Annotated in this window: 47 protein-coding genes, 2 rRNA genes and 1 pseudogene (2 of these 50 running past the window's edge); 31 read left to right on the top strand and 19 right to left on the bottom strand. The window is 64.7% G+C overall.

Annotated features, from left to right (window positions below):
• Together AC1POX_RS02800 and rrf are read left to right on the top strand one after the other, a co-directional pair.
• Window positions 1–1,878, top strand: a 23S ribosomal RNA gene (locus tag AC1POX_RS02800) (it extends 1,003 nt beyond the left edge of the window).
• A 127-nt stretch (window positions 1,879–2,005) separates the two neighbouring features.
• Window positions 2,006–2,120 (top strand): 5S ribosomal RNA (gene rrf, locus AC1POX_RS02805).
• A 253-nt stretch (window positions 2,121–2,373) separates the two neighbouring features.
• On the opposite strand, the gene AC1POX_RS02810 is transcribed toward rrf, so the two are convergent.
• Both AC1POX_RS02810 and putA read right to left on the bottom strand, forming a co-directional pair.
• Window positions 2,374–3,482 (bottom strand): IS3-like element ISXca2 family transposase gene (locus AC1POX_RS02810; RefSeq protein WP_372356260.1). Its coding sequence is split into 2 segments (ribosomal slippage): window positions 2,374–3,230 and window positions 3,230–3,482, totalling 1,110 coding nucleotides; the frame shifts between segments, so codons are not numbered across the junction.
• Window positions 3,483–4,149: 667 nt separating this feature from the next.
• Window positions 4,150–7,350, bottom strand: a complete 3,201-nt coding sequence (putA, locus tag AC1POX_RS02815) for a bifunctional proline dehydrogenase/L-glutamate gamma-semialdehyde dehydrogenase PutA (protein WP_372356721.1) — start codon at window positions 7,348–7,350, stop codon at window positions 4,150–4,152.
• 265 nt (window positions 7,351–7,615) lie between these two features.
• Here putA and AC1POX_RS02820 point away from each other — a divergent pair, with 265 nt between their 5' ends.
• Genes AC1POX_RS02820 through AC1POX_RS02845 form a run of 6 tightly spaced genes read left to right on the top strand, consistent with a single transcriptional unit; the run spans window position 7,616 to window position 12,372 of the window.
• Window positions 7,616–8,092: a DUF2244 domain-containing protein gene (locus tag AC1POX_RS02820; RefSeq protein ID WP_017157717.1), complete on the top strand. Its 477-nt coding sequence runs from the start codon at window positions 7,616–7,618 to the stop codon at window positions 8,090–8,092.
• A gap of 16 nt (window positions 8,093–8,108) precedes the next feature.
• Complete coding sequence (gene coxB, locus AC1POX_RS02825) at window positions 8,109–9,068, top strand: cytochrome c oxidase subunit II (RefSeq protein WP_011348842.1); 960 nt, start codon at window positions 8,109–8,111, stop codon at window positions 9,066–9,068.
• A 38-nt stretch (window positions 9,069–9,106) separates the two neighbouring features.
• Window positions 9,107–10,711, top strand: a complete 1,605-nt coding sequence (gene ctaD / locus AC1POX_RS02830) for a cytochrome c oxidase subunit I (protein WP_014091272.1) — start codon at window positions 9,107–9,109, stop codon at window positions 10,709–10,711.
• Window positions 10,692–10,865 carry a hypothetical protein gene (locus tag AC1POX_RS02835; protein ID WP_003484652.1) on the top strand — a complete coding sequence of 58 codons (174 nt, stop codon included), beginning with the start codon at window positions 10,692–10,694 and terminating at the stop codon, window positions 10,863–10,865. Before ctaD ends, AC1POX_RS02835 begins: the two co-directional genes overlap by 20 nt.
• Window positions 10,862–11,458, top strand: a complete 597-nt coding sequence (locus AC1POX_RS02840) for a cytochrome c oxidase assembly protein (protein WP_008577454.1) — start codon at window positions 10,862–10,864, stop codon at window positions 11,456–11,458. Before AC1POX_RS02835 ends, AC1POX_RS02840 begins: the two co-directional genes overlap by 4 nt.
• Window positions 11,459–11,496: 38 nt before the next feature.
• Window positions 11,497–12,372, top strand: a complete 876-nt coding sequence (locus AC1POX_RS02845; protein ID WP_005911522.1) for a cytochrome c oxidase subunit 3 — start codon at window positions 11,497–11,499, stop codon at window positions 12,370–12,372.
• Between the two features lie 92 nt (window positions 12,373–12,464).
• Here the strand turns inward: AC1POX_RS02845 and AC1POX_RS02850 are convergent, their stop codons facing one another.
• Window positions 12,465–12,683, bottom strand: a complete 219-nt coding sequence (locus AC1POX_RS02850; protein WP_003484642.1) for a twin transmembrane helix small protein — start codon at window positions 12,681–12,683, stop codon at window positions 12,465–12,467.
• A 60-nt stretch (window positions 12,684–12,743) separates the two neighbouring features.
• On the opposite strand from AC1POX_RS02850, the gene AC1POX_RS02855 reads away from it, so the two are divergent.
• The 4 genes from AC1POX_RS02855 to cyoE are packed head-to-tail and all read left to right on the top strand — an operon-like array spanning window position 12,744 to window position 16,142.
• A complete protein-coding gene (locus AC1POX_RS02855; RefSeq protein ID WP_136733313.1) occupies window positions 12,744–13,466 on the top strand; it encodes an SURF1 family protein in 723 nt (240 codons plus the stop codon).
• 27 nt (window positions 13,467–13,493) lie between these two features.
• On the top strand, window positions 13,494–14,069 hold the full coding sequence (locus AC1POX_RS02860; protein ID WP_011348839.1) for a hypothetical protein: 576 nt from the start codon (window positions 13,494–13,496) through the stop codon (window positions 14,067–14,069).
• Window positions 14,070–14,079: 10 nt separating this feature from the next.
• Window positions 14,080–15,243, top strand: coding sequence for a COX15/CtaA family protein (locus tag AC1POX_RS02865; protein ID WP_011348838.1), 1,164 nt, complete (start codon window positions 14,080–14,082; stop codon window positions 15,241–15,243).
• A gap of 2 nt (window positions 15,244–15,245) precedes the next feature.
• Window positions 15,246–16,142, top strand: coding sequence for a heme o synthase (gene cyoE / locus AC1POX_RS02870; protein ID WP_011348837.1), 897 nt, complete (start codon window positions 15,246–15,248; stop codon window positions 16,140–16,142).
• Window positions 16,143–16,388: 246 nt separating this feature from the next.
• Here the strand turns inward: cyoE and AC1POX_RS02875 are convergent, their stop codons facing one another.
• The 6 genes from AC1POX_RS02875 to rpsU all read right to left on the bottom strand — a co-directional run bounded on the left by AC1POX_RS02875 (window position 16,389) and on the right by rpsU (window position 23,585).
• Complete coding sequence (locus AC1POX_RS02875; protein ID WP_218502699.1) at window positions 16,389–17,975, bottom strand: thioredoxin family protein; 1,587 nt, start codon at window positions 17,973–17,975, stop codon at window positions 16,389–16,391.
• 170 nt (window positions 17,976–18,145) lie between these two features.
• Window positions 18,146–19,192 (bottom strand): bile acid:sodium symporter family protein, encoded by a 1,047-nt coding sequence (locus AC1POX_RS02880; protein WP_057680838.1) that lies wholly within the window; start codon window positions 19,190–19,192, stop codon window positions 18,146–18,148.
• 109 nt (window positions 19,193–19,301) lie between these two features.
• A complete protein-coding gene (dnaG, locus tag AC1POX_RS02885; protein ID WP_008577436.1) occupies window positions 19,302–21,050 on the bottom strand; it encodes a DNA primase in 1,749 nt (582 codons plus the stop codon).
• Between the two features lie 81 nt (window positions 21,051–21,131).
• Window positions 21,132–22,094, bottom strand: coding sequence for a YihY/virulence factor BrkB family protein (locus AC1POX_RS02890; protein ID WP_481108595.1), 963 nt, complete (start codon window positions 22,092–22,094; stop codon window positions 21,132–21,134).
• A 565-nt stretch (window positions 22,095–22,659) separates the two neighbouring features.
• A complete protein-coding gene (locus AC1POX_RS02895; protein WP_011348832.1) occupies window positions 22,660–23,106 on the bottom strand; it encodes a GatB/YqeY domain-containing protein in 447 nt (148 codons plus the stop codon).
• Window positions 23,107–23,369: 263 nt separating this feature from the next.
• Window positions 23,370–23,585 carry a 30S ribosomal protein S21 gene (gene rpsU, locus AC1POX_RS02900; RefSeq protein WP_002808376.1) on the bottom strand — a complete coding sequence of 72 codons (216 nt, stop codon included), beginning with the start codon at window positions 23,583–23,585 and terminating at the stop codon, window positions 23,370–23,372.
• A 278-nt stretch (window positions 23,586–23,863) separates the two neighbouring features.
• On the opposite strand from rpsU, the gene tsaD reads away from it, so the two are divergent.
• From tsaD to AC1POX_RS02915, 3 genes are all read left to right on the top strand, one after another.
• Window positions 23,864–24,925, top strand: a complete 1,062-nt coding sequence (gene tsaD, locus AC1POX_RS02905; protein ID WP_031425137.1) for a tRNA (adenosine(37)-N6)-threonylcarbamoyltransferase complex transferase subunit TsaD — start codon at window positions 23,864–23,866, stop codon at window positions 24,923–24,925.
• Window positions 24,926–25,009: 84 nt separating this feature from the next.
• Window positions 25,010–25,366: a dihydroneopterin aldolase gene (gene folB / locus AC1POX_RS02910; RefSeq protein WP_008577426.1), complete on the top strand. Its 357-nt coding sequence runs from the start codon at window positions 25,010–25,012 to the stop codon at window positions 25,364–25,366.
• 228 nt (window positions 25,367–25,594) lie between these two features.
• Window positions 25,595–27,766: a glycoside hydrolase family 3 N-terminal domain-containing protein gene (locus AC1POX_RS02915; protein ID WP_014091264.1), complete on the top strand. Its 2,172-nt coding sequence runs from the start codon at window positions 25,595–25,597 to the stop codon at window positions 27,764–27,766.
• A gap of 171 nt (window positions 27,767–27,937) precedes the next feature.
• Here the strand turns inward: AC1POX_RS02915 and AC1POX_RS02920 are convergent, their stop codons facing one another.
• Entirely contained in the window at window positions 27,938–29,116 is a 1,179-nt protein-coding gene (locus tag AC1POX_RS02920; RefSeq protein ID WP_372356723.1) for a PQQ-dependent sugar dehydrogenase, read from the bottom strand.
• Between the two features lie 182 nt (window positions 29,117–29,298).
• Here AC1POX_RS02920 and yiaA point away from each other — a divergent pair.
• Window positions 29,299–29,732 (top strand): annotated as a pseudogene (gene yiaA, locus AC1POX_RS02925) (inner membrane protein YiaA).
• Window positions 29,733–29,786: 54 nt separating this feature from the next.
• Here the strand turns inward: yiaA and AC1POX_RS02930 are convergent.
• The 6 genes from AC1POX_RS02930 to AC1POX_RS02955 form a co-directional block, all read right to left on the bottom strand.
• On the bottom strand, window positions 29,787–30,119 hold the full coding sequence (locus tag AC1POX_RS02930) for a hypothetical protein (protein ID WP_014091261.1): 333 nt from the start codon (window positions 30,117–30,119) through the stop codon (window positions 29,787–29,789).
• A gap of 174 nt (window positions 30,120–30,293) precedes the next feature.
• Entirely contained in the window at window positions 30,294–30,791 is a 498-nt protein-coding gene (locus AC1POX_RS02935; RefSeq protein WP_014091260.1) for a hypothetical protein, read from the bottom strand.
• A 199-nt stretch (window positions 30,792–30,990) separates the two neighbouring features.
• Complete coding sequence (locus AC1POX_RS02940; RefSeq protein WP_014091259.1) at window positions 30,991–32,307, bottom strand: APC family permease; 1,317 nt, start codon at window positions 32,305–32,307, stop codon at window positions 30,991–30,993.
• Entirely contained in the window at window positions 32,304–33,080 is a 777-nt protein-coding gene (locus AC1POX_RS02945; protein WP_372356724.1) for a L,D-transpeptidase family protein, read from the bottom strand. The genes AC1POX_RS02940 and AC1POX_RS02945 overlap by 4 nt, the downstream gene beginning before the upstream one ends.
• A gap of 260 nt (window positions 33,081–33,340) precedes the next feature.
• A complete protein-coding gene (locus tag AC1POX_RS02950; protein ID WP_057680841.1) occupies window positions 33,341–34,438 on the bottom strand; it encodes a dipeptide epimerase in 1,098 nt (365 codons plus the stop codon).
• Window positions 34,435–35,847 (bottom strand): C40 family peptidase, encoded by a 1,413-nt coding sequence (locus AC1POX_RS02955; protein ID WP_338334347.1) that lies wholly within the window; start codon window positions 35,845–35,847, stop codon window positions 34,435–34,437. Before AC1POX_RS02955 ends, AC1POX_RS02950 begins: the two co-directional genes overlap by 4 nt.
• Before the next feature lie 372 nt (window positions 35,848–36,219).
• Between AC1POX_RS02955 and AC1POX_RS02960 the strand changes: the two genes are divergently transcribed.
• The 10 genes from AC1POX_RS02960 (at window position 36,220) to hglS (ending at window position 44,107) form a co-directional block, all read left to right on the top strand.
• Entirely contained in the window at window positions 36,220–37,026 is an 807-nt protein-coding gene (locus tag AC1POX_RS02960; RefSeq protein ID WP_011348821.1) for an N-acetylmuramoyl-L-alanine amidase, read from the top strand.
• A 91-nt stretch (window positions 37,027–37,117) separates the two neighbouring features.
• Window positions 37,118–37,864, top strand: a complete 747-nt coding sequence (locus AC1POX_RS02965; protein ID WP_031425132.1) for a M15 family metallopeptidase — start codon at window positions 37,118–37,120, stop codon at window positions 37,862–37,864.
• A 285-nt stretch (window positions 37,865–38,149) separates the two neighbouring features.
• A complete protein-coding gene (locus AC1POX_RS02970; RefSeq protein WP_008577403.1) occupies window positions 38,150–38,347 on the top strand; it encodes a CPXCG motif-containing cysteine-rich protein in 198 nt (65 codons plus the stop codon).
• Window positions 38,348–38,572: 225 nt separating this feature from the next.
• A complete protein-coding gene (locus AC1POX_RS02975) occupies window positions 38,573–38,950 on the top strand; it encodes a hypothetical protein (RefSeq protein ID WP_218505894.1) in 378 nt (125 codons plus the stop codon).
• A gap of 226 nt (window positions 38,951–39,176) precedes the next feature.
• On the top strand, window positions 39,177–39,530 hold the full coding sequence (locus tag AC1POX_RS02980; RefSeq protein ID WP_372356725.1) for an EF-hand domain-containing protein: 354 nt from the start codon (window positions 39,177–39,179) through the stop codon (window positions 39,528–39,530).
• A 231-nt stretch (window positions 39,531–39,761) separates the two neighbouring features.
• Window positions 39,762–40,163, top strand: coding sequence for an EF-hand domain-containing protein (locus AC1POX_RS02985; protein ID WP_029820509.1), 402 nt, complete (start codon window positions 39,762–39,764; stop codon window positions 40,161–40,163).
• A 37-nt stretch (window positions 40,164–40,200) separates the two neighbouring features.
• Window positions 40,201–40,953: an HAD family hydrolase gene (locus tag AC1POX_RS02990; protein WP_071117254.1), complete on the top strand. Its 753-nt coding sequence runs from the start codon at window positions 40,201–40,203 to the stop codon at window positions 40,951–40,953.
• Window positions 40,954–41,090: 137 nt separating this feature from the next.
• Entirely contained in the window at window positions 41,091–41,663 is a 573-nt protein-coding gene (locus tag AC1POX_RS02995; RefSeq protein WP_338334346.1) for a hypothetical protein, read from the top strand.
• A gap of 295 nt (window positions 41,664–41,958) precedes the next feature.
• Window positions 41,959–42,576, top strand: coding sequence for a hypothetical protein (locus tag AC1POX_RS03000; protein WP_046935182.1), 618 nt, complete (start codon window positions 41,959–41,961; stop codon window positions 42,574–42,576).
• 163 nt (window positions 42,577–42,739) lie between these two features.
• On the top strand, window positions 42,740–44,107 hold the full coding sequence (gene hglS / locus AC1POX_RS03005) for a 2-oxoadipate dioxygenase/decarboxylase HglS (protein WP_011348817.1): 1,368 nt from the start codon (window positions 42,740–42,742) through the stop codon (window positions 44,105–44,107).
• A gap of 191 nt (window positions 44,108–44,298) precedes the next feature.
• Here hglS and AC1POX_RS03010 read toward each other — a convergent pair whose 3' ends face one another.
• The 3 genes from AC1POX_RS03010 to AC1POX_RS03020 form a co-directional block, all read right to left on the bottom strand.
• The gene (locus tag AC1POX_RS03010) at window positions 44,299–47,439 is read right to left on the bottom strand and encodes an efflux RND transporter permease subunit (protein WP_277573237.1); all 3,141 of its coding nucleotides are present in this window, start codon (window positions 47,437–47,439) and stop codon (window positions 44,299–44,301) included.
• Between the two features lie 133 nt (window positions 47,440–47,572).
• On the bottom strand, window positions 47,573–50,821 hold the full coding sequence (locus tag AC1POX_RS03015; protein WP_014091248.1) for an efflux RND transporter permease subunit: 3,249 nt from the start codon (window positions 50,819–50,821) through the stop codon (window positions 47,573–47,575).
• 93 nt (window positions 50,822–50,914) lie between these two features.
• Window positions 50,915–52,159, bottom strand: coding sequence for an efflux RND transporter periplasmic adaptor subunit (locus tag AC1POX_RS03020; protein ID WP_372356726.1), 1,245 nt, complete (start codon window positions 52,157–52,159; stop codon window positions 50,915–50,917).
• Window positions 52,160–52,418: 259 nt separating this feature from the next.
• Here AC1POX_RS03020 and AC1POX_RS03025 point away from each other — a divergent pair, with 259 nt between their 5' ends.
• From AC1POX_RS03025 to AC1POX_RS03045, 5 genes are all read left to right on the top strand, one after another.
• A complete protein-coding gene (locus AC1POX_RS03025; RefSeq protein WP_014091247.1) occupies window positions 52,419–53,726 on the top strand; it encodes a M20 family metallopeptidase in 1,308 nt (435 codons plus the stop codon).
• Window positions 53,727–53,945: 219 nt separating this feature from the next.
• A complete protein-coding gene (gene queF, locus AC1POX_RS03030; protein WP_011348812.1) occupies window positions 53,946–54,761 on the top strand; it encodes an NADPH-dependent 7-cyano-7-deazaguanine reductase QueF in 816 nt (271 codons plus the stop codon).
• A 102-nt stretch (window positions 54,762–54,863) separates the two neighbouring features.
• Complete coding sequence (locus AC1POX_RS03035) at window positions 54,864–55,157, top strand: LysM peptidoglycan-binding domain-containing protein (RefSeq protein WP_372357133.1); 294 nt, start codon at window positions 54,864–54,866, stop codon at window positions 55,155–55,157.
• A gap of 105 nt (window positions 55,158–55,262) precedes the next feature.
• A complete protein-coding gene (locus tag AC1POX_RS03040) occupies window positions 55,263–55,820 on the top strand; it encodes a RodZ family helix-turn-helix domain-containing protein (RefSeq protein WP_008577377.1) in 558 nt (185 codons plus the stop codon).
• Between the two features lie 357 nt (window positions 55,821–56,177).
• Window positions 56,178–57,671 carry the 5' portion of an NADP-dependent isocitrate dehydrogenase gene (locus tag AC1POX_RS03045; RefSeq protein WP_372356727.1) on the top strand. 738 nt of this gene lie beyond the right edge of the window, so the window shows 1,494 of its 2,232 coding nt (coding positions 1–1,494); the start codon lies at window positions 56,178–56,180; its stop codon lies off the right edge, out of view.

Consider the following 57,671-nt stretch of genomic DNA (forward strand, 5'->3'; position numbering starts at 1 on the left):
TGGAAAACGATGTGGAAAGGCATAGACAGCCAGGAGGTTGGCTTAGAAGCAGCCACCCTTTAAAGAAAGCGTAATAGCTCACTGGTCGAGTCGGTCTGCGCGGAAGATTTAACGGGGCTAAGCAGTGAACCGAAGCTTGGGGTGCATAAAACTTGTTTTATGCGCGGTAGAGGAGCGTTCCGTAAGCCTGCGAAGGTGGATTGAGAAGTCTGCTGGAGGTATCGGAAGTGCGAATGCTGACATGAGTAACGATAATGCGGGTGAAAAGCCCGCACGCCGAAAGCCCAAGGTTTCCTTGCGCAACGTTAATCGACGCAGGGTTAGTCGGTCCCTAAGGCGAGGGCGAAAGCCGTAGTCGATGGGAAGCAGGTTAATATTCCTGCACCTCGCGTGAGTGCGATGGAGGGACGGAGAAGGTTAGGTGTACCGGGCGTTGGTTGTCCCGGGGAAAGGCGGTAGGTTTGGATCTTTGGCAAATCCGGGATCCTTTAAGACCGAGCACCGAGACGAGCCTTTATGGCGAAGTCACTGATACCACGCTTCCAGGAAAAGCTCCTAAGCTTCAGCTCACGAAGACCGTACCGTAAACCGACACAGGTGGGTAGGATGAGAATTCTCAGGCGCTTGAGAGAACTCGGGTGAAGGAACTAGGCAACATGGCACCGTAACTTCGGGAGAAGGTGCACCCTTTTTGGTGGCTCGTGCGAGCTATAGCTGAAGAGGGTCGCAGAAACCAGGCCGCTGCGACTGTTTATCAAAAACACAGCACTCTGCAAACACGAAAGTGGACGTATAGGGTGTGACGCCTGCCCGGTGCTGGAAGGTTAATTGATGGGGTCAGCCGCAAGGCGAAGCTCTTGATCGAAGCCCCAGTAAACGGCGGCCGTAACTATAACGGTCCTAAGGTAGCGAAATTCCTTGTCGGGTAAGTTCCGACCTGCACGAATGGCGTAACGACAGCGGCGCTGTCTCCACCCGAGACTCAGTGAAATTGAAATCGCTGTGAAGATGCAGCGTTCCCGTGGCAAGACGGAAAGACCCCGTGAACCTTTACTATAGCTTTACACTGAACGTTGAGTTCGTCTGTGTAGGATAGGTGGGAGGCTATGAAACTGTGGCGCTAGCTGCAGTGGAGCCATCCTTGAAATACCACCCTGTCGTGCTTGACGTTCTAACCTAGGTCCGTTATCCGGATCAGGGACCGTGTATGGTGGGTAGTTTGACTGGGGCGGTCTCCTCCTAAAGAGTAACGGAGGAGCACGAAGGTACGCTCAGCGCGGTCGGACATCGCGCACTGTGTGCAAAGGCATAAGCGTGCTTGACTGCAAGATCGACGGATCAAGCAGGTACGAAAGTAGGTCTTAGTGATCCGGTGGTTCTGTATGGAAGGGCCATCGCTCAACGGATAAAAGGTACTCCGGGGATAACAGGCTGATACCGCCCAAGAGTTCATATCGACGGCGGTGTTTGGCACCTCGATGTCGGCTCATCACATCCTGGGGCTGTAGTCGGTCCCAAGGGTATGGCTGTTCGCCATTTAAAGTGGTACGCGAGCTGGGTTCAGAACGTCGTGAGACAGTTCGGTCCCTATCTGCCATGGGCGTTGGAAGTTTGAGAGGGGCTGCTCCTAGTACGAGAGGACCGGAGTGGACGAACCTCTGGTGTTCCGGTTGTCACGCCAGTGGCATTGCCGGGTAGCTATGTTCGGAAGCGATAACCGCTGAAAGCATCTAAGCGGGAAGCGCGCCTCAAGATGAGACTTCCCGGGGCACAAGTCCCCTAAAGGAACCATGTAGACTACGTGGTTGATAGGTCAGGTGTGTAAGTACAGCAATGTATTGAGCTAACTGATACTAATGATCCGTGCGGCTTGACCATATAACCTCAAGTTGCCTTGGTCCCAACGAACGTTGGTAGATCATCAAATGCAAGCTACGTCACAAGTTAACTCTGCGAGACTGGGCGCCTTAATCCGTTTCTTGGATGGCGACGCTCCAACCGTCTCCCTGGTGAAATTAGCGCTGTGGAACCACCCGATCCCATCCCGAACTCGGAAGTGAAACGCAGCTGCGCCGATGGTAGTGTGGCTCAAGCCATGCGAGAGTAGGTCATCGCCAGGGGCTTTACCCCGAAACCCTCAGTCCAAACGGACTGAGGGTTTCTTTTTTGCGCGAGCGCTGCATAGCGCCGCGCGCAAACGCGCCTCGCATCCCCCACGCGTTACCACGCAAGGCGCTGGCGCATCTGCGCCGCTTGCCGACCGGCACCGATGTCATGCCGTACGTACAGTACCGCCGGGGCCGGTAGCCCGTCAGGACGCTGGCACCAAGCCTCGCCACACACGCCACGCGCCCATTGTCGACTCCCCGCAATTCAATGCCAGCTAAAACTAGAGGTCTGCGGTTGATGTTGATCACGGAACTCAGCGGGCGTTAGTCCGCCCAGGCTGTCGTGCGGGATCTGTTGGTTGTAGTCGGCAAGCCAGTGTTCGGTCTGTTCGCGGACCTCGCTCAGCGTGCGGACGAGATGCATGTCCAGCACGCCGCGCCTGTAGCTGCCGTTGAAGCGTTCGATAAAACCGTTCTGCATCGGACGCCCCGGTTCAATGAAGTCCAAGGCGATGCCCTTACGCTCGGCCCACTCGGACAAGGCCAGCGCGACAAATTCCGGCCCGTTGTCCAAACGTAGCTTGTTCGGATAGCCGCGCCAAGCTGCGATGCGTTCCAACGTGCGGATGACGCGGGCGGCCGGAAGATTCAGGTCCACTTCGATCGCCAAGGCTTCCAGACTGAAATCGTCGATGACATTGAACGTGCGAAAACGCCGACCGTCCCATAACGCATCGGACATGAAGTCGATCGACCATCCAGCATTGGGGCGATCACCGCAGGCCAGCGGCTGTGGATGACGCGTCGGTACCCGGCGCCTGCTGCGACGACGTTGATTGAGCTTCATCAGGCAATACACGCGCCAGACCCTCTTGTGGTTCCACACATGTCCGCGACGGCGGATGATTTGAAAAAGTTTTCCAAATCCACGCTCAGGAAAACGCTCGGCCAACTCGGACAACAGCGCGATAACCTCATCATCCCGATCGGGACGACGCTGATAGCGCATCGTCGAGCGCGCCACGCCAACCACCGAACAGGCCCGGCGCTCGCTCCAGCCATGCTGCTCGATGAGCCAGGCCAGAAGCGGGCGCTTGTGCGCCGGGTCTACAGTTTTTTTGCGATGACATCCTTCAATGCATGGTTTTCCATCGCCAGCTCGGCGTACATGCGTTTGAGCTTGTTGTGCTCGGTCTCCAGGTCGCGAAGGCGCTGCACATCAGCGGCCTCCATGCCGCCGTACTTGGATTTCCAGACGTAGTACGTCGCATCGGAAATCCCTAGCTCACGACACACATCCTTGACTTGGCGGCCACCCTCGACCTGCTTCAGCGTGGCGACGATCTGGCTATCGGTGAACTTGCTCTTGCGCATTGGTGGTCTCCTTGATGGCTAGTGTGCCCGGAGACCTCTAGTTATGGCTGGATCAAGTTTACGGGGAGTCGACACCATCTCTTGGAGAAAAGGGCGCGATCCATCTGTTGGCCAAAAACCTGCCTGGCCAATGCCAGATGCACGGGTGCGGTAGTGGCTGAAGCCGATAACAGACATCGCCCATGACAGCCTCGCTCGGCCGACGTCCTAGTGCGCATATCCTCGATACAAAGAACGGCCTGGAGCGGGTCGATCACGGCATCAGTGATGGGTCCCACATCCTTGGTGAGACAAGACGCAAGGCGGATGTTTCACACATCTCTGTTGAGACCAAATGCAAGACCAGTGGCAGCGCCAGGCGCGGTGAAGGCGTTCGATAAATCTCGGTTCGAAGCCAGCGATGTGTATCGCGGGGCGCACGCCCGAAGCCGTCGACTCGAACAGCCGGCGAAGCGCACCGCGAAGGCGCGCCGTTGTCGCCAGGTTGGGGGCGATGATTTATGTCGTTGGGATACTCACCACGACTGACGGCTTGAAACGTTGCGCCCAACCAACAAAAAAACCCCGCCTGAGCGGGGTTTTTTTGTTGGTACAGTCGGTACATCTGGCTGCAATCGGGTCATGACGGACCGACCAGCGGGCGGACGCCGCTATCTGCTGGCCGGCATCAGTCACCCAACGTCAATAGCGAGGCGTTGCCGCCTGCCGCGGTGGTGTTGACGGTGACGACCTTCTCGGTTGCGAAGCGCAGCAGGTAATGCGGGCCGCCCGCCTTGGGACCGGTGCCGGACAGGCCCTGCCCGCCGAACGGTTGTACGCCGACCACGGCGCCGATCTGGTTGCGATTGACGTAGACGTTGCCTACCGCCACGCGCGAGGTGATGCGGTCGATCGTCTCATCGATACGCGAGTGGACACCCAACGTGAGGCCGTAACCGGTCGCGTTGATCTGCTCGATGACGGCATCGAGCTGGTCGGCCTTCCAGCGAATCACGTGCAGCACCGGCCCGAAAATCTCGCGCTGCAGCTGGGACAGCGATGTCAGCTCATAGGCGCGTGGAGCGAAAAAGCTGCCATGCGCGGTGCTGGCGTCCAAGGTGGTGCTGCCGATCAGACGCGCTTGGCGATCCATGCGTGCCGCATGATCGTCGAGAATCCTGAGTGCATCAGCATCGATGACGGGGCCAACGTCGGTCGAGAGCAGGCCCGGATCGCCGATCTTCAACTCGCCCATCGCGCCGGCCAGCATCGTCATGACCTTGTCGGCGATGTCGTCCTGGACGAACAGGACGCGCGCCGCGGAGCAGCGCTGCCCGGCCGAGATGAAGGCACTGGAAATGGCGTCTTTGACCACTGCTTCGGGCAACGAGGACGAGTCGGCGATGAAGGCGTTCTGGCCGCCGGTTTCGGCGATCAAGACGCCGATGGCAGCGTCGCGTGCGGCCAGGGTGCGGTTGATGATGCGTGCGGTTTCGGTAGAGCCGGTGAAGGCTACGCCGGCAACGCGCGGGTCGTTGGTCAGCGCAGCGCCAACGGTAGCGCCATCGCCTGGCAGGAACTGCACGACCGCTTCCGGTACGCCGGCCTCATGCAGCAGCTTGACCGCTGCAAAGCCGATCAGGTTGGTCTGCTCGGCCGGCTTGGCGATGACCGTATTGCCGGCCGCCAGCGCTGCGGCGACCTGACCGAGGAAGATCGCCAACGGGAAGTTCCATGGGCTGATGCAGACAAAGACGCCGCGCCCGTGCAGCTGCAGCTCGTTGGATTCGCCGGTCGGTCCGGGCAGACGCTCCGGCGCACCGAACTGCGCACGCGCCTGGCCGGCGTAGTAGCGCAGGAAATCGACGGCCTCGCGGACTTCGGCCACTGCGTCGGGCAGCGTCTTGCCGGCTTCCTTGACGCAGATCGCCATGAAGTCGGGCATGCGCGTTTCGAGCAGATCGGCTGCATGTTCCAGGATGGTGGCGCGGCTCGCTGCAGGCGTGCGGTTCCAGGCCGGTTGCGCGGCCGCAGCGCTGGCCAGCGACTTCTGGACGGTATCCGGATCGGCCGGGTGCCACTGTCCAACCGTCTCGCGGCGATCTGCCGGATTCAACACCGCCTGGCCGGGCGTGCTGATCAGCGCACCGGGTACCAGGGGCGTGGCCTTCCACGGCTTGATCGCGGCGTTGAGTTGCTCGGCCAGCTGGCGCAGATCGTTGTCGTTGGCGAGATTGGCGCCCATGGAGTTTTTCCTGTTCTGGTTCTGGCTACGCAGCAAATCGGCTGGCAGCGGAATCTTGGGATGCGGGATGGAAGTAAATGACGTCACTGCCTCGACCGGGTCGCGGATGAGGTCCTCGATGGCGACATCCTCGTCGGTGATGCGATTGACGAAGCTGGAATTGGCGCCGTTTTCGAGCAGGCGACGTACCAGATACGGCAGCAGATCTTCGTGCGAGCCGACCGGTGCATAGACGCGGCACGGCAGATCGAGACGATCGGCAGGAATCACCTCGGCATACAGGTCGTCGCCCATGCCGTGCAGTTTCTGGTGCTCGTAGGTCTTGCCTGCCGCAATCGCACGTACCGCCGCAATGGTCTGCGCGTTGTGCGTGGCGAACATCGGGTAGAGCGCGTCGCTGTGCGCGAACATGCGACGTGCGCATGCCAGGTACGACACGTCGGTGTTCTGCTTACGCGTAAACACCGGGTAGCCGGGATGCCCTTCGATCTGCGCGCGCTTGATCTCTGCGTCCCAGTACGCGCCTTTGACCAGGCGCACCGGAATGCGTCGCCCGACACGGCGCGCCAGATCGGCAAGAAAATCGATCGTGTACGGCGTGCGTTTTTGATAGGCCTGCACGGCCAGGCCATAGCCTTCCCAGCCATCCAATGACGAGTCGGAGAAGGTGGCCTCGATGATGTCTAGCGACAGTTCCAGCCGGTCGGCTTCCTCGGCGTCGACGGTGTAGCCGATGCCATAGGACTTGGCTAGCTGCGCCAACTCCAGTACGCCCGGAACTAGCTCGGCCATCACTCGCGCACGCTTGGCATGTTCGTAGCGCGGATACAGCGCCGACAACTTGATCGAGATGCTGGGCGCGGCAAATACATCGGTACCGACGAAGTTGCCGCTGCGGCCGATCGCATGAATCGCATCCCGATACGCCTGCAGATAGCGCTGCGCATCCTTCATGGTGAGCGCGCCTTCGCCCAGCATGTCGAACGAATAACGGTAGTTGGCGTTGTCGCCCTTGCGCGAACGCGACAGCGCTTCGCCGATGGTGCGGCCCATGACGAACTGATGGCCCATGATCTTCATGGCCTGGCGCACGGCCAGGCGAATCACCGGCTCGCCGACGCGGCCGATCAGGCGTTTGAAGGCGCCCGGCACATCGGCGCGGGTGAGGTCGTTGAGCTGCACTAGCTGGCCGGTCAGCATCAGGCCCCAGGTGGAGGCGTTGACCAGCACCGAATCGCTGCCGCCCATATGCTTCTTCCAATCCGCATCGCCGAGCTTGTCGCGGATCAGCTTGTCGGCGGTGTCCTGGTCGGGAATGCGCAGCAGTGCCTCGGCCACGCACATCAGCAGCACGCCTTCTTCGCTGCCCAGGTCGTATTGGCGCATGAAGGCTTCGATGGCGCCCTGGTCCTGCGCGCGTGCCCGCACACGGGTAACCAGGTCGGCCGCGACCGCCTGCACCTTGGCTTGCTCAGCGGCGGGCAGGCGTGCCTGGTCGAGCAATTCGCGCACGTGTTCGGCTTCGTCCTTGAGCCAGGCCGCGGTGATGGCGGCACGCAATGCGCCAGGTGCGGCGGGCAGTTCGGGCGCCAACAGCGGGCGCGCAACTGAGGTGGAGGCAAGCGGGTCGAGCTGTGCGTTCATGCGAAAGGTGCCTTGGATTCCGTGCTCATTCTAGTGAGCCAGACGGCTTGCGCACTTGTGTGGAAGCGGCGGCTTTCCCGCCGTTTTGTGCATGCCGCCATCGCGCAGAGTGACGGCACGGCCATTGGCGAACAACGCGGAAGTGATTGATTTGTGCGCACTTTTAGCTGCACTGCAGCAAATTCTTGATCGCCGGAAATGCTTGCCGCATGCGTTGGCGCGGGTCTACCATCGGGCTATTCCCGCAGTGCGCTGCGTGCCGTTTATGATCGAAGTGCTGCCGTTGATGTCCGAAGGGGTTGGGACGCAGCTGCGGTTGCGGCCTCCGCGGGCACTGTCGGCCAGGCAATTCGTGCAGCTGTTCGCAGTGCTGGCGGGAACGATGTGGTTATTTGCAGGCCTGGGGTGGTGGACCGGCAATGCGTTCGCGCCGGTCTTTGCCCTGGTGCACAGTGGTGTGGTGGCGCTGGCGCTACGGCAGTTGTGGCGAAGTGGCGAGCGCGAAGAAGCGATCCGGGTGGGGGAAGCCGTTGTCGAGGTGTTTCCGTCCGGGCATGCGCCACCAGCGTTTCAGGCACATCCGCACTGGGTGCGGCTTTGCATAGAACGCGATGACAGGGTGTTGCTGGTCAGCAGCGGCAAGCAGATCGAGATCGGAAGTTTTCTCGGGCCGGCCGAACGTGTGGAACTGGCAACAACGCTCAAACGCTTGCTCGCGGCCGCCAATGGCCGTCACCGATGACGTAAGGGTCTAGGCAATGACGCAACGCAGCAGCTGGAAGTCGATCAACACCTGCACACACGTGGGCCTGGCGATGGCGGCGCTGCTGAGCGCGCCGGTGGCCTGGGCGCAATCGGCCGATCCCAAGGAATGGCAGCTCAACATGGGGCGCGGGGTGACCCAGACCGCGCGGATGGCTTACGAGGCGCACATGGTGGCGCTGTGGGTGTGCGTGGTGATTGGCGCGCTGGTGTTCTCGGCGATGGGCTATGCGATGTTCAAGTTCCGCAAGTCCAAGGGCGCGGTGGCCGCACAATTCAGTCACAACACCACCGCGGAAGTGCTGTGGACGGTGATTCCGGTCCTGGTGCTGATTGCGATGGCGTGGCCGGCGACGGCAAAACTGATCGCGATGTACGACACCCGCGAATCGGAAATGACGGTCAAGGTGACCGGCTATCAGTGGATGTGGAAGTACGAATATCTGGGCCAGGGCGTGGAATTCACCAGCCGCCTGGCACGCGAATCCGATCGTATCCGCCAAAGCGGCGAGCGCCCCACCGCGGCCTCGCAGCCGCACTATCTGCTGGATGTCGATAACCGCCTGGTGCTGCCGGTCAACACCAAGATCCGCTTCGTGATTACCGCCGACGATGTGATCCACGCCTGGTGGGTGCCGGCGCTGGGATGGAAGCAAGATGCCATTCCCGGCATCGTCAACGAAGCCTGGACCAACATCGAGCAACCGGGCGTGTATCGCGGGCAGTGCGCCGAGTTGTGCGGCAAGGATCATGGCTTCATGCCGATCGTGGTGGAGGCGCTGCCCAAGGCTGACTTCCAGCGCTGGCTGGCGTCGCGTCGTAGCGCGTCAGGCACTGCTCCGGGAGCGGCGCCAGCGGCCGCACCGACGCCGACCAGTGCACCGGCCGCTCCGCAAGGTGACGCCGCGCCTGCGGCGACACCGGCCCAGGCCGCAACACCGACCGCCGCTCTTTAATCGCCCGCAATCGCTCGCTTCGCAGAGGTCGTTCCGTCATGGCGCATACCGCAGTCGATCACCACGGACACCACCAGCCCGGTTTCGTCGAGCGCTGGTTCTTTTCGACCAATCACAAGGATATCGGCACGTTGTATCTGCTGTTTTCCTTCGTGATGTTCATCATCGGCGCGGCGATGAGCGTGGTGATTCGCGCCGAATTGATGCAGCCCGGCTTGCAGTTCGTCAAACCGGAGTTCTTCAACCAGATGACCACCGTGCATGCACTGGTGATGATCTTCGGCGGCGTGATGCCGGCTTTCGTCGGCCTGGCCAACTGGATGATTCCGTTGCAGATCGGTGCGCCGGACATGGCGTTGCCGCGCATGAACAACTGGTCGTTCTGGTTGTTGCCGGTCGCCTTTACCCTGCTGCTGCTGACGCTGTTCCTGCCGGGCGGCGCGCCAGCAGGCGGCTGGACGCTGTACCCGCCGCTGTCGCTGCAGGGCGGCTACAACGTCGCCTTCAGCGTATTTGCGATCCATGTGGCCGGCGTCAGCTCGATCATGGGCGCGATCAACATCATCGCCACCGTGCTGAACATGCGCGCGCCGGGCATCGATCTGCTCAAGATGCCGATCTTCTGCTGGGCCTGGCTGATCACCGCGTTCCTGCTGATCGCGGTGATGCCGGTGCTGGCCGGCGCGGTGACCATGCTGCTGACCGACAAGTTCTTCGGTACCAGCTTCTTCAACGCGGCCGGCGGCGGCGACCCGGTGATGTACCAGCACATCTTCTGGTTCTTCGGGCACCCGGAGGTGTACATCATGATCCTGCCGGCGTTCGGCGTGGTCAGCGAGATCATCCCGACCTTCAGCCGCAAGCCGCTGTTCGGTTACCAGGCGATGGTCTACGCCATTGCCGCGATCGCCTTCCTGAGCTTTATCGTCTGGGCCCACCACATGTTCACCGTGGGCATGCCGCTGGGCGGCGAAATCTATTTCATGTTCGCCACCATGCTGATCTCCATCCCGACCGGGGTGAAGGTGTTCAACTGGGTCAGCACGATGTGGAAAGGCTCGCTGACCTTCGAATCGCCGATGTTGTGGGCGGTGGCGTTCGTGATCCTCTTCAGCATCGGTGGGTTCTCCGGCCTGATGCTGGCGATCGTGCCGGCGGACTTCCAGTACCACGACACCTACTTCGTGGTGGCGCACTTCCACTACGTGCTGGTGACCGGTGCGGTGTTCGCGCTGATCGCGGCGGTGTACTACTGGTGGCCCAAGTGGACCGGGCGGATGTACAACGAGGCCTGGGCCAAGGTGCACTTCTGGTGGACGATGGTGTTCGTCAACCTGCTGTTCTTCCCGCAGCACTTCCTTGGCTTGGCCGGCATGCCGCGGCGCATTCCCGACTACAACGTGGTGTTCGCCGACTGGAACCTGGTCAGTTCGATCGGTGCGTTCGGCATGTTCGTCACGCCGTTCCTGATGGCCGCGATCCTGCTGTCCTCGCTGCGCAGTGGCGCGCGTGCACAGGCCCGCTCCTGGGAAGGTGCCAAGGGTCTGGAATGGACGGTGCCGTCACCTGCCCCGGCGCATACCTTCACCGTGCCGCCGGTGATCAAGCCTGGAGATCTTGCACATGAAGACATCGGCCACTGAGTCCGCCTCGGAGCCGGCGGTGACGCGTCTGTTATCTGCTGCGGAACGGCAGGCGCAGCAGCGCCGTGCGGTACGCCGCACCGCGATCACGGTCGGCATCATCGCGTTGCTGATCTATGCGGGCTTCATCGCCTCGGGAGTCATCGGGCGGTGAGTGCACGCGCGCCCGCACACGCACCCACAGCCGGCTTGTTCAAGCTGCTGGGCGTGGTGCTGGGCGTGTTCGTGCTGACGTTTTCCCTGGTGCCGCTCTACCGCATCGCCTGCGAGAAAGTGTTTGGCATCCGCATGGAGCGTGCGCCTGGGAGCAATCGCACAAACGCGGGCGCGCCGCCTGCCGCCGGCAAGCGCACGGTGCGCGTGGAGTTCGATGGAGGGGTCAATTCCAAACTGCCGTGGACCTTCCATCCCGAACAGATGACGATGGATGTGGTGCCGGGCGAGCTCAACGAGGCGCTGTATTTCGCGCGCAACGATGGTGCACGTGCGGTGGTGGGCAGTGCGGTGCCTTCGGTTGCACCTGCGCGTGCGTCGGGCTACTTCAATAAAACCGAGTGCTTCTGCTTTACCGCGCAGACCTTGCAGGCCGGCGAAACGCGCGACATGCCGCTGCGTTTCATCGTCGACCCGGCACTGCCGCCGGAAGTCACTACGATCACCCTGTCCTACACGTTCTATCGCAACGACGCGCTGACCTCCGAACTGCAGGGCGGAGGCGCAGCTGGCGCGCCACGCGCTGCGCCGTAACCTTCCATCCACCCGTACCACGACACGGAAGCAACGCCATGGCCGATCACAGTCCCAACGCCGATGCGTATTTCGTCCCGAGCCAGAGCAAATGGCCCTTTGTCGGGTCGATTGCGATGTTCGTGATGATGATCGGCGTGGCCAGCTGGCTCAACGACGCGGCATGGGGGCGCTGGACCTTCTTCGCCGGCGTGGCGATGCTGCTGGCGACGTTGTTCATGTGGTTTGGCGATGTCATCCGCGAATCCAATGCCGGGCATTACAACCGCCAGGTGGATGGCTCGTTCCGCATGGGGATGGTGTGGTTCATCTTCTCCGAGGTGATGTTTTTCTGCGCTTTCTTCGGTGCGCTGTTTTACACGCGTGTGCTGACGCTGCCCTGGCTGGGCGGGGAAGGCGACGGCGTGATGACCAACGAGCTGCTGTGGAATGGTTATTCCGCTGCGTGGCCGACCAATGGCCCGGGCACCATCGGTGGGCAGTTCCAGACCATTCCGGCCTGGGGCCTGCCGCTGATCAACACGCTGATCCTGCTCAGTTCCGGCGTGACCTTGACCATCGCCCACCACGCGCTCAAGGGAGGGCGCCGCGGCGCGCTGCTGTTGTGGCTGGGGTTGACCGTGCTGCTGGGCTGCGTGTTCCTGTTCCTGCAGGCCGAGGAATATATCCACGCCTATACCGAGCTCAATCTCACCCTGGGCTCGGGCATCTATGGTTCGACCTTCTTCATGCTGACCGGCTTCCACGGCATGCATGTGCTGCTGGGCACCATCATGCTGGCGGTGATGTGGCTGCGCGCGGCGAAGGGGCATTTCAGCCGCGACAACCACTTCGCTTTCGAAGCGGCCGCGTGGTACTGGCACTTCGTCGACGTGGTGTGGCTGGCGCTGTTTTTGTTCGTGTATGTCCTTTGAGGCGGGGATTCGGGATTGGTGATTCGGGATTCGTAAAGCGGCAGGCTTTAGTTTTTACGAATCCCCAATGCCGAATCCCCAATCCCGGCTCCTCAGCGGCCAAGCCCATGCGGCTTGATCCAGCCGGTGTAGATGCCGAGGATCACGATGGCGATCAATGCCACCGATAGACCGATGCGCCAGGTCAGGGCGTTGACGGTGCGCTTGGTCTGACCGCGGTCGGTCAGTAGGTAGTAGAGGCCGGCGCCCAGGTTCCATAGGATCACGATCAGGAAGGCGACAATCAGCAGCGTCTTGAGCGAATCGTTCACAACAGCCCCGGGTGCAGTCGGCGTGGTGATGGCATTGCACGCTTTTTTGCGCCGCTTGTCATGACGCGCAAGCACACGGCGGTCATCGGTTGGTGTCTGGCGCTGCTGGTGAGCGCGGGTTTCGCGGCGCTTGGGCATTGGCAGTTGCAGCGCATGCAGAGCAAGCAAGCCTTGCTGGACCGTGCCGCACATGTGCGCGACACCACGCTGCCCTTGGCACCGGCGCTGGCGACGAAGAATGAGTTGGCATGGGTACGCGGGCAAGTGCGTTTTTTGCCGCAGCTGGTCTTGCTGGACAATCAGCTGCATGACGGGCGTGCCGGTGTGCGCGTGTATCAACTGGCAGCGCCGGAAGGTGGATCGACAGACGTGCTGGTGGATCTGGGCTGGTTGCCATTACCGGCCGATCGGCAGTTGCCCGGCATCGTTGCGCTGAAAGGCGTGCAGACCGTGCAGGGGCTCTTGAGCGGTCCGCCGTCGGCGGGGCTGGCGATCGGACCGGCGCTGGCGCCGGGGGCTGCGGCGCAGACCTGGCTGGCCACGCGACTGGATCTGCAGGCCTTACGCAGCACGCTGGGCAGGCGCGACATTTCGTCGCAGGTCCTGCGCCTGGACCCTGCACTGCCGGTTGGCTACGCGCGCGATCTGGACATGCTGCCAAACACGCTACCACCCGCGCGGCACTTGGGTTACGCGGTGCAATGGTTCGGGTTGGCCGTCGCGGTCCTGGCGACCGCAATGCTGCTGACATGGCGTGCGCGCCGCCGCGACCGCGGGCACTGACGCCTGCGGCATGAGAAAATCGCCGGCATGACCTCCTCCACATCGGCCACGCCGCATTCGGTCAAACGCGGCCGCAGGATGCTGATTGCCCTGGCGGTGCTGTTCTTCGGCTCGATGTTGCTGGCCGGCGTGCTGCGCTTCTCCGGATGGCAGCCGGCGTCGATGCGCAATCACGGCGAGCTGCTGAAGCCGCCCGCGGATCTGCGGGCGCTGGTGCCGGTCCGTGCGAACGGGCAACCGTATGCATGGGCCCCGAGCGAGCGCATCTGGCGCATTGCAGTGGCGCCGCCGGCCGATTGCACGCAGCAGTGCGTGGCGTTGGCCGCGGAACTGGACAAGGTGTGGCAGTTGCTCGGGCACCGCGCCGACAAGGTGGAGGTGCTGTGGATCGGCCCGCCGCCGGCCGGGCTGCCGCCGATGCCTGCATTGCGCGTGCTACGCGACGATGCCCGCCTGCGCCAGGCATTGCCGCGCGGCACCGATGCGGCCGGCGTGCCGGTGTATGTGATCGACCCCAATGGCTTTGTGATCCTGCGTTACGCCCCCGGTTTCGACCCGGCTGGCTTGCGGTCGGATCTGGTCAAGCTGCTGAAACTGATGTGAGCCCGTTTCGATGAACCTGTTTGCGCCACCGGCGTTGTTCCGTCACTTCCATCGCATGGCCTGGCTGGCCGCACTGTTCACTGCGAGCACGATCCTGTTCGGGTCGTTCGTGCGGTTGTCCGACGCCGGCATGAGCTGCCCGGACTGGCCCACCTGCTACGGCCGTGTGACCTGGCCGCAGACCAGCGACGAAGCCAATACGCACGTGGCCAGCAAGATCCGCCCGCTGGAATCGCACAAGGCCTGGCGCGAACAGGTCCATCGTTTCCTGGCCGGTGCGTTGGGCGTGGAAGTGCTGGTGTTGTCGTTGCTGGCGGTGCGTCGCCGTCGCATGGGCATTGCCCAGGTGGTGTCGGCCGCGGTGCTGGTGGCGTTGTCGATCCCGCTCTATATGTCCGGCTGGCACGCCATGGCCTTCGGCGTGGCGATCGCCGGCGAGGCCATCCTGCTGCTGGCGGCATTGCGCTGGAGCAACATCGATCTGGCGCGTGCAGCGGTGCTGACGCTGGCGGTGGTGATCTTCCAGGCGTTGCTGGGCATGTGGACGGTGACGTTGCTGCTCAAGCCGATCGTGGTGATGGGGCACCTGCTGGGCGGCATGCTGATGTTCTCGCTGCTGGTGTGGATGGCCTGGCGTGCGACGCATCTGCCGATCACCCTGGCCGATGCATCGCGCTTGAAGTGGCTGCTGCGCCTGGGCGTGGCGGTGCTGGGCCTGCAGATCGCGCTTGGTGGCTGGGTCAGCGCCAACTACGCCGCGCTGGCGTGTGGCGGCGGCAGCTGGTCGGCCGACAACTTCCCGCGCTGCGTCAGCCAGTGGTGGCCGCCGCACGATTTCCGTGAAGGTTTCACGCTGTGGCGCGGCATTGGGGTGGATTACGAAGGCGGCGTGCTGGACGGTGCGGCGCGTATCGCGATCCAGATGGCGCACCGGCTATGGGCAATTGCGACCGCGCTGTACTTATGGTGGCTGGCCTGGCGCTTGTCGCGCTCGCCGGGCATGCGGGTGTGGGCCGGCGCATTGGCGCTGCTGGTGGCCGTGCAGGTGACCCTGGGCATGCTCAACGTGAAGCTGGCGCTGCCGCTGGAGGTCTCGGTCATGCATAACGGCGGGGCGGTGGCGTTGCTGTTCGTGCTGGTCTCGCTGCTGGCGCGGCTGCGCGCGCCGGAGTGAGCATGGCTGTCAGCGCACGCGATTATTGGGATCTGACCAAACCCAAGGTGGTGGCACTGATCGTGTTCACCGCGTTGGTGGGCATGTTCCTGGCCATTCCCGACATGCCGACCTGGCTGCAGGTACGCACCGGCGCGCTGGGCTTCCTGGGTATCTGGCTGGCGGCTTCAGCGGCGGCAGCGATCAACCAACTGCTCGACGCCAAGATCGACGCACAGATGGCGCGCACCTCATGGCGCCCGCTGGTGGTGGGCAAGGTGCGGCCCTGGCAGGTGCTGGTGTTCGCCGGCGCGCTGATCGTGATCTCCATGACCATTCTGGTGGTGTGGGTGAATGTCATCACCGCGGTGCTGACCTTCGCCTCGCTGATCGGGTACGCGGTGATTTACACCGTGTACCTGAAGCGTGCGACCTCGCAGAACATCGTGATTGGCGGCCTGGCCGGCGCCACCCCGCCGATGCTGGGCTGGGCCGCGGTGACCGGGCTGCCGACCAGCGCCGACTGGATCAATGCCTCGCTGCTGGTGCTGATCATCTTCATCTGGACGCCGCCGCATTTCTGGGCGCTGGCGATCTTCCGCCGTGCCGATTACGCCAAGGCCGCGATCCCGATGTTGCCGGTGACCCATGGCGTGCCGCATACGCGCAAGCAGATCCTGGTGTACACCGTATTGCTGGCGATCGTGACCTTGGCGCCGGTGGCGGTGGGCATGAGCGGGGTGTTCTATCTGGGCGGTGCGATCGTGCTCAATGCGGTGTTCCTCTGGTACGCGTGGCGCATGCTGAACCCGCCGGACGAACTGTTTTCGATGAAGATGTTCGGGTACTCCATCGTGTACCTGATGGCGTTGTTCGCCTTCCTGATGGTCGACCATCTGCTGCTGCCGTGGGTGCGCTAGTCGCCGAAGCGAGACGAGCGGCAATGCGGTAGCTCTGCCCCGATGACTTGCGTGGCAATCAGGCGGATGGATGGATCACGCCTGTAGCTTGCCTGCAGCGCCTGCAACGTGCGGCGAAAGGTGCCGGATGCGTGCCGCGTGCGCCGCGTCGAGGTCACCAGCGGCGTCCATGTCAGCAGACGCCGCGGTTTGCGGCTTGCCACGCTCTGATCATCATGCGTTGCCGGCACACGGCACTGTATCAACTCAACTCAGCCAACTGGCGCACTCGCTGGTAGCTTTGCTGTCGCAGCTGGACTGCATTTTCTGTTGCAGACGCGCCAGCACTGCGCTGCCTTCGCGGCGATGCTGCTTGCTCCAGGTCTTCAATGCGGTGCCGAGGGTGGCGAAGCGCTGACGGGTCCGTTGCCGGTAACCATCCGGTTGACCGGCCAACTCGCCGATCACCTGGGTGGCGGCGCCCTCGATGCCGGCGCTGTCGTCGGGGCTGAGCCGGATGAGCCCATCCACGTACATCACGCCCCACTGCACGCGTGTGGCGGGACCTTGCGCGCTGTCGTAGGCCCGTTTGAGCCACAACAGGGCGGTCTTCTTGTCGCCGCGTTGTTCGGCCAGATCCGCCAATTCGGGCATGTAGTAGTACGGCGTCTTGCTGCGCGACAACTCGGCCAGCAGCAATTGCTCTGCCGCGCTGCGATCGCCCACCTCGCTCAGCAACGCGGCAGCCATGCTGATGGTGGATTGGCGCTCCTCGTCGGTCTTGGCGGTGTCGGTGGCCCACTGCACGCGCTGGTGTACCACCTCCGCCACGTCTTTCGGCAACGGTGGTTGCGGGCCTTCGGCTTCGGCTTCGGTTTCGGTGGGCTGGCCTTGTGCCAGGCGTGCCAGCTGGATGCGCGCGTATGCGGTGCCAAGCCGGTCGGAAATCGGCAATGAAGGATCGGCGTAGACCTTGTCCAAGGCCTGATTCAGTGCGTTGGAGAGCGTGCTGCGCACGCCGGCCTCGTTGCTGGCGGCGGTGACCAGGCGTGCCGGCACATAGTTCAGCGTGCCGAGATTGGCGCGCACTTCTGCCGGGTCGGCCAACACCGCTTCCAACAGCGTGCGGTTGGCGCTGCTGGCAGCCGGTGGGTGTCTGGCGGCACTGATGGCGGCCAGGGCGAAGCTGCGTTGCAGTGCCGGCTGTGGCGCCGAGGTGGAGAGCCGGGTGAGCACGTCGGCGGCGGCATCGGGTTTGACCAGCGTATCGTCGGTGCCCCAGGCGTAGTTGCCGAGCACGGCCCAATCGTCCGCGCTGAGCTGTTGTGGTGTGTGCAGCGCCTTGTCGAGCAATTGCTGGGCGGTACTGGTGCTCTTGGCCGCAACCCGCAACACCTCGGCCAGGCGCGCGTTATCGGCATTGCCGGCCAGTCGGGTGATTTCGCTGCGGTCCGGGCGCAGCACGATGATGGTGGGATACGCCTTGACCCCGAAGCGCTCGCCCCAGGCCTGCGCGCCCTCCGAATCGCCGTCCAGGTGCACGGCGACGAACTGCTGGGTGCGCGCGATGAAGGCCGGATCCTTGAACAGCGTGGCCTTGAGGCGATTGCAGGGCGGGCACCAGGCTGCGCCCCAATACAACAGGATCGGCTTGCCGCTGTCCTTGGCTTCGGCAAAGGCATCTTCCACGTCGCCCTCGCGCCAGGCGATGCCGGCAACGGGTGCCGGCGTGGACGCCGTCTTGGGTGGTGCGGGCGCCGCAGGCGGTGCTGGCTTGTCGCAGGCAGTCAGCGCAGCCAGCACGGCCAGCAGCGCGATCAAGGAAGGGGAAGGGCGTGGCAGCGACAGCGTCATGGCAAATCACCGTGGGGCGGCAGAAGGTCGATCGCGCACTCTAGCGGCCGCTGGCGGACCTGGGCGGGCGTGCGTCATCACCGTTGTACATCTGCTTACAACCTGGATGTGCGGCGATGCGAACTGCTGTTACGCGATACGCAGCGGGCAGGTGCTGGCGTGGCGCAGCGTCAATGACGCTCGGCTGCGCCTTGCGGCTGGCCGGATGCACTGCGCGCATACCGTGCGGCCACAACGGCGCAGACGATCAGCTGCAACTGGTGATACAGCATGATCGGCAACACGATCGCGCCCAGCCCGCCGCCGGCAAACATCACCTTGGCCATCGGCACACCGGTGGCCAAGCTCTTTTTCGAGCCGCAGAAGACGATGGCGATTTCATCGGCGCGGCTGAAGTGCAGGCGCCGGGCGATGAAGGTGATCGAAAGCATCGCCATGGCCAGCAACAACGCTGCAGCGCCGAGTACCGCCAGCAGTGCAGGCAGCGGCGTCTTCTGCCACAGCCCTTCGTTCACCGATGCACTGAAGGCGGTATAGACCACCAGCAGAATGGTGCCTTGATCGGTGTAACGCAGCACGGCGCGGTGACGTTCGACCCAGCCGCCGATCCATGGACGCATGAAATGGCCGGCCAGAAACGGCACCAGCAACTGCAGCAGGATCTTGCCGATCGCTTCGGCCGGATGCGCCATGGCGCCCTGACTGCCGACCAGTGCGCCCATCAGCAACGGGGTGAAAAACACGCCCAGCAGGCTGGAAAGCGAAGCGGCGCAGACTGCGGCCGGCACATTGCCGCGCGCCATCGAGGTGAACGCGATCGAGGACTGCACCGTGGACGGCAACGCGCACAGGAACAGCACGCCGACATACAGCTCCGGCGTCAGTGCCAGATGCGCCAGTGGTTTGAACAACAGCCCCAGTAGCGGGAACAGCACGAAGGTGCAGCCCAGAATCACCAGATGCAGGCGCCAGTGCAACGCGCCGGCCTTCACCGCTTCGCGCGACAGCCGCGCGCCGTGCAGGAAGAACAGCGCCGCGATCGCCACGTCGGTGACATCGTCCATGACCGCCGCAGCCGTGCCCGTGACCGGGAGAAACGAGGCCAGTGCAACTGTGCACAGCAGCGCGAGGGTGAAGGGGTCAATGCGCAACCGCGCCAGCAGCTTCTTCATCGAGGTCCAACGGTAGCGCGCGATCTTGCGCCTGGTATGGGCCATTCTACGATGCGTGCAGGCCCTGGCTGTGGCATCGACGTCACCGGTCAGTCCTGAAACGGCACGGCAGTGCGCGATGGCCTTGCGCTGCCTTCGGCCAGGCAGCACTGCATCACAACGCTGCGAGCGCCTTGAGCAGTTCGCGCATTTCGTATTTGTCGGTGTCGTCCAGCCCTTGCGCGCGCTGTTTGGCCTGCAGCTCCTCCACGCGTTGACGCAGCAATTGCTTGTCGAGTTGCGCGACGACGTCATGCAGTTCAAGCGTCCAACTGTGCTCGTCGCCGGGAAGCTCCTGCGCCGCCAGCTTCTGCAAGGCAGCAAGCTCCTGGCGCTCGGCGAAGTGCTCCAGCAGCGCGCCGGTGCTGATTTCCGGGCGTTGCCGCACCAGGTCCAGTAACTCCATCAACAAGTCGATCCCGGGCAGGCGCAGCCCGGAAAAATCATGCACGCCCTCCAGGCTCATCGCCAAGGACGGCCGTTGCAGCAGGATGGCGATGGACGCACGCACCAGGCTGCGTTTCTGCGTGGGCGCACCCATGCGCGCGGGCGGCCGTGGCCTGGGTGCGGACTGCTGCGCAGACGCAGTGGCACCAACCCCGGTCAGGCGCGCCAGTTCCTGTTTCATCAGATCGCCGAACGCACCTTCGGGGATCTGCGCCAACAGCGGGCGCGCACGTTCGGCCAGGCGCGCCTTGCCGTCGAGCGTGTGCAGGTTGATCTCACGCGACATCTCGTCGAAGAAGAACTGCGACAGCGGCGTGGCCTGCTTCAGGCGCTGATCGAAGGCCTGCGCGCCTTCCTTGCGCACGATGGTGTCCGGGTCCTCGCCATCGGGCAGGAACAGGAAAAACGCCTGGCGGCCATCCTTCATGCGCGGCAGCACCGATTCGAGTGCGCGCCAGCCGGCCTTGCGCCCGGCGTTATCGCCATCGAAACAGAAATACACATCCGGCGCGTTGCGAAACAGCAGCTCGGCATGTTCGGGCGTGGTGGCGGTGCCCAGCGTGGCTACCGCCTGGGTCACGCCGAACTGGAACAGCGAGACCACATCCATGTAGCCCTCCACCACGATCAGCCGCTCGATCTTCTGATTGGCCTGGCGCACCTGCCACAGGCCATACAGCTCGCGGCCCTTGTGGAACAGCGCGGTTTCCGGCGAATTGAGGTACTTCGGACCCGGGTCGCGGCCATCGGCCGGCGCGCCCATGATGCGCCCGCCGAAGGCGATCACGCGGCCGCGGCGGTCGAAGATCGGGAACATCACCCGGTCGCGGAACTTGTCGTACACATGGCCGCGATCGTTCTTGGAAAACAGCCCGGCGCGTTCGAGCACGCTCATGCGGCGCGCATCGGTGCCCAGGGTGTCCTTCAGTGCGCTGTAGCCATCGGGCGCGTAACCGATCTGGAAGCGCGCGCGGTTGTCGGCATCCACGCCGCGACCGTCCAGATAGTCGCGGGCGCGTTCGCTGCCCTCGAGCTGGCGCTGGAAGAACTTGGTCGCCGCGTCCAGTGCCGAATACAGCTCGCGGCTGTCGTCCTGCTGTTGCGGGGTGCGTTGCTGGGTCTCGCGCGGGATGTCCATGCCGGCGCGCTTGGCCAGCTCGTCGACCGCATCGAGAAATTCGAGGCGGTCGTAATTCATCAGGAAACTGATGGCGGTACCGTGCGCACCGCAGCCGAAGCAGTGATAGAACTGCTTGGTCGGCGAGACCGTGAACGAGGCCGAGCGCTCGTCATGGAACGGGCAGCGCGCCGAATATTCCTTGCCCTGACGCTTGAGCGGCACACGACCGCCCACCACCTCGACGATGTCGGTGCGTGCTAGCAGTTCGTCGATGAATGCGTCGGGGATGCGGGCCATCCCGATAGGATATCCCAGCGGCCTGCCAGCACTTCGTCGCCCCCGCTGACGAGGCCGGCGAGGCAGGCTTTGCAGCAGTCCTCAGCCGCGTGGCAGCGCGTGCGAGTCAGACGTTGAAGATGCAGGCGCCGCATCGGCAGGCGGCACGATCACCGGCGGATGCTCCGGGTCCACGCCCGCCTCGCGCAGCTTGCGATGCGAGCGCACCCGCTCGTCGATCACCGCGGTGATCAAGGCGCCGACGAAGAACACCACCGAGGCGTAGTACATCCACACCAGCAAAATGACCAATGTCCCCATCGAACCATAGGCGCTACCCGGCGCTGCGGTGGCGATGTACACGCCGATGGCGTAGCGCCCCAGCGCGAACAACACCGCGGTGATGACGCCGCCCAAAAATGCCTGGCGCCAGTCGACGGTGCGATCGGGCAGGTAGCGATACAGGAACGCGAACGCCAGCGAGTACAGGGCCAGCGTGGTCACGTAGCCGACCGCCGGCAGGACCGAGGGCAGGCGCGCAAAGACCACCTGCAACGCGGTGGTGGCGATCATCGACACGATCAGCAAGAAGCCCAGCGCCAGGATCACCCCGAACGAGAACACCCGCTTCTGCAGCCAGGCCATCAAGCCGTCCAGGCGTTGCTTGTCGGTGCGGAAGATCAGGTTCAAGGCGTTCTGCAACTGCGCAAACACCGCCGTGGCGCCGATGAACAGCAGCAGCGTGCTCCACACGCCGGCCAGCGAGCCAACGCCAGGTTGATCGGTGGCATTGCGAATGATGGTCTGGGCGACTTCGGCCGCGCTGCCGCCGGCCAATTGCCCGATTTGCTGCACCAACGCTTCTTGCGCTAGCGGATAGAGCGAGGCGGTCAGCCACAACAGCAGCACCAGCAACGGGGCCAGCGACAGCAGCGCATAGAACGACAGCGACGCTGCCTGCGTCATCACGTCGATCTCGATGAAGCGGTTCAGCAGCGCCATCGGCACGCTGCGCTGCAGACGGCTCAGATGCTTGTGCAGATAGGCGGATGAAAGCGTCGTCACCGGCGGGAGAATCCTTGGCGCATACCGTTGGCGCGCAGGCGACGTCAGGGCAAGGTCGGTATGCGGAAGGACCTTGCCCATGCCTGCGCTGGCGCACCCGTTCTAGCAGGGCCGGATCGAAGGACGGGTGAAAGCGCGCACGCGCTATGGGTAAAGCAGGAGGCGGCGCATCTGGTACGCGCAGTCTGTTGCTCGTCGGGAGCAAGGTGCGCGGTGTGTCTGTCAGCGCATTCAATGTGCGCCAGATGCCGATCTACCTGTATCAGACCGCGCCTGGCACTGCCGGCTGTCCACGCGATGACGAGAGCGCAGACTGTGCAGAGCGCTTGGTCCGCATGCTGGGCTAGACGCGTCTGAAGACGGCATTGCGCCTTGCCTGATGCGTTGCGCGTGGCAGATGTGCAAGGGCCGTGGCGCTCCAGCGGCGTCTTGCACCATCACTGTTCGTTGGAAGGTCCGCCTTCCACTGGAAAAGCCGCTCGGTGATGCGGCAGGCAGTGCCGCAGCGCTCACTGCGCACCGGTCGCAGCGCCCTGGCCGTGGCACAGGGCGCTGCGGCGATCCATCAGCCTGCCAGCTGCTGCTTGACCAGGGTCGAGACCAAGCCCATGTCGGCCTGACCGGCCAGCTTGGGCTTGAGTGCGCCCATCAGCTTGCCGATATCGGCCGGGCTGCTTGCCCCGGTCTCGGAGATCGCGGCCCGGATGGCGGCCACGATCTCGGCTTCGCCCATCTTGGCCGGCAGATAGCGCTCGATCACCACGATCTCCTCGCGCTCGATCTGCGCCAGGTCGTCGCGCGCGGCGGCTTGGAACTGGGTGACCGAGTCCTTGCGCTGCTTGACCATCTTGTCCAGCACGGCGATCACGGCGGCATCGTCCATCTCGATGCGCTCGTCCACTTCCTTCTGCTTGATGGCGGCGTTGATCAGCCGGATCACGCCCAGGCTGTGCTTGTCGCCGGACTTCATCGCGGCCTTCATGTCATCGGTGAGTTGCTGCTTCAGGGACATGCGGTAACTCCTGAGTGTAGGGATCGAGTGGTGGCCAAGGCGCCCAAGCGGGCTGGGTACCTCGGCCGAACGGAGGCAGGGCGTGCGTGGAGAGATGTCTTGCAGCGCCTCGCGCGCGGCGCAGACTGCCTGATGTCTCCAGCGCAATGCCTTGTGGCAGGCCAATACAAAAAGCCGGCGACGCTTGCGCGTGCCGGCTCTTGGGTTCGCTCCCGCCAGGTCGCGCCTTCAGCGCAGACCTACCGGCAAGGAACCGCGTTCGATCAGTACAAGCGCTGGCGCTTGGTGACGTCGCGCGAGGAACGACGCAGCTGACGCTTCACGGCAGCGGCAGCCTTACGCTTACGCTCCTGGGTCGGCTTTTCATAGAACTCGCGCTTGCGGGTTTCGGCCAGCACGCCGGCCTTTTCGCAGGTGCGCTTGAAACGACGGAGCGCAAATTCGAAGGGCTCGTTCTCGCGGACTTTAACGCTGGGCATGTGTTCTCCAGAAATGGGATTTCCGTCCGGGAGCCCCGGGCGGGTGCGAGCGGACTCGCGTGACGGAATTTCCGGGTTGCCCCGGCGAGCCGCGCATTATAACGACTTGCCGACGACCTGCAAGCCCCTTGCAGAATTTCCCGCCGCGACACTGATAAAGCGTGCGCCCGGGCCATATGCGGCCGGCACGGCAGGGCGGAGCAGCATCTGGGAATCGGCCGATCTGCGCAGTGCAAAAGCTGCGAAAATAGTGGCATCTCCCTGCATGCCGAGCTGCCGTGAAAGTCCTTGGGATCGAATCATCGTGCGATGAGACCGGTGTGGCGGTCTACGACACCGCATTGTCGGGCGTGCCGGCGCTGCGCGCCCACGCGGTGTACAGCCAGATTGCGCTGCATGCCGAATACGGCGGCGTAGTGCCCGAGCTGGCCAGCCGCGACCATGTGCGCAAACTGCTGCCGCTGATCCGCCAGACCCTGGGCGAAGCCGGGTTGAGGATCGACGAACTCGATGGCGTGGCCTACACCGCCGGTCCGGGCCTGGTCGGGGCCTTGCTGGTCGGTGCCGGGGTGGCGCGTTCGCTGGCCTGGGCACTGGATGTGCCGGCGATCGGCGTGCATCACATGGAAGGCCACCTGCTGGCGCCGTTGATGGAGGACGACCCGCCGCAGGCGCCGTTCGTGGCCTTGCTGGTCTCCGGCGGGCATACCCAATTGGTGTCGGTGAAGGCGCTGGGCAGCTACGAAGTGCTGGGCGAGACGCTGGACGACGCGGCCGGCGAAGCCTTCGACAAGACCGCCAAGATGATGGGCCTGCCGTACCCGGGCGGCCCGCAGCTGGCGGCCTTGGCCGAAACCGGTACGCCGGGGCGCTATAAGTTCGCGCGTCCGATGACCGACCGGCCCGGCCTGGATTTCAGTTTCAGCGGGCTCAAGACCCAGGTGCTGCTGGCCTGGCGGTCCAGCGACCAGTCCGACACCACCCGCGCGGACATCGCGCGCGGCTTCGAAGACGCGGTGGTGGAAACCCTGGCCATCAAGTGCCTGCGCGCGCTGGACGCGGCCGGCTGCAACACCTTGGTGGTGGCCGGCGGCGTGGGCGCAAACAAGCGCTTGCGCGCGCGCCTGCAAGAGGCCGCCCAGCGCCGCGGCGGCCGGGTCTGCTTCCCGCGCCCGGCGTTGTGCACCGACAACGGCGCGATGATCGCCTTCGCCGGCGCGCTGCGGCTGCAGGCCGGCGAGCATGCGGATGCGGCGGTGCATGTGACGCCGCGGTGGGATATGGCGGGCTTGCCGCCGCTGGCGGCGGCGCGGGAATCGGGAGTGGGGAATCGGGAATAGTGAAGAGCTTTACGCCGATCCTGTCCGTACGTGCGCTGTTGTCTTTGCTCCTCCCCATTGCCTATTCCCGACTCCCGATTCCCCATGGATAAAGTGTTTATTGAAGGTCTCGACATCGATGCGCTGATCGGCATCTACGATTGGGAACGGCGCATCCGGCAGACCTTGCGGTTCGATCTGGAAATGGGGTTCGACAACCGCATTCCGGCGGCCAGCGACGACATCGCCGATACGTTGAACTACAAGGCGGTGAGCAAACGCTTGATCGAGTTCGTGCAAACCTCGGACTTCGGGCTGGTGGAGACGCTGGCCGAGCGCTGCGCGGCGCTCGTGCTGGACGAATTCGGCGTGCACTGGCTGCGTTTGAAGCTGAGCAAGCCGGGGGCGGTGCGCGGCGCGCAGGCGGTGGGCGTGATCATCGAACGGGAACGAGCGGTCTGATCGCCGCCTGCGCACCCTCCTGCCGGCCATTCACTCCATGGCGGAAGCCGGGAGGGCTGGAGGCGCCTGGCGGAGAGGGCTGCGCCGCTGCGGCATTCTGGCGCGCACTGTGCGTTGCAACCGGCCTCTACAAATCACCAAATCCCACTCCCGGCCCTCGAAACTTGCCTGCGCGCAGGTGCGTCAGGCTAGAATTGACGGCCATGTAAACGTTTTCTCAAGGATCTCATGGCTGCTGATCGCATCGAAACCCTGATTGCCCGGATGACCGTCGAAGAGAAGGTCGGACAGTTGGGTGTGTTCGCCGACATGGTGCGGCCGTTCGCGCCGGACGTGAATCCCGAGGCCAACGTGCTCAATGCCGACGAGGTGCTGCAGCAGGTGCGCCTGGGTCGGGTCGGCTCGCTGTTCAACGGGGTGGGCGCCGCGCTGGGCGTGCAGATCCAGAAAGTCGCGGTGGAAGAGAGTCGCCTGGGGATCCCGGTGATCCTGGCCGCCGACGTGATCCACGGCATGCGCACGGTGTTCCCGATCCCGCTGGGCGAGGCGGCCAGTTTCGAGCCGGCGTTGGCCGAGCGCACCGCGCGCGCCACCGCGATCGAGGCCACCGCTGCCGGCCTGCACTGGACCTACGCGCCGGCCGTGGACATCGCCCGCGACCAGCGCTGGGGCCGTGGTGCCGAGGGTGCCGGCGAAGACGTGATGCTGGGCGCCGCCTTTGCCGCTGCCCGTGTGCGCGGGTTCCAGGGCAGCGACCTGACCGCCCACGATTGCCTGTTGGCCACGCCCAAGCATTTCGCCGCCTATGGCGCAGTGGCGGCGGGCATGGAATACAACACCGTCGACATCGCGCCGCAGACGCTGCGCGATGTGCACTTGCCGCCGTTCAAGGCCGCTTTCGAGGCCGGCGCGTTGACCGTGATGTCGTCCTTCAACGACATCAACGGCGTGCCGGCCAGCGCCAACCACGAGTTGCTGACCGAGATCCTGCGCGGGGAATGGCAATTCCCCGGCGTGGTGATTTCCGATTACACCGCCGACATGGAATTGATCGCCCATGGCTACGCCGCCGATGAGCGCGACGCGACCAAGAAGGCCTTCCTGGCCGGGTTGGACCTGAGCATGCAGAGCGGCTTTTATGCCGCGCATCTGCCCGCGCTGGTGGAAAGCGGCGAGGTGCCGATGGCCGCGTTGGATGCCAGCGTGCGGCGCATCCTGCAGCTGAAGGACGCGATCGGGCTGTTCGACAATCCGTACCGCTCGCTGGACCCGGCGCGCGAAGCCGACACCACGCACCTGCCGGCGCACGATGCGCTGTCGCGCGATGCGGCGCGGCGTTCGATCGTGCTGTTGAAAAACGAAGGCGGCGTGTTGCCGCTGAAGAAGAGCGGCCAGCGCATCGCGTTGATCGGCCCATTCGTGCAGGACCGCGAGAACATCGAGGGCTGCTGGACCTTGTTCGGCGACAAGGAACGCTACGTGACCCTGGAGCAGGGCGTGCGTGCGGTGGTCGGCACTGAAGATCTGAGCGTGGTGGCCGGTTGCGGACTGGAAGAGGCGCTGCCGGGTGGCATTTCCGCTGCGATCGATGCAGCGCAGGCGGCCGATGTGGTGGTGCTGGCGTTGGGCGAGCCGCAGCGTTTCAGTGGCGAGGCACAATCGCGCACCGAAATCACCTTGCCGCCGGCGCAACAGGCACTGGCCGAAGCGATTGCAGCGACCGGTACCCCGATGGTGGTGTTGTTGCGCAATGGCCGCGCGCTGGCCTTGAGTGGTGCGGTGCGCGATGCCGATGCGATTGCCGTGACCTGGTATCTGGGCACGCAAACCGGGACCGGCGTGGCCGATGTGCTGTTCGGCGACTACAACCCGTCGGCGCGTCTGCCGATCAGCTTCCCGCAGGTGACCGGGCAACAGCCGTATTTCTATAACCATCTGCGCACCGGGCGCCCGGAATTGCCGGCCCTGTCCGAGTACAAGGCGCGTTGGCGCGAGATGCCAAACGAACCGTTGTATCCGTTCGGACATGGATTGAGTTACACCACCTTTGCGTATGCGCAGCCGCAGTTGAGCGCGGCGCAACTCGGCTGGGATGAGACACTGACCATTACCACGCGCGTCACCAACACCGGCAAGGTCGCCGGCGAGGAAGTGGTGCAGTTGTATGTGCACGATCGCGTGGCCAGCCGCGTGCGCCCGGTGCGCGAACTCAAGGGATTTCGCAAGGTGTTGCTGCAGCCCGGCGAGAGCCAGGAGGTGGTGTTCACACTGGAGCGCGACGCGCTGGCATTCACCAACCACAAGGGCATCTTCGGTGCGGAGCCGGGTCTGTTCGATCTATGGGTGTGCGCGTCGGCCAAGAGCGGCGAGGCCGTCAGCTTCGAGCTGCTGGAGCGCTGATAGCGGCGCGCTTGGCACCGACAGCCAGCGGCTATCGTGCGAACGGATGACCACGGCTACAGCACGAAGCACCCGCTGATGCGGTGCTCAGACGCGATGACGACTGTTCATGCCGTCATCGCGCCTGCCGGTGCGCTGCGTCAGCTACACCGGCTCATGCTGCGGAATCGATCAAGCGTCGTTCTCGACCGCGGCCTTGCTCTTGGGCGTCAGCTTCAGCAGACGTCCGGTGCTGCCACTGGCTTCGTCTTCCAGCAGCCAGAGCGCGCCGTCCGGACCTTGCTCCACTTCGCGGATGCGTGCGCCCATGTCGTAACGCGCCACTTCGCGCGGCTTGTCGCCCAGCGACACCTGCACCAGCGCCATCGACGACAGCCCACCGATGAAGCCATTGCCGCGCCACGCCGGGAACTGCTTGCCGCTGTAGATCACAAAGCCTGCCGGCGAAATCACCGGTGTCCAGCTGATCTTGGGCGCGGCGAATTCCGGGCGCGTGTCGTGGTCGGGGATCGGCGTGCCGTCATAGTTGTCGCCGTTGGAGACGACCGGGTAGCCATAGTTGGCGCCACGCTGGATCAGGTTCAACTCATCGCCGCCGAGCGGGCCCATTTCGTGCTCCCACAGGCGGCCCCTGCTGTCGAAGGCCAGACCAAGAATATTGCGGTGACCCAACGACCACACCTGCGCAGCAACGCCGCCTTGCGCAACGAACGGGTTGTCGGTCGGTACGCTGCCGTCGTCGTTGAGCCGGATCAGCTTGCCGAGGTTGGCTTTCATGTCCTGGGCAGGAGTGAATTTCTGCCGTTCGCTGGAGCTGATCCACAGTTTGCCATCGGGCCCGAACGCGAGCCGATGCCCGAAGTGGCCATTGCCGGTGACCTTGGGATCCTGGCGCCAGATCACCTTCAGGTCCGACAGCGTGCCGCCGCCGGTTGCATCCAGCGTGAGTTTGGCGCGCGCCACCGCGGCACCCCGCGTGTCGCCCTCGCCGGGCTCGGCATAACTCACGTAGACCAGCCCGTTCTTGGCGAAGCGCGGATGCGCCAGCACATCGCCGAAACCGCCCTGGCCACCATAAGCAACGGCCGGAATACCGGTAATGGCGCTCTTGCGCTTGGTCTTTAAGTCCAGTCGCATCAAGGCGCCGCGCTTTTCGCTGACCAGCAAGCTGCCATCGGGCAGAAAGGTCATTGCCCACGGTTCGTCGAAATCGGCGACCGTGGTGGCCTGAAATGGCCACTGTGCCTTGGGAATGGAGGCCGCGGGGGCGGCTGCGGGCGCAGCAACTGCAGTGCCGGCAGTAAACAGGGTGGCCGAGCAGGCCAGGGCAAGCAGACGACGGACAGACATGGGGTCCTCCTGGGGATGGGCACGGTACGTTGCAGCCCTCCCGCAACGTGTCCCGCGTCGGGTTTTCAAGTACCTTACACGACGTCGCCGGGGGCACCCTTGTTGCAGATCACTGTCTGCACGACGCCCGCGTCTCACATCGTTGTATGTCTTGCATCGTTTCACCATGGAAAGACGTTTCCATAGCCACGCAAAAAACCTCGCCTGCTTTTATCACTGCATCCTGGACCGCCTTGTTGCTAGGCAGTGCGGCATATCTGATCGAGTTGTGGAATGCCGAGAGGTTGCTCAACGAAAAGGGTTACTACTTCACGCTGCTACTGTTCGGTTTATTCGCATCGGTATCATTGCAGAAGAGCGTGCGTGACCGTGCCGATGGGATTCCGGTCACTGGCTTGTACTACGCCATTTGCTGGTTTTCGCTGATCGTCGCATTGGTGCTGCTGACCATCGGCCTGATCAATGCCACGCTGTTGCTGAGCGAAAAAGCTTTTATGCCATGGCATATGCTTTGAGCCTGTTCGGTGCGGTTGCGGTGCAGAACAATACCCGCGATGCGATGGAGATCACCGACGCGCCGCGCAGTGCGCGTAGCGTGCCGCCAGAACTCGACTGAACCATTGCAGATCGTAAGATGCAACAACGCCACCTTGACGGTGGCGTTGTCGTCTCAGCGCTTATGCGTATCGTCGCCGGTGACGAAATCGGCTGCGTTTTCCCAGGCGCGCTTGACGGCATGTCGCGCCTTGCTCCAACTCAGCGACGAGGTGCCGCGCTTGGCTTCCCAATCGCGATGCAACTCGGCTTCGACCTGATCGTACGCGCGCGCGTTGTCGCGGATACGCGCTTCATGGCCTGCCAGATAAGCACCTTCGTAGTCTTCGTAGCGATCGCCTTCGGTGTAATACGGCTCTTCGGTGAAGCGTTCGCGCCAATACGTCGATATGTTCTGACTGCGGTCTTCGTCCGGTGCCCGGCCCGGAATCTGATACGGCACGTTCATGCCTGTCTCCGTGGTGGATGTGCGAATTACCCTAGGCCGATCGCCGTTAATTTCATTGCCAGGGCAGGTGAGGAGTACATCAATGCAGCAGGCTCGAAGGGCGGCGTCGGCCACGCTTTTCAACGCGCGATCGCTGCAGCGTTGCGCGGCATGGCAGGCGCCTGGTCGATCGCTTCACGTGGTCGCTGAGGCCGCTTCATACGGCAATGGGGTGGCACCTGCCGCCACCAGGGCGGCCTCGGCGTCCTGGAGCGCCGGCTGCTCTGCGTCGATGATCACCAGCACGCGCCCGGCCTGGATTTGATCTTCGAACTGACGACGCACCGGATCGGGCACCGTGGCGCCGATCAACGCCGACGACCAGCTGCCGACCAGCGCACCAGCCAGTGCCATGACGCCCGCGCCGGCCAAGGTCAGCCCGATCGGCGGTACTGCGATGGCGACCAGGCCAGCCACCAGGCCGGCGGCACCGCCGGTGGCGGCGCCGCGTGCGGCAGCGGGAAGGAAGTCGGTCTTGACGTCCTTACGTTCGTCCGGCACCTCCTGCAGCTCGATATCGGAGCGGGCAATCAACGAGAGCGCATCATTGTCGATGCCGGTACTGCGCGCGGCCTGCAGCACGCGCTGGGCGCTGTCGAGATCGGCGGTGCTGTAGACATGGCGCAGTTTCATCGCAAGCTCCCATGCAGGTAGAAGCGCAGCGTTGGGTGCGCGCGGTTAGGTGTGCGTGAGCGCTGCGCGAGCATGCCGCGAAATCGCAGGTCATCGCCGGGCGCGCGGCTCACTGCCCGATGGACGGGAACGTGCAGCAAACATGCGTTCGTGCGCGCATGCCGCCTCGAAGGCTGCTCAACCGCAGTTCGTCGTGCCCTCAGCCGCTTTCGACCTGCTTGCGCGGAAACAGATAAAACACCCAGCCGACCAGAAGTGCGACGCCTGCTGCGGCCAGATTCTGCCAACTGGCGCTGGCCAGCAGGCCCAGCGACAGCACCAAGGCGGCAATGGGGATGGCCGGGCCGCCGGGCAGGCGCAACGTGTCGGTGCGCTGCCGGTACCTGCGCGCCAGCACGATCACTGCTGCGGCGGTGCCGATGTAGGCGAACAGGCGGGTGACCATCGACAGCAATGCCAGCTGCGTAAACGATCCCGACAACGCCAATGCAAGCGACAACGCACCCTGCGTCAGCACCGCCGCGGCGGGCGTGTGGAAGCGCGGATGCACGCGTGCGAGAAACGCAGGGCCATAGCCATCGCGCGCAAGCGCAAACAGAAAGCGCGGGCCGAGCATCACGGTGTTGCTGGTGGTGCCGAGGATGGAAATGGTGGCACCCACGGTCAGGATCAGTGCCAACGCTTCGCCACCGAATCGGCTTGCGGCATCTGCCAGCGGCGTCGGCGAGGCCGCAAGGTTGGGCAGGGTGCCTTGCGCCACCACCTGCACGGCGGCGTAGATCAGGGTGACGGTGACGATCATGGTGATCAACGCAAATGGCACATCGCGCCGCGGGTTGCGGTATTCGCCAGCGGCCGCCGGAATGTTTTCGAAACCCGCGTAGGCGAACAGCAGCAGCAAGGCCGCTTCACCGAGATTGCCCAGGTCGCGCAGATCGGGAGCGGTGCCGGCAAAGGCCCACGACCAATCGACATAGAACAGGCCGATCGCCACGAACAGCAACAACGGCACCAGCTTGCCGATGACCAGCGCGATACCGGTGCGCGCGGCCGACTTCACGCCGATCACGTTGATGGCGGTGAGCAGTCCCAGCGAGCCGACGACCACCAGCAAGCGCGCCCAGGGATCGGTGGAGGCGGTGGGCCAGAACCGCGCCACTGCGTCGGCCAGGCCATTGCTCAAGGCGGCGGCCGAGCTGATGCGGGTAAGCCAGATCATCCAGCCAATCTGAAAACCGACGAACGGGCCGAATGCTTCGCGCGTATAGAGATAGCTGCCGCCCGGCGTATCGAAGTAGCTGCCCGCCTGCGCGTAGCACAGCACCAGCAAGGCGACCGCGAGGCCGGCCAGCATCACGGCCCACAGGCTCATCGGCCCGAGCAGCGCGGCGGTTGCGGCAGGCAGCAGGTAGATGCCGCTGCCGATGACATCGTTGATCGACAGGCCGACGATCTGCCATCGGCTGACGACACGGACCAACCCCGTCGCGTCCGGCGCAGGTTGCGGCGTGCTCATGGCGCGTCCTCGGTCAGTGCAGGCAATTGCCATGCAGTGTGCAGGCGTGCGTATTCGGTGCGTGGCAGCAGCACGAACAACGGGCGATCTTCCGGCTTCAGCCAGGCGAGCAGGCGTTGCATGTCGGCCGCCGCCATCGCAGTGCAGCCGGCGGTGAACTGGCCCGGCGTGCGCCACAAGTGCGCGAAGATGCAGCTGCCGCGCCCGGGAATGGCCTTGGGGTTGTGCGCGATCACGAAACCCTCGCTGTAGCGCGCATCGCCTGGGTGGCGCAGATCCAGACGCATCGGCTCGGTCGAGCCGGCGACGGCGGCCTCGCCCACTTGCGCGGCATCGACGATGCGGTTGTACAGCGGCGAGCTGGGCACATCCATGCAGTAGTGGGTGGCGCTCATCGCCTGGTACGGCATCGCGCTGTCGATCTTCGAGGCATAGCCGAACGCCGGGCCGATGGCGAAGACGCCGGCAGGGCTGCGGCCATCGCCTTCGCGCTTCTGCGGGCCTTGCGTCTGCGCCGGATGCAGGCCCTCGCCCCAGGCACTGCCATGCCGCCCGAGCGCGACGGTAAAGCTCCGGGCAGCCGGTTGCCATTTGCCATCCACACGGGTGAAGGCGTGCAGACGCGCCTGGGTGCTGTTCCAGTCCGCGGTGGTCACCACGATCAACGTGCGTGCCTGATTCAACGCATCGACCGGGCTGGCCGCAATGGAGAGACTGCTACAGCTTGTCAGCGCCAACAGCACAAGGGATCGAAACACGGTGGCAAGGCGCATGCAGGCTCCGGGTGTTGGGTCGAGCGGGATGAATCTAGGGGCGACACACGTTGCTGAAGACGGGGGCCACGCTGGTGTCGCGTGATCGACGCCGCCTTGTCGTTACTGTACTCAGCAACGCCGCCCGGTGGTGCATATGCCTGCCGCGCAGCAGGCAGGCGCGTCCGTTGCCCGGAATCGGCAAGTGACGCTGGTCATACCAACGTTTCAGCGCGGTCTGCTCCACTTGGGAGCCGTGCGCTGCACCGCGTCGGCCGCTTTCACGCCGGCAACAGCTCCAGCCCACGAATGCGGCGGATGCCCAGTCCCGGCGAATCGTCGATGTGGATCTGCGCCTCGTCGAAATGCGCGCCGCCCTCGGTGGGGTCGAACTGCCCGAGCGCAGGTGCATCCAGATCGGCCAGGGTGATGCTGTCGGCCTTGGCCACCGCCAGGTGCACCGCGGCGGCCACACTGATGCTGGATTCGATCATGCAGCCGATCATGCATGGCAGCCCGTACACCCCGGCGATGTCGGCGATGCGGATGGCATTGGACAGCCCGCCGGTCTTCATCAGTTTGATGTTGATGATGTCGGCGGCGCGACGCTGAATCAGCTCGATCACCTGCGTGGGCGAGAAGACGCTCTCGTCGGCCATCACCGGCGTGTCGATGCGTGCTGTGACGAAGGCGAGCCCGTCGAGGTCGGCGGCCTTGACCGGCTGCTCCAGCAGCTCCAGCGCGATGCCGCCATCTTCCAGCGTGCGCATGGTGCGCACCGCTTGTTTGGGCGTCCAACCTTGATTGGCATCCAGCCGCAGCGATGCGCGCCCGGCCACTGCCGCATGAATTGCCGTGACGCGTTCGACATCCGACTCGATGTCCTTGCCGACCTTGATCTTCAGTGCGCGATAGCCGCGTGCGAGCGCGGCCTGCGCCTGCGCCACCATGGTGTCGATCGCATCGGCACTGATGGTGATGTCGGTGGTGATACGCGGCGTGCCGCCACCGAGCAACTGGTACAGCGGCGCACCAAACGCCTGCGCCCACAGGTCGTACAGTGCGATTTCCACGGCGGCCTTGGCGCTGGTATTGCGTTCGATCGCGTGTTGAACGCGCCCGCATAGCCGGTTGAGATCGGCCACGTCCTGGTCGATCAGCTTGGGGCCGATGCAGTGTTCGATCGCGGCAATGATGCTGCCATGGGTGTCGCCGGTAATGGGCGCGGTGGCGGGCGCGGCGCCATACCCGATATGGCCGCTGTCGGTCTGCAACAGCACCACCACGTCCTCGATTGCCTGCACCGTGCGCACGGCGGTCTTGAATGGTGTTTTCAAGGGCACGCGCAGCATGCCAAGCCGAAAGCCGGTGATCTTCATAAGGTGGCCGTTGGAAAAACGCGTTGAATGCGGGTGATGTGGTCGATGAATGCAGTGCCATCGCTGGCAAGCAACGGCAGCAACGGGGTGACCGACACACCATTCAAACGCGCGCGCTGCACGCTGCCATCGACGACGCGGTAACTGGCCCCGGCCACATCATGGATCACCCATGGCGTGCCATCTGCATGCCCGATGACCAGCATCACATGGCCTGGAATGTAGATCAGATCGCCAACCTGCAGCTGTGCGAGCCGTTGCAGGCGGTGCGCCAACGGCGCGCCAGCGTCGAACGCAACACCGTGCAACACCGCGCTGCGCGCCTGGTCGCCGGTATTGCGAGGCAGCGCGAGACCGAGGCTGCGATAGACATCCAGCACGAAGCCGCTGCAATCGCGCGCATCGTAGTCGTTGCCCCAGCCATAGCGTTCGCCAAGGAATTTGAAGGCCTGCCGGAGCAGTGCGGCGTCGGTGGCGGGCAATGCGCCGATGCGCACATCGGCACCGCGCGGCATCAATGCGGGCACCAGCTGCAGACGCCCATCGGCACTGCGCACCGGCAATTGCACCACGTGGGCCGCTAGCGGCAACTGTCCGTTGACTGGCTGCTGCGGCGGCCAGTCGCCGAGCAAGGGCAGGCTGGTGCCCATGTCCAGGGTCAGTGCAGAAATTGCCGGACGTTCGGGTGTGTAGACGGTCTGCGCGCGGGCTGCGGTGACGATCAGGCGCGGGCTGCGCTGTGCGTAATTCAGCACCTCGGTGCGGCTGCCTTCGGCAAGCTGCGTGCTTGCGATCCAGGCAGCGTAGTTGGCGGCGATCACGAACTTCCACGCGCCATCGGCACTGCTGTGCAGGACCGCCACCGGCGTGCCGGGGTATAGCGCCGATTCCTGGAAGCGGTCGATATCGCGGTCGTCGGTACTGGTGAACACACGCTGCGCAGTGGGGAAGGTGCGCAATGCGCCACGTGTGACGACCAGCGCAAAGCGCAGTGGCACCTGTGCGGGTATCGCATCCAATGCCAAGGCCGTGCGCAATGTCGCCAAGCGTGCGGTATCCAGACGCCGCCCGTCTGCGTCGTAGAGCGGACGCGTCGGTATTGCCGATAACGCGTCGATACGCGCTCTCACATCGGCTGCGGGCAGCGTCTGGGGAAGTTGCGCGATGTCATGCATCGATGCATCGTCGCGCAGCAGGCGTGTATTGACGTCGGCAATCTGCGCGGGGTCGATCCGCGGCATCTGCGCGTTGCGGCTGCGCCGGATCCAATACTCTGCGGTGAGCTGTGCATCGCTGACGACAAAGGGCGGTGCTTGCGCGGCCGGCGTGGCAGCAGGCGCTGGTGCGGCGCCGCTGGAACGGGCAAGCGCGATCAGCAGCAACATCAGCAGGTGGCGCGACAATGGCATGCAGGGCTCGGGAGGAAGGCAGCCGCTGGCGCGCTGCGAGGCAAGGCCGATAGTGGCATGCGGCGCAGAGCGTATCCACATGTCCTAACTGCGTGGCGACTCTTGCCGGCAGGGGACGTTTGGGGGCGCGTTGGTGCAGAGCGTGCGGGAAGCCCATGACCCTCCTTGCCGCAGCCGTAGATACGCGAGTGGCCGCTACTGCCGTCTCCGCAACGGCGATGCTTGCCAAGCTGGGAGACACCACCTGCGACTCACCGATGGCAGCGCGTAAGGCACCGCGCTGCCGACGGTCCCATCGGCAGACGGCCGCGCAAGCACGACTCGGCCGATAATGGTGCTGCGCAGGTCGTCCGGCCTTCCCAGGAGTAATCCGTGCTGCCCAGCTTTTCTCTCTCGTCATCGGCCTGGCTGCGTGCAGCTGTTTGCCTGGCCGCTCTGTCGCTGGGCGCCTGTGCCCACGCACCGCAGCGCAATCCGCTGGCGCAGTGGGTGCCATCGCCCAACTACGACACGCGGCGACCGATCCTGATCGTGTTGCATTTCACCGACCAGCAGTCAGTCCGGCAAAGCCTGAGTACCCTGCGCGGCCGCAACAGTGGCGGGCGCGTCAGTGCGCACTACCTGATCGGCGAAGACGGCCAGCGCTACCAATTGGTCAGCGATGGGCAGCGCGCCTGGCACGGCGGGGCCGGGCGCTGGGGCACCATCACCGACATCAATTCGGCCTCGATCGGCATCGAACTGGACAACGACGGTAGCGAGCCATTCGCGCCGGCGCAGATCGACAGCCTGCTGGTGTTGCTGGACGATCTGTGTCAGCGCCTGCGTATCCCGCGTACGCAGATCGTCGGCCATGAAGACGTGGCCCCGACGCGCAAGAACGACCCCGGACCGTTGTTCCCCTGGAAGCGCCTGGCCGACGCCGGTTTCGGCCGCTGGCCCGCTGCCGACGCGCCCGCAGCCCCGGAAGGTTTCGACCCGTGGCAGGCGCTTGCCCTGATCGGCTACAGCATCGACGATCCGGCCGCCACCCTGCAGGCGTTTCACCACCACTATCGCGGCAACAGCGCCACCACCCTGGATGCCGAAGACCTGCGCATCTTGTCTGCGTTGACCCACCACGCGAGACCTTCCAGCCCGCGACCGGCGCTTGAGCCAACTGAAGGCGACGACCACTAGGCCCACAGGGATCGCGCCACGCTGTAGCCGGTGGCGAAAGACGCGCGGCTTGATCTACCGCGCAAATGCGGCCTCTTGCAAGGGAACCGAAATGACCGACAACCTGCTGTTCCGGAATGGGCGCTGCTGGCGTCAGTGCTTTGTTCAAGGCGCTTTGCTGATGAGCGCCGTGGCGCCATTTGCGCTGGTCGCCGGCCAGGTGCATATGTCCTCGGCAAGGACCGCGGCAGAGGCCGGCCTTGTGGACGTGCACGCCCTCGCGCCGGATATCGCATTGGACATGCGGTATGCGAGCAGCAACAACTTCACTGGGCGGATGGTACCGGGCTATGACGCGCCGCGGTGTTACCTGTTGCGGCCGGCTGCCGACGCATTGGCGCGAGTAGCGCAGACGCTCAAGGCCGAGGGCTATCGGCTACAGGTGTTCGATTGCTATCGGCCGGTGCGGTCGGTGAAGGCATTCGTCACCTGGGCTGCGGATCTGCAGGATCAATCGACCAAGGCGCAGTACTACCCGCGGGTGGACAAGCGCGCACTGCTGGGCGATTACATTGCGCCCACCTCCGGGCACAGCCGTGGCGCGACGCTGGACCTGGGCTTGCTGGAGTGCCGGCCGGGCGGGTGCCGTGCAGTGGACATGGGCACAGGATTCGACTTCTTCGATGCGCGGGCGCACACCCACGCGCCCGACATCAGCGCAGCGCAACGCGCGCACCGCCAGCGCCTGTTGCAGGCGATGGCGGCCGAAGGATTTTCCAACTATCCGATGGAATGGTGGCATTTCACGTTGCGTCCCGAACCCACGCCCGAGACGGCCTACGATGTTCCGGTGGACTGACAGCGACCAGGCAACACGCTCTTGGTCGCTGATCGATCTGGTCGTGCTCGCGATCGGTTGGCCGCTCGCGAGACCCGTGGAGGCAGGCATCGTGTCGACGTCGGCCGCACTTGCATGGTCGGGCGCGTGCTCGCCTCATGCAGATCGTGCTGGCATCGGTCGCCTCACCGGCACGGCGCAAGCACCAGCGCAGCGCCAGTCGTACACTCCGATGTCCGCCAGCAGCATCGGCCGGGGTCGCCCGCCACGTCCGGTCACTGGCTTCGATAGATCCAAGGAACCGTCATGTCCGACCCGGAACGCTTTGTCGATATCGCCTGCCCGTATTGCGGGGAGTGGATCACGCTGGCGCTGGACCTGACGGGCGGCGATCAGCATTACATCGAAGATTGCCAGGTCTGCTGCAAGCCGATTGCGGTAAGCGTGCGCTGGGACGAAGAAGGCGAAGCGCAGGTGACTGCGCGTGGTCAGGACGACGCCTGAGCCATTGTGCGGGCGGCCGCATCTGGCCCGCCTGTGGTTGCGATGCGCGACAGTAGCGCGCCCGGCGGCGTCCGGATGCCGGCAATCGCCTGTCATCTGCAGGTCGTCACGGCCGCGCCATGGGCCTGGCAGCCTCCGGTTCGTTCAGGGCACCCGCGTTGCAAGGCGCGCGGATCCGGGCGCTGCAGCCGCTAGACTGGTGCGCCTGCTGCCTGGATCGTCACAATGAATCTGCCCTTGCATTTCGGCCTGCTCGGTTCACTGGAGGCCGGGCTGATTGCGTTCATCCTGGGCGTGGTGGTCTTTGCGGCAGTGGAGCGGGGCGGGCGACGGTTGCAGTTCAACCATGGCCACACGCTGGGCATTGCGTGCCTGCTGGCCGTGGCCATCGGTGCCGGATACGACATCTGGCATCTCGTCTACACCAGCATCGTACGGCTGGAATCGCCGTTGTATGCGCGCCTGGCGCTGGCCAGGATCCACGACCCTAACGAATTGGGCTCGCGCGTGGTGCTGGAAGTGGCCGGCGCGCTCGCTGGCGTGGTGCTGGGTTGGAAACTGTTCAGTTCCGGGAGCTGGGAAAACGACCCGCCAAGTGCCTGAGCGTGCGGCATAAAGTGCGGGGCAGGTCGCAAAATTCCATGCATTGAATGAGGCGCTTCGGTTTGACTCACTTACGCCTAACAGGCGCTTAGCCGCAAATATTCAGGCGGTGGTTAAAAGCCTGTTTCGCGCGAAATTGCGCCGGGTTGGGCGTTCATTTGCGATGGGTAGGGTGGTGCCATGTGCGGCGACACCGCGCATTCCCAAGCATAAGGAGACCACCCCAATGAAGAATCGCAACCGCACCTCGCTGCTCGCCGCTACGGCCGCTCTTGCTGCCGCCCTGGCGCTGCCGGCGATGGCGCAAAGCACTTCTCAGGACGCAGCGGCGCAGTCCGGCAGTTCGGCCACCTCCGCACAATCGAGCGGTGCAAGCTCCGGTGGCGGCCGGACGTGGGCCAGCGTGGACACCGACAGCGATGGCGCCATCAGCAAGCAGGAAGCGCAGGTCAACGCCGGCCTCGCGCAGATCTTCGATCAGGCCGACGGCAACACCGATGGCAAGCTGACCCCGGATGAGTACAAGGCCTTCGTCGCCAAGCAGCAGGGTGGCGGTGCCACCGGTTCGCAGGGCAACTAAGCCACGTTCAACATAGCGCTGGTTTGAGGAAGTAAGGCAAGCAATGCGCCGGCACAGAGTCCCGTCGGCGCTCAGCGACCAGCTTGACCTGCACCAGCAACAGGATGGACACGCGGGAGCGATCTGCCAGGGTCGCTCCCGTTTTGTTGACGTCTGCCGCGTTAGGGTGAGCCGTTCCGTGTCGAGCGCTCATCGATCATGTCGCACTTACGTCTTACCCTTCTGCTCGGGTTGGCGAATCCCGTGCTTGCGCTCGCCGCACCGCCGGTGTTGCCGCCCGCCACCCCGACGACGTCGGTGCCGGCAACCGCTGGCAGCACCACACCGGCGATGTCGCCGTTGCCGATCGATCCGCCGGCTCCGGCCACCACGCCCCTGCTGCCGACGGCACCCGGGCCCGCCAAGTCCACGAGCGGTGCCGAGGCGTCCGCTGCCGCCGCCGGCAGCCTGGCACCGCGCAGTTTCCGTAGCCTGGATACAGACGCCGACGGATCGCTGACGCTGGCCGAAGCAAGCGCCGACCCGGTGTTGCGCGAAAACTTCGCCAGCTTCGACAGCAATGGCGACGGGCGTCTGTCGCGCGAGGAATTCGCCAGCTATCAGCCTGGCCCGGGCGATGCTGCAGGCGATTGAGCACGGCGCCATACCGGTGCGCTGCTAAACTTGCCCGATGAGCTCACTTGCACAGCGCGACGGCCAGGCGATCCAACTGGTCGGCTTCGACGGCGACGATACCCTCTGGAAAAGCGAGGACTATTACCGCACTGCCGAAGCGGATTTCGAAGCGGTCCTGGCCGGGTACCTGGATCTGGGCGACAGCCGCATGCAGCAGCATTTGCTGGCGGTGGAGCGGCGCAACCTCAAGGTCTTCGGGTATGGCGCCAAGGGCATGACGCTGTCGATGATCGAAACCGCGATCGAACTGACCCAGGCGCGCATTGCCGCGCACGATATCCAGCGCATCGTCGAGATCGGCCGCGCCACGCTGCAGCATCCGGTGGAAGTGATTGCCGGGGTGCGCGAGGCAGTCAGTGCGATTGCCGCCGAGTACCAAGTGGTGCTGATCACCAAGGGCGACCTGTTTCACCAGGAGCAGAAGATCGAGCAATCTGGCCTGGCCGATCTGTTCCCGCGGGTGGAAGTGGTGTCCGAAAAGGATCCCCGGACTTATGCGCGCGTGCTCGGCGAATTCGGTTTGCCGGCGCAGCAGTTTGCAATGATCGGCAATTCGCTGCGTTCGGATGTGGAACCGGTACTGGCCATCGGTGGTTGGGGCATCTACACCCCGTACGCGGTGACCTGGGCGCACGAACAAGAGCACGGGGTCGCGGCCGACGAACCGCGCATGCGCGAAGTGCCCGACGCCGCCGGCTGGCCGGCAGCGGTGCAGGCGCTGGATGCGTTGGCGCGGCGGCAGGGCTAAGCTGGGGTGGGGCGCCGTTGTTGCGGCTATGCTGGTTTGGTAAGTTGATGCGTCAACGCGCGGGCGCCTCACGCGCCCAACGACAGGATGTTTACGGCTGTGCATGCGTGCGCGGCCGGAGCTTGGAGGGAGTGCCGATGACCATGGTGTCCGTTGCCCAGCGCGCCGGTTTGGCTTTGTTGCTCGGGCTGCTAGCGAGCGCCGCACCGCTGGCTGCCGCTGAGCTGGAAGAGGAAATCATCAACCCGAGCGAAGTCACCTTTCGCGACGGGCAGCCTTACTACGACGACGGCGGCGATTACGTACGCCTGCAAACGCGCCGTGTGGGCGGTGAGCTGGTGTATTTCCGTAAGGTGCGCTTCGATCGCGAGCAGGGCTATGTGGATGCGCACGGCGAGAGTGTCGCCAGGTCGCAGGCTCGAGCGAGCGAGCGCGATCGCAGCGACGGGTTTGTCGGCGCCGGGTACGACGACCGGGATGTGGGCGATGGCGGATATCGGGCCGGTGGTGGCCCACTTCGCCTTGGTGCCTCGCGCAACCGCCCCTACGGCCAGATGTATTATGGCAATGGTCTGTATGGTCCGGATCCGTACAGCAGTCCGCACAATCGCGACGCACGCCAGCGTTACATCGGCCCCGGCTACATCGGCTCCTGCGATCTGAGCGGTTGCCGCGAGGTTCACCAGTTCGGGTTTTACGAGCTGCGCTAGGAGTCAGGGCGCGGCCCACGCCATCCATTGGACGTACCGTGTCATTGCCGCGCAGATCGCCGTGGCCGATCTTTCGCCGGACCTTGGACTGCGCGCCGCGGCTGACGACCACTGCAATGGCTGGTTGAAATCAGTGCGCACGGGGCCGCTGCGGCCTACGCGCTGATCTATGGCCGATAGCGCACCTGGGGCACTGCGCTGCGCTTTCTCGCCAGGCGTGGTCTGTTGATACGCGGGTGTGCCTGGCGCCCAGCAGCGGCGCTTGACCCGGCGCCCGCCTGACAGCACCGCACGCATGCGGCATCATCGCTGCATGCCTGTCTCTTGCTCATCCGTGTTGCGCTCCGTGCCATTGCTGGTGGCCTCGCTGTGGCCGGCGCTGGGCGCAGCGCAGGCCTCGCCGGCATCGGCGACCGCAGCTGCAACGGAAGAAGCGGCGCCAGCGGTGACGCCAGGCACCGGCGACGCCTGGGTGGATCAGCACCTGGCCGATATGGGCAGTTATGCGCAGCGCTATCCGGCCAGCTTCATCGACGAGGTGGCGCGCTACACCGGCACGCCGCGCGCGTATGTGCAGGCGCTGCTGCAAGTGCACGGCTGGCATGCCGGAGACATCTATTTCGCGTGCTTCTGGGCGCAGACCGTGCAGCTGTCGTGCCGGGACACGGTACGCGCTTACAGCCGCGACCATCGCGATGGCTGGGAGGGTGTGGTCACGCGGCTGTCGGTGGCACCGGACAACCTGCACATGCGCGCACTGCGGCATGCCATCGTGGCCAGCTACGACCGCTGGGAACGTCCGATCACCCTGGACGCGTTGCTGCGGCGCCAGCTCGGCGATCATGCGCAGCGCCTGGAAGCGGCGCGCCAGGCGAGCGAAGCGGCCGAAGCGGCGGTGCAGGCCGGGCTCTGACGCGGCCGCTGCGTCGTCGCGCCATGCACTTGCCGGCATGGCGCGGCTGTCTGCGCAACAACACGTCGCCTGCGATGCTGCCGTGCCGCTGGTCGACCCAGGCCGCGGTCGGCGAGAATGCGCTACCGCTGGCGTTTGGCCGGCACCTGCCCAAGACCAGCCCATGCGCGATACCGCCTTTGTCTCTCCCGATCAGATCCGCAGCTGGTTCGCCCAGGCGATGTCGGACATGTATCGCACCGAGGTGCCGTTGTATGGCGACCTGATGTCGCTGGTGGCGCAGGTCAACGCGCAGACGCTGCAAGCCAATCCGGCGCTGGCGCAGCGGCTGCAGCGCAACGACGAGCGCGCGCGGCTGGATCTGGAACGGCACGGCGCCATCCGCGTCGGCACGGCGGCCGAACTGGCGACCTTGCGTCGGTTGTTCGCAGTGATGGGCATGCAGCCAGTGGGCTATTACGACCTGTCGGTGGCCGGCGTGCCGGTGCATTCCACCGCATTCCGCCCGATCGACGAGGCGGCGCTGTCGGCAAATCCGTTTCGCGTGTTCACCTCGCTGCTGCGGCTGGAACTGATCGAAGACGCCGCCCTGCGCGCACAGGCCGAGCAGATCCTGCAGCAGCGCCAGATCTTTACCGCTGGTGCCTTGCAGTTGATCGAGCGCTACGAACAGCAGGGCGGGCTGGATGCCGATCAGGCACGGCAGTTCGTGGCCCAAGCGCTGGAAACCTTCCGCTGGCATGGCGATGCCACGGTGTCGTTGCCGACCTATCGCGCGCTGAGCCAGGCGCATAAGTTGATTGCCGATGTGGTGAGCTTCCACGGCCCGCACATCAATCACCTCACGCCACGCACGCTGGATATCGATGCCGCGCAGGAACAGATGCAGCGCGCCGGTATCGATGCCAAGGCGGTGATCGAGGGGCCGCCGCGTCGGCGCGTACCGATCCTGTTGCGGCAGACCAGTTTCAAGGCGCTGGAAGAGCCGGTGCGTTTTGTCGGCGATGGCGGGCAAGCGGAACACGGCACGCATACCGCACGCTTCGGCGAGATCGAGCAGCGCGGCCTTGCCCTCACGCCAAAGGGTCGCGCGCTGTACGACGCGCTGCTGGCGCAGGCGCGCGATGCCGATGGCGCCGGCAGCACCGGAACCGATTACGCCACCCGGCTGCAGACCGCCTTCGTGGCCTTCCCCGACGACGAGGCGTTGCTGCGGCAGGAAGGGCTGGGCTATTTCCGCTATGCGCTCACCGATGCCGGCCGCGCCGACCCCGCGCAGGTGGCCGCCATGCCGGCAGAAACCGCGATCGCGCTCGGCCTGGTCAGTGCCGACCCGATCATTTACGAAGATTTTTTGCCGGTCAGCGCGGCCGGCATCTTCCAATCCAACCTCGGTGGTGCCGAGCAACGCGCCTATGCCGCCCATTCGAGCAAGCGCAGTTTCGAGCAGGCGCTCGGTGCGCAGGTGCACGACGAATTCGCGCTGTATGCGCAGCTGGAGCGGGAGTCCTTGCAGGGGTTGCTTGCGTAGCATCGCGGCATGCCGCATGCCGCATGCGTCGGCGGTATCAAGCCGGGCTCAGCGCATGCGTCCGTGCTTGCTTTGCGCAGGTGTCCTCGCCCCACGGCATGGGTCCACACGCAGACGAGCGCCTGCGTGTTTCCGGTTGCTTCGCACCGAGGCTTCGCTGCCGGGCCGGGTGGGTCAGTCGAGGCGAAACCTCAATGCGCCGGGGTGGCCGGGCGACGCGCTGCCGCGCGTTCTGCACGGCGTGCGCGCGCACGGGCGCGACGCGCCTTCCAGCGCTCGCTCAGGCACGAGAAGATCACGTACAGCGCCGGGGTGCTGAGCAGGGTCAGGCTCTGCGAGAACACCAGCCCGCCGATCATCGCGATGCCCAGCGGACGACGCAGCTCCGAGCCTTCACCCAGGCCCACCGCCAGCGGCACGGCGGCCAGGATCGCCACCATCGTGGTCATCATGATCGGGCGGAAGCGCACGATCGAGGCCTCGCGTGCGGCTGCGCGCGCATCCATGCCGTGCACGCGCTGCGCCACCAGCGCGAAGTCGATCATCATGATGGCGTTCTTCTTGACGATGCCGATCAGCAGCACCAGCGCAATCATCGAGATGACCGACAATTCGGTGTTGGTGATGAACAACGCCAGCAGCGCGCCCACGCCGGCGGCCGGCAAGGTGGACAGGATGGTCACCGGATGGATCAGGCTCTCGTAGAGCATGCCCAGCACGATGTAGACCGTGAGGACCGCGGCCAGCAGCAGGATGCCCATCGAATTGGGACTGAGCTGCACGTTGAAGCTGTCGTCGCCACTGAGGCGGATGCCGTCGGGCATGCGCAGGCCCTCCACGGTGGATTTGATGATCAGATCCGCCTCGCCCGTGCTGACGCCCGGCGCCAGGTTGTAGCTCAGATCCATCGTGGTGTACTGGTTTTCGTGGATGATCTGCGGCGGCGCCAGGCCCGGTACCTGGGTGGCGACCGCGGTGATCGGCACCATCTGGCCGGCACGGTTGGGCACGAAGATCTGATCCAGCGCCTTGGGGGTGGCCGTCTGCGACGGCAATGCATTGACCACCACGCTGTACTGATTGAGGTCGGAATAGATGGTGGAAATGGAGCGCTGGCCGAACGCGCCATACAGCGCACCATCGATGGCGCCCACCGAGATGCCCAGGCGCGCCGCCTTGGCACGGTCGATCACGATATTCTGGCGCAGGCCGGCGGTATCCACGTCGGTACCGACATCGCGCAGGTGCGGGTTCTTTTTCAGCGCGGCCTGCAGTTTGGGAAGCCATTCCTGCAGCTGCGCCAGGTCGTTGCCCTGCAGCGACACGCGGTATTGCGCGCCCTGGCTGGTGCCACCGCCGCCGTCGCTGGGCAGGTCCTGGATCGCACGCAGGCGCAGGTCCAGGTCCGGGTAACGGTCGGCCTTGGCGCTCAGGCGCGCGACCACTTCGGCGGTGGTGTCGCGACGGCCTTCATCGCGCTTTTTGAGCTCGATATTGAACGATGCGCTGGAGCCCTGACGGCCGGAGCCCAGGCGTGCGCCGACGGTTTTCACCGCCGGGTCTGCCATCAGCATGTCGGTGATGCGGCGCTGGCGGCTGACCATATCGGCGAAGGACACCGTGGCGCTGGAATTGGCGCGGCCCCAGATCAGGCCGGTGTCTTGCGCGGGAAACGAGCCCTTCTTGACCGCACTGCCCAGGAAGAGGGTGGCGGCAATCAGCAACAACGGCGTCAACGACAGCAGGAGTGCATGGCGCAGCGAGAAATCCAGCGCCACCGTGTACACGCGCAGCATGCGTTCGTGCATGCGGTCCAGCCAGGCGCCGAAACGGCCGGGTTTTTCAGGCTCGGTGTGCGGCGACAGGAAACGGCTGCACAGCGCCGGCGTCAAGGTCAGCGACACCAGCATCGACACCACGATCGCCGCCACCAACGTCACGGTGAACTCGCGGAAGAACGCACCGATCATGCCGCTGGCGAACAGCATCGGGATGAACACCGCCACCAGCGAGGCGGTGATCGACACGATGGTGAACCCGATCTCGCGCGCACCGGCCAACGCCGCGTCCAGGCGCGACATGCCTTCGTCCAGATGCCGCATGACGTTTTCGATCACCACGATCGCATCGTCGACGACAAAGCCAATCGCAATGACCAACGCCAGCAGGCTGAGGTTATTCAAGGTGAAGCCGAGCACGTACATCACCAGCGCCGAGCCGGCCAGCGACAGCGGCACGGTGACTGCGGCGATTAGGGTGGGCGCCAGCCGGCGCAGGAACAGCGCCATGGTCAGGATCACCATCGCCAGGCTGATCATCAGCGTGGCCTGCACCTCGTGCAGCGAGGCGCGAATGGTGGGCGTGCGGTCGAAATAGGGCGTGAGCGTGGTGCCGGGCTGCAGATAGCTGCGCAGTTCGGGAATCTGCGCCTTCACCTGGTCGACGGTTTCGACGATGTTGGCGCCGGCGCGGGTGAAGGCGTACATCACCACCGCCGGTTTGCCGTCGAACCAGGCGGCTTGATAGGCGTCCTGCTGGCCGTCGTAAACGGTGGCCACATCGCCCAGCCGCACGATGCGTCCGTTGGACTGGGTGGAGATGGCCAGCTGCGCAAAATCGGCGGCCTTGGACACCGAATCGTTGGAGATGATGGCCATGGTGGTGTTGCCGTCGGACAGGAATCCGGTCGGCGAGGTCACATTGGCCGCGCGCACCGCATTGCGCAGATCGTCCGGTGTCAGGCCCAGCGCATTGAGTGCGCGCAGGTCCACGTCCACGCGGACTGCCGGGGTGGACGCACCGGCGATGTCCACCGAGCTGATGCCGGTGATCTGGCGCAGCCGCTGCGCCAGCAGCGAATCGGCCACGTTGTAGAGCTCATCGGCCGATTGCGTCTCCGAGGTCAACGCGATGGCGATCACCGGGTCGTCGTTCGGGTTGGCCTTGGAGTACATCGGCGTCCCGAGCCCGGAAGGCAGGTCCGATTGCGATGCGTTGATGGCGGTCTGGATGTCCTGCGCGGCCGAATCGATGTTGCGGCTGCTCTGGAACACCAGCACAACCAGGCTGCTGCTCTCCGAACTGGACGAGCGCATGCGGTCGATCCCGGGCAATTGGCCCAGGTGACGTTCCAGCGGCGCGGTGACGGTGGAGGCCATGGTGCTGGCGTCGGCACCGGATTGGGTGGCGTGCACGAAGATGATCGGAATCTGGATGTTCGGCAGCGCCGCCACGCCCAGCCGCAGATAGCACATCAATCCGATCACGAACAAACCGATCGCCAGCAGCGAGGTGCCGATCGGGCGCTTGATGAAGGGCGCGGAGATGTTCATCGGGTGACTGCCGGGAATCGGGATTCGGGATTCGGGAATCGGTAAAGGCAACAGCCAGCGCGGCCTCCACGCGTGCGTGTGCGCAGGCGATGCGGTGGGCAGGCAGAGCGATCAGCGAAGACGTCAGCAGTCGTCATGCCGATCGCTCCGAGGTAGATGCCGGGGTTGCGCCGTCATGGCGCGCTGCGCGGCGCGCGCGCCAGGCGCGCAGCCGCTCGCCGGCGCGTTCCATGTACAGGTAGATCACCGGGGTGGTGTACAGCGTGACCAGCTGCGACAGCAGCAGCCCGCCGACGATCGCGATGCCCAGCGGGCGGCGCAGTTCCGAGCCGATGCCGGTGCCCAGCGCCAGCGGCAACGCGCCCAGCATGGCGGCAGCGGTGGTCATCATGATCGGGCGGAAGCGCAGCAGGCAGGCGCGCCGGATCGCATCGTGCGCGCTCGCCCCTTCGCGGCGTGCGTCGATGGCGAAGTCGATCATCATGATGGCGTTCTTCTTGACGATGCCGATCAGCAGCACGATGCCGACGATACCGTCCACCGACAGGCTCAGCCCGCACAGCATCAGCGCCAGCAACGCACCGACACCGGCCGGCGGCAGCGTGGAGATGATGGTCAACGGGTGGATGTAGCTTTCGTACAACACGCCCAGCACGATGTAGATCACCACGATCGAGGCCAGCAGCAGCCACACGATATCGGTCTGGCTGCCGGTGAATTCGGCGGCCTTGCCGACGAACTGCGCATGCACCTGGGTCGGAATCTTGAGTTCTTCGCGCGCCTTCTCGATTGCCGCCACCGCCTGCGACAACGAATGCCCCGGCGCCAGGTTGAACGAGATGGTGACGGCCGGCAGCTGCTGCTGGTGGCTCACCACCAACGGTGTATTGGTGACCTTGGCTTCGGCCAGCGCGGCCAGCGGAATGATGCTGCCGGCACCGACCACGATGCCGGTGTTCTGCGCGCCCACGCCGGTGGCGGTGGACGAGTTGGACGAGGTGACCTGGCCGAAGCTGGTGGCGTTGGTGCCGGTGAGCGCGCCGCTGCCGTTGCTGGCCACGGCCAGCTGGTTCATCAGGGCGGTGCTGGTGCGGAATTCCGGCGCCACTTCCAGCACGACGCGGTACTGGTTGAGCTCGGTGAAGATGGTGGAGATCTGGCGCTGGCCGAAGGAGTCGTACAGCGTGTCGTCGATGGTCTGCATCGGCACGCCGAGCATGCTGGCCTTGTCGCGGTCGATGCTCAGTTCCAGCGCACGTCCCTGGTTGGCCAGGTTGTTGTCCACATCCGCCAGCTCGGGCAGCTTGCGCATTGCCTCGGTCATGCGCCCGGCCCAGGTGGCCAGCTCGCTGCTGTCCACGTCCGAGATCGAATACTGGTATTCGGTCGCGGCCACGCGCGTGTCCAGGGTGACGTCCTGCACCGGCTTGAGGAACAAGGCCACGCCCGGAATGCCGGCCACGGCGTTCTGCAGCCGCGGCAGTACCTCGTCCAGGCCTTCGCGGTCGCCGCGCGTCTTCAGCACGATCGACAGCTGGCCCTGGTTGAGCGTGGGGTTCATGGTGCCGGCGCCGATGAAGGCTGCCACGCCGGTCACCGCCGGGTCCTTGCGCAACGCGGCGGCCACCGCCTGGGTGCGTTGCTCCATCTGCGGGAACGCCACGTTCTGGTCGGCCTGCACCACCCCGGTGATCAGGCCAGTGTCCTGCTCGGGCAGCAAGCCCTTGGGAATGGCCACATACAGCACCACCGTCAACGCCACCGCAGCGATCGCCACGCCCAGGGTCAGCGGTTGATGGGCAAGCACCCAGTCCAGGCTGCGCTCATAGGCGCCCACGGTGCGCGTCCACAGGTTGGTCTTGCCGGCGGCGGTTGCGCGCTCGTGCGCGTCTTCGCCTTCGGGCAAGGCATCGGGCTTGAGCAGGTAGGCGCACATCATCGGCGTCAGCGTCAGCGACACCAGCATCGAGATGACCACCGCGATCGACAGCACCCAGGCAAACTCGTGGAATAACCGCCCGGTGACGCCCGGCATCAGCAGCAGCGGCAGGAACACCGCCACCAGCGACACGGTCAGCGACAACACGGTGAAGCCGATCTGTTTGGCGCCGATTTCGGCCGCTTCCGGCCCGCTCTTGCCCTGTTCGATGTAGCGCACGATGTTCTCGATCATCACGATCGCATCGTCGACCACGAACCCGGTGGCCACCACCAGCGCCATCAACGAGAGGTTGTCCAGCGACATGCCGGCGAAGGCCATCACCCCGAAGGTGCCGGCCAGCGACAACGGCACCGCCACCGAGGGAATGATGGTGGCCCACAACCGGCGCAGGAACACGAAGATCACCGCCACCACCAGGGCGATGGTCAGCACCAGGGTGAACTTCACCTCATGCACCGAGGCGCGGATGGTTTCGGTGCGGTCGGAGAACACCTCCAGATGCACATCGGCCGGCAACACCGACCGCAGTTGCGGCAGGATGTTGCGGATCTGCTCCACCGTCTGCACGATGTTGGCGCCGGGCTGGCGGCGGATCTCCAGCAGCACCGCCTGTTTGCCGTCGGCCCAGGCGGCCAGCTGATCATTCTCCACCCCATCGACCACGTTGGCCACGTCGGCAAGCCGCACCGGGCGGCCGTCCTTGTAGCTGATGATGGTCTCGCGGTACTGCGCCGCGTCGGTGAGCTGGTCGTTGGTGCCGATGCTGTAGGACTGGGTCTTGCCGTTGAGCGAGCCCTTGGGCGCACTGACGTTGGTCTGGGTCAGCGCGCTGCGCAGCGACTCCATGGTCAGGCCCATGTTCGACAGCTGCGCCGGGTTGACCTGGATGCGCACGGCAGGGCGCACGTTGCCGGCGATCGACACCAGGCCCACGCCGGGCACCTGCGACAGGCGCTGGGCCAGGATCGCATCCGCATAACGGTTGACCTCGCGCAGCGGCAGCGAATCGGAGGTGAGCTTGAGCGTGAGAATGGCCGCATCGGCCGGATTGACCCGGTTATAGACCGGCTGGTACGGCAGCGAGGAGGGCAGGGTGGCCTGACGGATCGCCGCCTGTACGTCCTGCGAGGCGATATCGATATCGCGCTCCATCGAGAACTGCAGAATGATCGTGGACAGGCCCGCCGACGAATCGGAGGTCATCATCTGCAGGCCGGAAATCTGCCCGAACTGGCGCTCCAGCGGCGTGGTCACCAGCGAGGCCATGGTGGTCGCATTGGCGCCGGGGTACTGGGTGGTGACGACCAGGCTGGGCGCGTCGATTTCCGGCAATGCCGAGACCGGCAATTGACGGTAGCCCAGGATGCCCAGCAGCAGGACGCCGGCCATCAACAACGAAGTGGCGATCGGGCGGCGGATGAAAATGGTCGAAAAGCCCACGGGGGGTGTCCTTGCTGAAGACGTCAAGCGAAGCCGGCGCATGCAGCGCCGGCGCACATCGGCGACGGAGGTTCCGCCGCCGGTGGTCGAGGATTAGCGCGGACCGCCGCCACGACGGCCGCCTGGGCCACCACCACGGCTCTGTTTGTCCTTCGCGGCCTTGAGTTCGGCCTCGGTCGGTTCCGGCGGCGTCTCGCCCGGCTTGAGCGCGCTGACCTTGCTGCCCGGTTTCAGGCGGAACTGGCCTTCGGTCACCACGCGCTCGCCGGGCTTGAGGCCCTTGGTGATCTGCACATGGCTGTCGTCCACCTCCACGCCCTGCACCACGGTGCGCATCTGTGCGGTGTTGTCGCTGCCCACCACGTACACGTAATCGCCGTCGGGGCCGCGCTGCACCGACTGGGACGGCACTACGGTGCCGCCGGCGATGGTGCGCAGCTGCAGGCGCACATTGACGAACTGGCCCGGCCACAGCGCGTTGTCGGTGTTGTTGAAGATCGCGCGTGCGCCGAAGGTGCCGCTGTCGGCGGAGATGCGGTTGTCGATCACATCCAGCTTGCCGTCGCTGCTGATCACATGCGCATCGCCACGATCCAATGCCGCCACGGCCAGTGGCGCCGCCGTCTGACCGGTACGCACTGCCTGCAACTCACGCTCGGGCAGGTTGAAAGACACGTAGATCGGGCGGATCTGGGTCAGGGTGACGATCGTGGAGCTGCTGGTGACGATGTTGCCCACGTCCACGCCACGGATGCCAGCGATGCCGTCGATCGGCGCAGTGACGCGAGTGAACTGCAATTGCACCTGCGCCGAGCGCATCTGCGCATCGTTGGCCGCAACCGCGGCCTCGTATTGGGCAACCTGGTTGCGTTGGGTATCCAGGTCCGTGCGCGAGACGTACTGCTTGTAGGCCGGGTCGTTGGAACGCTGGTAATTCACCCGCGAGGTCGCCAGCAGCGCCTGGTTCTGGCGTTTGGCCGCCAGCGCCTGGTCGTAGCTGGCCTGCAGCGTGCGCGGATCGAGCTGCGCGAGCAGATCGCCTTTCTTCACTTCCTGGCCTTCCTTGAAGTTCAGGCTCATCAGCTGGCCGCCCACCTGCGGGCTGACGGTGACCGTATTGAGCGCGGTGACCGTACCCAGCGCGCTGGCATAGACCGGAACATCCTGCGTGGTGGCCGCCACCACCGTCACCGGTACCGGGCCGCTGTTGTCCGGGTCATTGCCGTCCGGTGCGCCCGCGCGCTTGCCGTGATTGCCCCCACCCATCATCCGCATTGCGACGAACACCACGACAAGCACCGCGACAACCAGCAGTGTGATCTTCCAAAAACGCGACATGCGACAACTCCTGAGGGCGGGCCGGGCGCGTGGATGCGACCGTGGGGGCGGCGGTGCAAAGCATATCGTTGCGCTCTGCCAATTGAGCGTTACTGAAGTAACGGCTCGGCTGGCGAAATGACCGCAACGGTCACAGGTGCACTGCAGCGGCAACGCGCCACGGCTGCCGCGGTTGACCGCCGGGCTGAATCGGGCCCCACTGCAGCCCATCCGGCGCGCGCCTGCACTACATTAAGCAACCATCTATCGAGGATTACCGATGCGCCCCTCCCGCCTGCTGACCAGTGCGCTGCTGCTCGCCCTGCCCACGCTCGCCACCGCGCAGACCGCGCAGCGGCCCGAAGTTCAGGCCGCTGCCGCCCCGCTGCAGGCCAAGCTGGTGCAATGGCGCCGCGACTTCCACCAGCATCCGGAGTTGTCCAACCGCGAGGAGCGCACTGCCGCCGCCGTGGCCGCGCAGCTGCGCAAGCTGGGCCTCAAGCCGCGCACCGGCATCGCCCATCACGGCGTGGTGGCCATCATCAAGGGCGGCAAGCCGGGGCCGAAGATCGCGCTGCGTGCCGACATGGACGCGCTGCCGGTGAAAGAACAGACCGGGCTGCCGTTCGCTTCCAAGGCCACCGCCGAATACCGCGGCGAGCAGGTCGGGGTGATGCACGCCTGCGGCCACGATGCGCATACCGCGATCTTGCTCGGCGTGGCCGAAGCGCTGGTGGGCATGCGCGAGCAGTTGCCCGGCGAAGTGATGCTGATCTTCCAGCCCTCCGAAGAAGGCGCGCCCGGCAACGAAGAGGGCGGCGCCTCGCTGATGCTCAAGGAAGGCCTGTTCGCCGATTTCAAGCCGCAGGCGGTGTTCGGCCTGCATGTGTTCTCCAGCGTGCAGGCCGGCAAGATCGCGGTGCGCAGCGGCCCGCTGATGGCGGCCTCGGACCGCTTCGCGATCAAGATGATCGGCCGCCAGACCCACGGCTCGGCGCCGTGGAACGGCATCGACCCGATCGTGGCCAGCGCCGACATGATCGGCGCCGCGCAGACGGTGATCAGCCGCCGCGCCAACCTCTCCAAGCAGCCGGCGGTGCTCAGCTTCGGCGCGATCAAGGGCGGCATCCGCTACAACATCATCCCCGACGATGTGGAAATGGTGGGCACCATCCGCACCTTCGACGAGGGCATGCGGCAGCAGATCTTTGCCGATCTCAAGAACGTGGCCGAACACACCGCCGCCGCGCACGGGGCCAAGGTCCAGGCGCAGGTGCCGGATCAGCCAGGCAACCCGGCTACCGTCAACGACCCTGCATTGACTGCGAAGATGCTGCCCAGCCTGCAGGCCGTGGTGGGTGCCGACAATGTGTACGAGCCGCCGTTGCAGATGGGCGCGGAAGATTTCTCGTTCTACGCCCAGCAGGTGCCGTCGATGTTCTTCTTCGTCGGCTCCACCGCCAAGGGTATCGATCCGGCCACCGCACCCAGCAACCATTCGCCGCAGTTCCTGCTGGACGAGTCGTCGCTGGATGTGGGCTTGCGCGCGCTGTTGCAGGTGTCGCTGGATTATCTGCAGCAGGGGTGAATCGGGAATCGGGAATGGGGAATGGGGAATCGGGAATGGGGAATGGGGAATGGGGAATGGGGAATGGGGAATGGGGAATCGTCTGCGGCTGGGCGATTCTCGCTTCCGGCGGCGGTGCGGGGTGATTGGGCACGAGCGATGCTCTGCGAGTGCTCCATTGGCCCGTGATACGCCTCGCCATACACCTCACGGCCAGCCCGTGCGGCCTAAAATGGCGGCATGAATACCCCAGAAGATTCCACCCTCGGTCGTGAGGTCGCCTATCCGAGCGGCTACGACCCGTCGTTGCTGTTTCCGATTCCGCGTGCGGCCGGGCGCCAGGCCATCGGGCTGACCGGTGAGCTGCCGTTTATCGGCCGCGATCGCTGGCATGCCTACGAACTCAGCTGGCTCGATGCACAAGGCAAGCCCTGCGTGGCCACCGCCACCTTGCATGTGCCCTGCGATTCGCCTTCGCTGATCGAATCCAAGTCGCTCAAGCTGTATCTCAACTCGCTCAACGCCACCCGCTTCAACAGCGCCGAAGCGGTACGCACGCGCATTGCCACCGACCTGTCCACGCGCGCTGGTGCCGATGTGGCGGTGGAGTTCGGCCTACCGCCGATCGACGCGGTGGGCGAGGGCGAATCGATCGATGCGCTGGATGTCAGCATCGACGATTACGGGCCGCCGAACGCGGCCTATCTCTGCGCACGCGCGCAGCCAGCGGTGGAAGAAGTGCTGACCTCGGCCTTGCTCAAATCCAATTGCCCGGTGACTGGTCAGCCGGATTGGGCCAGCGTCACCTTGCATTACCGCGGCGCACCGATCGATCGCGAGGGATTGCTGCGTTATCTGGTGAGTTTCCGCGACCACGCCGAGTTTCATGAGCAATGCGTCGAGCGCATTTTCAACGACGTGCTGACCCAGTGCGCGCCGCAGTGGCTGGTGGTGGAAGCGCGCTACACACGTCGTGGCGGCCTGGACATCAACCCGCTGCGCAGTTCGGCCAGCGTGCCGACGCCGCTGTCGATCTTCCGCGACCTGCGCCAATAGATCGCGCTCATGCGGGATCGCGCGGGCTTCACGGCGGCGCGATCCACGCTTAACAGCGCCCCGCGCACCCTGCTGACACCGCGATGCACAGGGATTGCAGCAATGAGTGTCGACAAGAAAGCAGATTTCTCCAACGTCACCTCATCGGTCGATAGCACCGCTGAAGTGACGCCTGCGCCGGATTTTTCCAACGTGCGCACCAGTGTGCAAAGCACCGCGCAGCTTGTTGAAGAATCGGTCACCGTCCAGGCCGGCGACAGCCTCTCCAGTATTGCCAAGCGCCATCTGGGCGACGGCAATCTGTGGTCACGTATTTTCGAAGCCAATCGCGAAACGCTGCAGGATCCGGACAAGATCTTTCCCGGGCAGGTACTGCGCCTGCCTGCAAAGTCGTAATCGCAGGTCGGCGTCCAGTCTCGCTGGCGGCGGCACGATTCAACACACCTAGACACCCACTCGAGCACTGCGACTGCAGATGTTCTGCTACCGGAGAATCGATTTATGCGTATCACCTCTGTTTCGAGCAGCTTCGCCCTTGCCCTGGCCGGCGTTCTCGCAGTGTCCGGCTGCAGCAAGAAAGCCGACGACGACAGCGTTTCCAAGGACCCCACGTCCGGTGCCGCAACCGACGCGATGCCCGGCCCGGCTGCCACCCCGCCGGGGAGCGATCAGGCTGCCCAGGGTAGCGCCACCGGTGCGGCCAGCACCGATGGCGGTGCTGCGATGGGCAGCGCAGTGACGGTGTCCAGCGTGGCGGTCGGCACCCAGGCCGCGGCGGACAAGACGGTGACGCCGGCCACCAGTGTCGGCAGCAAGGACACCATCATCGTCTCGGTCAAGACCGACGGCAGCGCCAGCAACGTGGCCGTGTCGGCGAAGCTGACCTACCAGGATGGCCAGGTGGCCGGCGAACAGAATGCGACGTTGAATACCACCGGTGCGGAAACCACCAACCTGAGCTTCAGCAAGCCCGATGGCTGGCCGGCCGGCACCTACACCGCGCAGGTGATGGTGGACGGCAAGCCTGCAGGTAATCCGCAGACCATCACCGTCAAGTAAGGATGGGTGATGGAGTGGGATGTGCAGCCTTGGCCGCGCGTCGCCACTGCTTCAGTCAACGGGTGGCTCGACGTTGCACCAAGCCACCCAAGCAGGGCGCGACCGATGACGTCGCGCCTTTTTGTTGCATCGCATTTGTTACAGCTGCATCCATGTCGATTGCCCTGGTGACGGGACGAAGCATCCGCCTGTGGTCGCTTTACCCGGGCGCGGCTCAGACGCGACAATGCCGTGCTGATCCATCGCCGCATCCAACGCGCTGGTTAACCGGTGTGCATCAACGACCCCGTCGCGCGCACCACTGCCATCGTCCGTGAATGCCGGCGCTCCTCCCGACCGCAAGAGCCATCGCACCTCATGTCGAAGACACCGAAGATCCTGTACACGCTCACCGACGAAGCACCCTACCTGGCCACGCAGTCGCTGCTGCCGATCATCGATGCCTACACCGATACTGCCGGCATCGTGGTCGAAACGCGCGACATCTCGCTGGCCGGCCGCATTCTGGCGCTGTTTCCCGAGCATTTGAGCGACACGCAGAAGATCGCCGACGACCTGGCCGAACTGGGTGAGCTGGCCACCACGCCGGAAGCCAACATCATCAAGCTGCCCAACATCAGCGCCTCGGTGCCGCAGCTCAAGGCCGCGATCAAGGAACTGCAGGGCCAGGGCTATGCATTGCCGGCGTATCCGGATGAACCCAAGGATGCCGCGGAAAAAGACATCAAGGCGCGCTACGACAAGGTCAAGGGCAGCGCGGTGAATCCGGTGCTGCGCGAGGGCAATTCCGATCGTCGTGCACCGCTGTCGGTAAAAAACTATGCGCGCAAGCATCCGCACCGCATGGGCAAGTGGAGCCGCGATTCCAAGTCGCACGTGTCGCACATGGAGTCTGGCGATTTCTTCGGTAGCGAACAGTCCACCACGCTGGCCGAGGCCGGCACGCTGAAGATCGAGTTCGTGGGCAACGATGGCAGCAGCACCGTGCTGAAAGACAAGGTGGCGGTGAAGGCGGGCGAAATCGTCGACGCTGCCGTATTGAGCAAGCGTGCGCTGGCCAGCTTCATCGACGCGCAGATTGCCGATGCCAAGGCCCGCGACGTGCTGTTCTCGGTGCATCTGAAAGCCACCATGATGAAGGTCTCCGACCCGGTGCTGTTCGGCGTGGTGGTCGGCGAGTTCTACAAGGACACGCTGAGCAAGCATGCCGATGCGCTCAAGTCGGTCGGCTTCGATCCCAACAACGGCATCGGCGATCTGTACGCACGTATCACGTCGCTGCCGGAAGCGAAGCAAACCGAAATCAAGGCCGATATCCAGGCCGAATACGCGCAGCGCCCGGGCCTGGCGATGGTCAATTCGGACAAGGGCATCACCAACCTGCATGTGCCCAGCGACGTGATCGTCGATGCTTCCATGCCGGCGATGATTCGCGACTCCGGCCAGATGTGGAATGCCCAAGGCAAGTTGCAGGACACCAAGGCGGTGATTCCGGACCGCTGCTATGCCGGCGTATACCAGGCGGTGATCGACGACTGCAAGGTGCATGGTGCGTTCGATCCGGCCACGATGGGTTCGGTGCCCAATGTGGGGCTGATGGCGCAGAAGGCCGAAGAATACGGCTCGCACGACAAGACCTTCCAGATGGCCGCTGCCGGCACCGTCAAGGTCACCGATGGCAACGGCAAGACGGTGTTCGAGCACGCCGTGGAAGCCGGCGATCTGTGGCGCATGTGCCAGGTCAAGGACGCGCCGATCCAGGACTGGGTGAAGCTGGCCGTAGAGCGCGCCCGCCTGAGCGAGACGCCGGCCGTGTTCTGGCTGGACAAGGCGCGCGCACACGATGCGCAG

The organism is Xanthomonas sp. NCPPB 3442, from assembly GCF_056725145.1.

Excerpts from the sequence above, each read along its gene's own strand:
- AC1POX_RS02920 (WP_372356723.1), bottom strand. The coding sequence starts at position 29,116 with ATGTCTGTCCGTCGTCTGCTTGCCCTGGCCTGCTCGGCCACCCTGTTT.
- AC1POX_RS02950 (WP_057680841.1), bottom strand. The coding sequence starts at position 34,438 with ATGAAGATCACCGGCTTTCGGCTTGGCATGCTGCGCGTGCCCTTGAAA.
- queF (WP_011348812.1), top strand. The coding sequence starts at position 53,946 with ATGAATACCCCAGAAGATTCCACCCTCGGTCGTGAGGTCGCCTATCCG.
- AC1POX_RS02865 (WP_011348838.1), top strand. The coding sequence starts at position 14,080 with ATGAACCTGTTTGCGCCACCGGCGTTGTTCCGTCACTTCCATCGCATG.
- AC1POX_RS02895 (WP_011348832.1), bottom strand. The coding sequence starts at position 23,106 with ATGTCCCTGAAGCAGCAACTCACCGATGACATGAAGGCCGCGATGAAG.
- AC1POX_RS02945 (WP_372356724.1), bottom strand. The coding sequence starts at position 33,080 with ATGCGCCTTGCCACCGTGTTTCGATCCCTTGTGCTGTTGGCGCTGACA.
- hglS (WP_011348817.1), top strand. The coding sequence starts at position 42,740 with ATGCGCGATACCGCCTTTGTCTCTCCCGATCAGATCCGCAGCTGGTTC.
- AC1POX_RS02970 (WP_008577403.1), top strand. The coding sequence starts at position 38,150 with ATGTCCGACCCGGAACGCTTTGTCGATATCGCCTGCCCGTATTGCGGG.
- AC1POX_RS03035 (WP_372357133.1), top strand. The coding sequence starts at position 54,864 with ATGAGTGTCGACAAGAAAGCAGATTTCTCCAACGTCACCTCATCGGTC.
- AC1POX_RS02975 (WP_218505894.1), top strand. The coding sequence starts at position 38,573 with ATGAATCTGCCCTTGCATTTCGGCCTGCTCGGTTCACTGGAGGCCGGG.
- AC1POX_RS02875 (WP_218502699.1), bottom strand. The coding sequence starts at position 17,975 with ATGACGCTGTCGCTGCCACGCCCTTCCCCTTCCTTGATCGCGCTGCTG.
- AC1POX_RS02880 (WP_057680838.1), bottom strand. The coding sequence starts at position 19,192 with ATGGCCCATACCAGGCGCAAGATCGCGCGCTACCGTTGGACCTCGATG.
- AC1POX_RS02995 (WP_338334346.1), top strand. The coding sequence starts at position 41,091 with ATGACCATGGTGTCCGTTGCCCAGCGCGCCGGTTTGGCTTTGTTGCTC.
- AC1POX_RS02940 (WP_014091259.1), bottom strand. The coding sequence starts at position 32,307 with ATGAGCACGCCGCAACCTGCGCCGGACGCGACGGGGTTGGTCCGTGTC.
- dnaG (WP_008577436.1), bottom strand. The coding sequence starts at position 21,050 with ATGGCCCGCATCCCCGACGCATTCATCGACGAACTGCTAGCACGCACC.
- AC1POX_RS02820 (WP_017157717.1), top strand. The coding sequence starts at position 7,616 with ATGATCGAAGTGCTGCCGTTGATGTCCGAAGGGGTTGGGACGCAGCTG.
- putA (WP_372356721.1), bottom strand. The coding sequence starts at position 7,350 with ATGAACGCACAGCTCGACCCGCTTGCCTCCACCTCAGTTGCGCGCCCG.
- folB (WP_008577426.1), top strand. The coding sequence starts at position 25,010 with ATGGATAAAGTGTTTATTGAAGGTCTCGACATCGATGCGCTGATCGGC.
- ctaD (WP_014091272.1), top strand. The coding sequence starts at position 9,107 with ATGGCGCATACCGCAGTCGATCACCACGGACACCACCAGCCCGGTTTC.
- AC1POX_RS02860 (WP_011348839.1), top strand. The coding sequence starts at position 13,494 with ATGACCTCCTCCACATCGGCCACGCCGCATTCGGTCAAACGCGGCCGC.
- AC1POX_RS03025 (WP_014091247.1), top strand. The coding sequence starts at position 52,419 with ATGCGCCCCTCCCGCCTGCTGACCAGTGCGCTGCTGCTCGCCCTGCCC.
- coxB (WP_011348842.1), top strand. The coding sequence starts at position 8,109 with ATGACGCAACGCAGCAGCTGGAAGTCGATCAACACCTGCACACACGTG.
- AC1POX_RS03020 (WP_372356726.1), bottom strand. The coding sequence starts at position 52,159 with ATGTCGCGTTTTTGGAAGATCACACTGCTGGTTGTCGCGGTGCTTGTC.
- AC1POX_RS02990 (WP_071117254.1), top strand. The coding sequence starts at position 40,201 with ATGAGCTCACTTGCACAGCGCGACGGCCAGGCGATCCAACTGGTCGGC.
- AC1POX_RS03040 (WP_008577377.1), top strand. The coding sequence starts at position 55,263 with ATGCGTATCACCTCTGTTTCGAGCAGCTTCGCCCTTGCCCTGGCCGGC.
- AC1POX_RS02980 (WP_372356725.1), top strand. The coding sequence starts at position 39,177 with ATGAAGAATCGCAACCGCACCTCGCTGCTCGCCGCTACGGCCGCTCTT.
- AC1POX_RS02955 (WP_338334347.1), bottom strand. The coding sequence starts at position 35,847 with ATGCCATTGTCGCGCCACCTGCTGATGTTGCTGCTGATCGCGCTTGCC.
- AC1POX_RS03010 (WP_277573237.1), bottom strand. The coding sequence starts at position 47,439 with ATGAACATCTCCGCGCCCTTCATCAAGCGCCCGATCGGCACCTCGCTG.
- AC1POX_RS03000 (WP_046935182.1), top strand. The coding sequence starts at position 41,959 with ATGCGGCATCATCGCTGCATGCCTGTCTCTTGCTCATCCGTGTTGCGC.
- AC1POX_RS02845 (WP_005911522.1), top strand. The coding sequence starts at position 11,497 with ATGGCCGATCACAGTCCCAACGCCGATGCGTATTTCGTCCCGAGCCAG.
- rpsU (WP_002808376.1), bottom strand. The coding sequence starts at position 23,585 with ATGCCCAGCGTTAAAGTCCGCGAGAACGAGCCCTTCGAATTTGCGCTC.
- AC1POX_RS02965 (WP_031425132.1), top strand. The coding sequence starts at position 37,118 with ATGACCGACAACCTGCTGTTCCGGAATGGGCGCTGCTGGCGTCAGTGC.
- cyoE (WP_011348837.1), top strand. The coding sequence starts at position 15,246 with ATGGCTGTCAGCGCACGCGATTATTGGGATCTGACCAAACCCAAGGTG.
- AC1POX_RS02835 (WP_003484652.1), top strand. The coding sequence starts at position 10,692 with ATGAAGACATCGGCCACTGAGTCCGCCTCGGAGCCGGCGGTGACGCGT.
- AC1POX_RS02855 (WP_136733313.1), top strand. The coding sequence starts at position 12,744 with ATGACGCGCAAGCACACGGCGGTCATCGGTTGGTGTCTGGCGCTGCTG.
- AC1POX_RS02915 (WP_014091264.1), top strand. The coding sequence starts at position 25,595 with ATGGCTGCTGATCGCATCGAAACCCTGATTGCCCGGATGACCGTCGAA.
- AC1POX_RS02930 (WP_014091261.1), bottom strand. The coding sequence starts at position 30,119 with ATGAACGTGCCGTATCAGATTCCGGGCCGGGCACCGGACGAAGACCGC.
- AC1POX_RS02935 (WP_014091260.1), bottom strand. The coding sequence starts at position 30,791 with ATGAAACTGCGCCATGTCTACAGCACCGCCGATCTCGACAGCGCCCAG.